The 55,438-nt window shown below is 71.2% G+C and carries 58 protein-coding genes and 2 pseudogenes (1 of these 60 cut by a window edge); 29 read left to right on the top strand and 31 right to left on the bottom strand.

Going from position 1 to position 55,438, the window contains the following annotated elements; genetic code table 11:
* Positions 1–691, top strand: partial view of an Ig-like domain-containing protein gene (locus tag ABZU99_RS22575; RefSeq protein WP_356046266.1) — the 3' portion only. The gene continues 1,961 nt to the left of window position 1, outside the view; 691 of the gene's 2,652 nt are visible here — the last part of the coding sequence; its start codon lies beyond the left edge, outside the window; its stop codon occupies positions 689–691.
* A gap of 47 nt (positions 692–738) precedes the next feature.
* On the opposite strand, the gene ABZU99_RS22570 is transcribed toward ABZU99_RS22575, so the two are convergent.
* The 3 genes from ABZU99_RS22570 to ABZU99_RS22560 form a co-directional block, all read right to left on the bottom strand.
* Positions 739–906: a helix-turn-helix transcriptional regulator gene (locus ABZU99_RS22570; protein WP_355943969.1), complete on the bottom strand. Its 168-nt coding sequence runs from the start codon at positions 904–906 to the stop codon at positions 739–741.
* Positions 888–1,046 carry a hypothetical protein gene (locus ABZU99_RS22565; RefSeq protein ID WP_355943967.1) on the bottom strand — a complete coding sequence of 53 codons (159 nt, stop codon included), beginning with the start codon at positions 1,044–1,046 and terminating at the stop codon, positions 888–890. Before ABZU99_RS22565 ends, ABZU99_RS22570 begins: the two co-directional genes overlap by 19 nt.
* 274 nt (positions 1,047–1,320) lie before the next feature.
* Positions 1,321–2,856, bottom strand: a complete 1,536-nt coding sequence (locus tag ABZU99_RS22560) for an MFS transporter (RefSeq protein WP_356046263.1) — start codon at positions 2,854–2,856, stop codon at positions 1,321–1,323.
* Between the two features lie 162 nt (positions 2,857–3,018).
* On the opposite strand from ABZU99_RS22560, the gene ABZU99_RS22555 reads away from it, so the two are divergent.
* The 3 genes from ABZU99_RS22555 to era all read left to right on the top strand — a co-directional run bounded on the left by ABZU99_RS22555 (position 3,019) and on the right by era (position 5,476).
* On the top strand, positions 3,019–3,840 hold the full coding sequence (locus tag ABZU99_RS22555) for a helix-turn-helix transcriptional regulator (protein WP_356046327.1): 822 nt from the start codon (positions 3,019–3,021) through the stop codon (positions 3,838–3,840).
* Between the two features lie 53 nt (positions 3,841–3,893).
* The gene (locus tag ABZU99_RS22550) at positions 3,894–4,256 is read left to right on the top strand and encodes a cytidine deaminase (RefSeq protein ID WP_355943963.1); all 363 of its coding nucleotides are present in this window, start codon (positions 3,894–3,896) and stop codon (positions 4,254–4,256) included.
* 263 nt (positions 4,257–4,519) lie between these two features.
* Positions 4,520–5,476 (top strand): GTPase Era, encoded by a 957-nt coding sequence (gene era, locus ABZU99_RS22545; protein WP_355943961.1) that lies wholly within the window; start codon positions 4,520–4,522, stop codon positions 5,474–5,476.
* 16 nt (positions 5,477–5,492) lie between these two features.
* Here era and ABZU99_RS22540 read toward each other — a convergent pair whose 3' ends face one another.
* Positions 5,493–5,759, bottom strand: a complete 267-nt coding sequence (locus tag ABZU99_RS22540; RefSeq protein WP_355943959.1) for a protealysin inhibitor emfourin — start codon at positions 5,757–5,759, stop codon at positions 5,493–5,495.
* Between the two features lie 27 nt (positions 5,760–5,786).
* Complete coding sequence (locus ABZU99_RS22535) at positions 5,787–6,899, bottom strand: M4 family metallopeptidase (RefSeq protein ID WP_356046260.1); 1,113 nt, start codon at positions 6,897–6,899, stop codon at positions 5,787–5,789.
* A gap of 324 nt (positions 6,900–7,223) precedes the next feature.
* Here ABZU99_RS22535 and leuA point away from each other — a divergent pair, with 324 nt between their 5' ends.
* The 4 genes and pseudogenes from leuA to ABZU99_RS22515 form a co-directional block, all read left to right on the top strand.
* Positions 7,224–8,999 (top strand): 2-isopropylmalate synthase, encoded by a 1,776-nt coding sequence (gene leuA / locus ABZU99_RS22530; RefSeq protein ID WP_355943955.1) that lies wholly within the window; start codon positions 7,224–7,226, stop codon positions 8,997–8,999.
* 164 nt (positions 9,000–9,163) lie between these two features.
* Positions 9,164–9,877, top strand: a complete 714-nt coding sequence (locus ABZU99_RS22525) for a TerB family tellurite resistance protein (protein ID WP_355943953.1) — start codon at positions 9,164–9,166, stop codon at positions 9,875–9,877.
* Positions 9,878–9,897: 20 nt separating this feature from the next.
* Positions 9,898–10,116 carry a hypothetical protein gene (locus ABZU99_RS22520; RefSeq protein WP_355943951.1) on the top strand — a complete coding sequence of 73 codons (219 nt, stop codon included), beginning with the start codon at positions 9,898–9,900 and terminating at the stop codon, positions 10,114–10,116.
* 37 nt (positions 10,117–10,153) lie between these two features.
* Positions 10,154–10,315: pseudogene (locus tag ABZU99_RS22515) on the top strand (LuxR C-terminal-related transcriptional regulator); the annotation flags it as partial.
* 21 nt (positions 10,316–10,336) lie between these two features.
* Here ABZU99_RS22515 and ABZU99_RS22510 read toward each other — a convergent pair.
* The gene (locus tag ABZU99_RS22510) at positions 10,337–10,891 is read right to left on the bottom strand and encodes a carboxymuconolactone decarboxylase family protein (RefSeq protein WP_356046257.1); all 555 of its coding nucleotides are present in this window, start codon (positions 10,889–10,891) and stop codon (positions 10,337–10,339) included.
* Between the two features lie 100 nt (positions 10,892–10,991).
* Between ABZU99_RS22510 and ABZU99_RS22505 the strand changes: the two genes are divergently transcribed.
* On the top strand, positions 10,992–11,459 hold the full coding sequence (locus ABZU99_RS22505; protein WP_356046255.1) for a MarR family transcriptional regulator: 468 nt from the start codon (positions 10,992–10,994) through the stop codon (positions 11,457–11,459).
* Positions 11,460–11,505: 46 nt separating this feature from the next.
* On the opposite strand, the gene ABZU99_RS22500 is transcribed toward ABZU99_RS22505, so the two are convergent.
* The 3 genes from ABZU99_RS22500 to ABZU99_RS22490 form a co-directional block, all read right to left on the bottom strand.
* On the bottom strand, positions 11,506–12,516 hold the full coding sequence (locus ABZU99_RS22500; protein ID WP_356046325.1) for a glycosyl hydrolase family 18 protein: 1,011 nt from the start codon (positions 12,514–12,516) through the stop codon (positions 11,506–11,508).
* A gap of 109 nt (positions 12,517–12,625) precedes the next feature.
* Positions 12,626–13,384 carry a hypothetical protein gene (locus ABZU99_RS22495; protein WP_356046254.1) on the bottom strand — a complete coding sequence of 253 codons (759 nt, stop codon included), beginning with the start codon at positions 13,382–13,384 and terminating at the stop codon, positions 12,626–12,628.
* Positions 13,385–13,425: 41 nt separating this feature from the next.
* Positions 13,426–14,073 (bottom strand): GNAT family protein, encoded by a 648-nt coding sequence (locus ABZU99_RS22490; protein WP_356046252.1) that lies wholly within the window; start codon positions 14,071–14,073, stop codon positions 13,426–13,428.
* Between the two features lie 101 nt (positions 14,074–14,174).
* On the opposite strand from ABZU99_RS22490, the gene ABZU99_RS22485 reads away from it, so the two are divergent.
* The 3 genes from ABZU99_RS22485 (at position 14,175) to ABZU99_RS22475 (ending at position 15,785) form a co-directional block, all read left to right on the top strand.
* Positions 14,175–14,384, top strand: coding sequence for a helix-turn-helix domain-containing protein (locus ABZU99_RS22485; protein ID WP_355857933.1), 210 nt, complete (start codon positions 14,175–14,177; stop codon positions 14,382–14,384).
* Complete coding sequence (locus ABZU99_RS22480; RefSeq protein ID WP_355943939.1) at positions 14,384–14,953, top strand: Clp protease N-terminal domain-containing protein; 570 nt, start codon at positions 14,384–14,386, stop codon at positions 14,951–14,953. The genes ABZU99_RS22485 and ABZU99_RS22480 overlap by 1 nt, the downstream gene beginning before the upstream one ends.
* A 310-nt stretch (positions 14,954–15,263) precedes the next feature.
* Positions 15,264–15,785, top strand: a complete 522-nt coding sequence (locus ABZU99_RS22475) for an N-acetyltransferase (protein WP_356046249.1) — start codon at positions 15,264–15,266, stop codon at positions 15,783–15,785.
* Here the strand turns inward: ABZU99_RS22475 and ABZU99_RS22470 are convergent.
* From ABZU99_RS22470 to ABZU99_RS22460, 3 genes are all read right to left on the bottom strand, one after another.
* Positions 15,758–16,999 (bottom strand): serine hydrolase domain-containing protein, encoded by a 1,242-nt coding sequence (locus tag ABZU99_RS22470; RefSeq protein ID WP_356046247.1) that lies wholly within the window; start codon positions 16,997–16,999, stop codon positions 15,758–15,760. The two genes, ABZU99_RS22475 and ABZU99_RS22470, sit on opposite strands and share 28 nt — an antisense overlap.
* A 162-nt stretch (positions 17,000–17,161) precedes the next feature.
* Complete coding sequence (locus ABZU99_RS22465) at positions 17,162–17,428, bottom strand: hypothetical protein (RefSeq protein ID WP_355943933.1); 267 nt, start codon at positions 17,426–17,428, stop codon at positions 17,162–17,164.
* Positions 17,425–18,768 carry a S8 family serine peptidase gene (locus ABZU99_RS22460; RefSeq protein ID WP_356046245.1) on the bottom strand — a complete coding sequence of 448 codons (1,344 nt, stop codon included), beginning with the start codon at positions 18,766–18,768 and terminating at the stop codon, positions 17,425–17,427. Before ABZU99_RS22460 ends, ABZU99_RS22465 begins: the two co-directional genes overlap by 4 nt.
* 248 nt (positions 18,769–19,016) lie before the next feature.
* On the opposite strand from ABZU99_RS22460, the gene ABZU99_RS22455 reads away from it, so the two are divergent.
* Together ABZU99_RS22455 and ABZU99_RS22450 are read left to right on the top strand one after the other, a co-directional pair.
* A complete protein-coding gene (locus ABZU99_RS22455) occupies positions 19,017–22,163 on the top strand; it encodes an NACHT domain-containing protein (RefSeq protein ID WP_356046243.1) in 3,147 nt (1,048 codons plus the stop codon).
* A 102-nt stretch (positions 22,164–22,265) separates the two neighbouring features.
* Positions 22,266–22,928, top strand: coding sequence for a hypothetical protein (locus ABZU99_RS22450; RefSeq protein ID WP_355943927.1), 663 nt, complete (start codon positions 22,266–22,268; stop codon positions 22,926–22,928).
* 16 nt (positions 22,929–22,944) lie between these two features.
* Here the strand turns inward: ABZU99_RS22450 and ABZU99_RS22445 are convergent, their stop codons facing one another.
* The 3 genes from ABZU99_RS22445 to ABZU99_RS22435 form a co-directional block, all read right to left on the bottom strand.
* Entirely contained in the window at positions 22,945–23,607 is a 663-nt protein-coding gene (locus ABZU99_RS22445) for a hypothetical protein (protein ID WP_356046241.1), read from the bottom strand.
* Positions 23,608–23,624: 17 nt separating this feature from the next.
* Positions 23,625–24,113, bottom strand: a complete 489-nt coding sequence (locus ABZU99_RS22440) for an rRNA adenine N-6-methyltransferase family protein (RefSeq protein ID WP_355943925.1) — start codon at positions 24,111–24,113, stop codon at positions 23,625–23,627.
* A gap of 178 nt (positions 24,114–24,291) precedes the next feature.
* On the bottom strand, positions 24,292–24,723 hold the full coding sequence (locus ABZU99_RS22435) for an ATP-binding protein (protein WP_355943923.1): 432 nt from the start codon (positions 24,721–24,723) through the stop codon (positions 24,292–24,294).
* 168 nt (positions 24,724–24,891) lie between these two features.
* On the opposite strand from ABZU99_RS22435, the gene ABZU99_RS22430 reads away from it, so the two are divergent.
* From ABZU99_RS22430 to ABZU99_RS22405, 6 genes are read left to right on the top strand one after another with little or no spacing between them, the layout of a single operon-like run.
* Entirely contained in the window at positions 24,892–25,743 is an 852-nt protein-coding gene (locus ABZU99_RS22430) for a helix-turn-helix transcriptional regulator (RefSeq protein ID WP_356046238.1), read from the top strand.
* A gap of 10 nt (positions 25,744–25,753) precedes the next feature.
* Positions 25,754–25,957, top strand: coding sequence for a DUF397 domain-containing protein (locus ABZU99_RS22425; protein ID WP_355943919.1), 204 nt, complete (start codon positions 25,754–25,756; stop codon positions 25,955–25,957).
* Positions 25,958–25,975: 18 nt separating this feature from the next.
* On the top strand, positions 25,976–26,179 hold the full coding sequence (locus ABZU99_RS22420; RefSeq protein ID WP_355943917.1) for a DUF397 domain-containing protein: 204 nt from the start codon (positions 25,976–25,978) through the stop codon (positions 26,177–26,179).
* Between the two features lies 1 nt (position 26,180).
* Positions 26,181–26,378, top strand: a complete 198-nt coding sequence (locus ABZU99_RS22415) for a DUF397 domain-containing protein (RefSeq protein ID WP_356046236.1) — start codon at positions 26,181–26,183, stop codon at positions 26,376–26,378.
* A gap of 14 nt (positions 26,379–26,392) precedes the next feature.
* Complete coding sequence (gene recO / locus ABZU99_RS22410) at positions 26,393–27,139, top strand: DNA repair protein RecO (protein ID WP_355857962.1); 747 nt, start codon at positions 26,393–26,395, stop codon at positions 27,137–27,139.
* Positions 27,140–27,178: 39 nt separating this feature from the next.
* On the top strand, positions 27,179–28,015 hold the full coding sequence (locus ABZU99_RS22405) for an isoprenyl transferase (protein ID WP_355943913.1): 837 nt from the start codon (positions 27,179–27,181) through the stop codon (positions 28,013–28,015).
* Between the two features lie 375 nt (positions 28,016–28,390).
* Here the strand turns inward: ABZU99_RS22405 and ABZU99_RS22400 are convergent, their stop codons facing one another.
* From ABZU99_RS22400 to ABZU99_RS22385, 4 genes are all read right to left on the bottom strand, one after another.
* Complete coding sequence (locus ABZU99_RS22400; protein ID WP_355943911.1) at positions 28,391–28,810, bottom strand: Fur family transcriptional regulator; 420 nt, start codon at positions 28,808–28,810, stop codon at positions 28,391–28,393.
* A 77-nt stretch (positions 28,811–28,887) separates the two neighbouring features.
* Positions 28,888–29,766 (bottom strand): metal ABC transporter permease, encoded by an 879-nt coding sequence (locus ABZU99_RS22395; RefSeq protein ID WP_355943909.1) that lies wholly within the window; start codon positions 29,764–29,766, stop codon positions 28,888–28,890.
* A 1-nt stretch (position 29,767) separates the two neighbouring features.
* The gene (locus ABZU99_RS22390) at positions 29,768–30,580 is read right to left on the bottom strand and encodes a metal ABC transporter ATP-binding protein (RefSeq protein WP_355943907.1); all 813 of its coding nucleotides are present in this window, start codon (positions 30,578–30,580) and stop codon (positions 29,768–29,770) included.
* Positions 30,581–30,591: 11 nt separating this feature from the next.
* A complete protein-coding gene (locus ABZU99_RS22385) occupies positions 30,592–31,584 on the bottom strand; it encodes a metal ABC transporter substrate-binding protein (RefSeq protein WP_356046232.1) in 993 nt (330 codons plus the stop codon).
* A gap of 152 nt (positions 31,585–31,736) precedes the next feature.
* On the opposite strand from ABZU99_RS22385, the gene ABZU99_RS22380 reads away from it, so the two are divergent.
* The 3 genes from ABZU99_RS22380 (at position 31,737) to ABZU99_RS22370 (ending at position 34,509) form a co-directional block, all read left to right on the top strand.
* Entirely contained in the window at positions 31,737–33,119 is a 1,383-nt protein-coding gene (locus tag ABZU99_RS22380; RefSeq protein ID WP_355943903.1) for a glycine--tRNA ligase, read from the top strand.
* A 138-nt stretch (positions 33,120–33,257) separates the two neighbouring features.
* Positions 33,258–33,551, top strand: a complete 294-nt coding sequence (locus ABZU99_RS22375) for a hypothetical protein (protein WP_356046230.1) — start codon at positions 33,258–33,260, stop codon at positions 33,549–33,551.
* Between the two features lie 121 nt (positions 33,552–33,672).
* Positions 33,673–34,509 carry a hypothetical protein gene (locus ABZU99_RS22370; protein WP_356046228.1) on the top strand — a complete coding sequence of 279 codons (837 nt, stop codon included), beginning with the start codon at positions 33,673–33,675 and terminating at the stop codon, positions 34,507–34,509.
* On the opposite strand, the gene ABZU99_RS22365 is transcribed toward ABZU99_RS22370, so the two are convergent.
* A complete protein-coding gene (locus ABZU99_RS22365) occupies positions 34,506–34,988 on the bottom strand; it encodes a hypothetical protein (RefSeq protein WP_356046226.1) in 483 nt (160 codons plus the stop codon). The two genes, ABZU99_RS22370 and ABZU99_RS22365, sit on opposite strands and share 4 nt — an antisense overlap.
* Positions 34,989–35,121: 133 nt before the next feature.
* Between ABZU99_RS22365 and ABZU99_RS22360 the strand changes: the two genes are divergently transcribed.
* Both ABZU99_RS22360 and ABZU99_RS22355 read left to right on the top strand, forming a co-directional pair.
* Entirely contained in the window at positions 35,122–36,345 is a 1,224-nt protein-coding gene (locus ABZU99_RS22360; RefSeq protein WP_356046224.1) for a sensor histidine kinase, read from the top strand.
* Positions 36,333–36,977 carry a response regulator transcription factor gene (locus ABZU99_RS22355; protein ID WP_355943897.1) on the top strand — a complete coding sequence of 215 codons (645 nt, stop codon included), beginning with the start codon at positions 36,333–36,335 and terminating at the stop codon, positions 36,975–36,977. Before ABZU99_RS22360 ends, ABZU99_RS22355 begins: the two co-directional genes overlap by 13 nt.
* A gap of 105 nt (positions 36,978–37,082) precedes the next feature.
* On the opposite strand, the gene ABZU99_RS22350 is transcribed toward ABZU99_RS22355, so the two are convergent.
* From ABZU99_RS22350 to ABZU99_RS22340, 3 genes are all read right to left on the bottom strand, one after another.
* Positions 37,083–37,670, bottom strand: coding sequence for a TetR family transcriptional regulator (locus ABZU99_RS22350; protein ID WP_355943895.1), 588 nt, complete (start codon positions 37,668–37,670; stop codon positions 37,083–37,085).
* An 8-nt stretch (positions 37,671–37,678) separates the two neighbouring features.
* Positions 37,679–38,698 (bottom strand): aldo/keto reductase, encoded by a 1,020-nt coding sequence (locus ABZU99_RS22345; protein ID WP_355943893.1) that lies wholly within the window; start codon positions 38,696–38,698, stop codon positions 37,679–37,681.
* 214 nt (positions 38,699–38,912) lie between these two features.
* Positions 38,913–40,286 carry an MFS transporter gene (locus tag ABZU99_RS22340; protein WP_356046323.1) on the bottom strand — a complete coding sequence of 458 codons (1,374 nt, stop codon included), beginning with the start codon at positions 40,284–40,286 and terminating at the stop codon, positions 38,913–38,915.
* A 210-nt stretch (positions 40,287–40,496) separates the two neighbouring features.
* Here ABZU99_RS22340 and ABZU99_RS22335 point away from each other — a divergent pair, with 210 nt between their 5' ends.
* Entirely contained in the window at positions 40,497–41,378 is an 882-nt protein-coding gene (locus ABZU99_RS22335; protein WP_355943891.1) for a helix-turn-helix transcriptional regulator, read from the top strand.
* Here the strand turns inward: ABZU99_RS22335 and ABZU99_RS22330 are convergent.
* Positions 41,351–42,838: an MFS transporter gene (locus ABZU99_RS22330; protein ID WP_356046221.1), complete on the bottom strand. Its 1,488-nt coding sequence runs from the start codon at positions 42,836–42,838 to the stop codon at positions 41,351–41,353. The genes ABZU99_RS22335 and ABZU99_RS22330 overlap by 28 nt on opposite strands.
* Before the next feature lie 133 nt (positions 42,839–42,971).
* Here ABZU99_RS22330 and dusB point away from each other — a divergent pair, with 133 nt between their 5' ends.
* Entirely contained in the window at positions 42,972–44,108 is a 1,137-nt protein-coding gene (gene dusB / locus ABZU99_RS22325; protein WP_355943888.1) for a tRNA dihydrouridine synthase DusB, read from the top strand.
* Positions 44,109–44,115: 7 nt separating this feature from the next.
* Here dusB and ABZU99_RS22320 read toward each other — a convergent pair whose 3' ends face one another.
* The gene (locus tag ABZU99_RS22320; RefSeq protein WP_356046218.1) at positions 44,116–45,447 is read right to left on the bottom strand and encodes a trehalase family glycosidase; all 1,332 of its coding nucleotides are present in this window, start codon (positions 45,445–45,447) and stop codon (positions 44,116–44,118) included.
* Positions 45,448–45,971: 524 nt separating this feature from the next.
* Here ABZU99_RS22320 and ppdK point away from each other — a divergent pair.
* Together ppdK and ABZU99_RS22310 are read left to right on the top strand one after the other, a co-directional pair.
* A complete protein-coding gene (gene ppdK, locus ABZU99_RS22315; RefSeq protein ID WP_355943884.1) occupies positions 45,972–48,698 on the top strand; it encodes a pyruvate, phosphate dikinase in 2,727 nt (908 codons plus the stop codon).
* A 411-nt stretch (positions 48,699–49,109) separates the two neighbouring features.
* A complete protein-coding gene (locus ABZU99_RS22310; RefSeq protein WP_355943882.1) occupies positions 49,110–50,153 on the top strand; it encodes a helix-turn-helix domain-containing protein in 1,044 nt (347 codons plus the stop codon).
* Here the strand turns inward: ABZU99_RS22310 and ABZU99_RS22305 are convergent.
* The 6 genes and pseudogenes from ABZU99_RS22305 to ABZU99_RS22280 form a co-directional block, all read right to left on the bottom strand.
* Entirely contained in the window at positions 50,143–50,349 is a 207-nt protein-coding gene (locus tag ABZU99_RS22305) for a hypothetical protein (protein ID WP_355943880.1), read from the bottom strand. The two genes, ABZU99_RS22310 and ABZU99_RS22305, sit on opposite strands and share 11 nt — an antisense overlap.
* Positions 50,350–50,404: 55 nt before the next feature.
* Positions 50,405–51,268: a carbohydrate ABC transporter permease gene (locus ABZU99_RS22300; protein ID WP_356046215.1), complete on the bottom strand. Its 864-nt coding sequence runs from the start codon at positions 51,266–51,268 to the stop codon at positions 50,405–50,407.
* A 5-nt stretch (positions 51,269–51,273) separates the two neighbouring features.
* On the bottom strand, positions 51,274–52,185 hold the full coding sequence (locus ABZU99_RS22295; RefSeq protein WP_355944079.1) for a sugar ABC transporter permease: 912 nt from the start codon (positions 52,183–52,185) through the stop codon (positions 51,274–51,276).
* Between the two features lie 119 nt (positions 52,186–52,304).
* Positions 52,305–53,570, bottom strand: coding sequence for a sugar ABC transporter substrate-binding protein (locus tag ABZU99_RS22290; protein WP_356046213.1), 1,266 nt, complete (start codon positions 53,568–53,570; stop codon positions 52,305–52,307).
* Between the two features lie 95 nt (positions 53,571–53,665).
* Positions 53,666–53,889, bottom strand: a pseudogene (locus tag ABZU99_RS22285) (carboxymuconolactone decarboxylase family protein); the annotation flags it as partial.
* A 242-nt stretch (positions 53,890–54,131) separates the two neighbouring features.
* On the bottom strand, positions 54,132–54,998 hold the full coding sequence (locus ABZU99_RS22280) for a putative protein N(5)-glutamine methyltransferase (RefSeq protein WP_356046211.1): 867 nt from the start codon (positions 54,996–54,998) through the stop codon (positions 54,132–54,134).
* Positions 54,999–55,438: the final 440 nt, after the last annotated feature.

The raw sequence follows: 55,438 nt of genomic DNA, 5'->3' as shown, positions 1-55,438 counted from the left end.
CTCGGGCAACACCGGCGTCGCGGGCTCGTCGGCCAGCGGTTCGTTCACCGTGATCAAAGCGAACACCACCACGACGCTCACCTCCTCGCCCAACCCGTCCACCCCCGGCCAGACGGTGACCTTCACCGCCACCGTGGCCGCGGTGCCTCCGGCCACGGGCACCCCGACCGGGACCGTGACGTTCACGATCAGCGGTGGTCCCACCCTCACCGGGACGCTCAACGGCTCCGGAGTGGCGACGGCCAGCACCAACGCGCTCACCGCCGGCCCGCACACGGTCACCGCCACGTACAACGGCGACACGTGCTTCAACACCTCGACGTCCAACACGATCACCCAGAACGTGGGCACGGCGACGAACACGACCGTCACCGCCACCCCGGCCGTCATCCGGCTGCGGTTCAACGGCACCCTGGTCATCCCGACCCTGAGCGCGACGCTGAGGGACGCGTCGAACAACCCCATCCCCGGCCGGACCATCACCTTCGTCGCCAATAGCGCTCTGGGCCCGATCCCGCTGGGCAGCGCGACCACCAACGCCAGCGGAACGGCGACCCTCACCAACGTCACCGTCCCGCCGACCGTGCTCACCGCCTCGACCTACACCGCCTCGTTCGCGGGCGCTCCGGGGCTGAGCCCGTCGTCGGGTTCGGCAGCGCTGACCTTCCAGCCGGCGCCGCCCATCCCGTAAGGACACATCGGTAGGGCTCACCCCAGGTGCCCGCGCCGGACCGCAGCTCAGCGGCCCGGCGCGGGCCTCCGCGCGTCCGACGGCAGGGCGCGCAGCCCGGCGCGCGCCGTGATGCCCAGCTTCGGGAAGATCTTGTAGAGGTGATAGCCGACGGTGCGCGGGCTCAGGCCCAGCCGCGCGCCGATCTCACGGTTGGTCAGCCCGTCCGCCGCCATCCGGCCACCTCCAGCTCCCGCCCGGTGAGCCGGGCGGCGGCCTCGTCACCGCCGCGTCGCGCCGAACCACCGGCCGCACGCAGCTCGCCGCGGGCCCGGTCCCGCCAGACCTCCGCACCGAGCCCTTCGAACAGGTCCACCGCCAGCCGCAGAGGGCGCCTGGCCTCCCCCGGCCGCCAGCCGCGGCGCAGGCGTGTTCGGCACCGGCCCGGGTCAGGCCCAGCTCGCACTCCAGCCCCGCGAGCCACACCATCGGCAGGGCGAGCAGCGCGAGCGTGCCCGAGGAGTGGATCTGTTCGCACGCGGCCGGCGCGAACTCCCGGGCGCTATGCGGCGTGGGACCGTCCCGGGTGATCACCAGCGGCCACAGCCAGCGGTGCACACCGCTCGTCCCGAGCTCGTCCGGGCCCTCCCTCAGCAGGCGCCACGGGTCGGCCCCCGACGCCGCCGGATCCGAAGGCGTCCGCGCTTCCGGGTCCTCAGCCCGAGCGCCACCGCCACCGCGATCACCGCGACGACCGCCGCGTCGACGCCGAGCCCCAGCCTGATGCCGCCCAGCGTCGACTCGGCGAAGCCCGCTCCGCCGTCGCGCAGCGAGGCCATGTGCGCGGAGGCGAGCGCGCCGAGCAGCGGGATGCCGACGGTGACGCCCACCTGCTGGGAGCTGGTCACCAGACCGGTGGCCAGGCCCTGCTCATGGTCCGGCAGCCCGGAGGTCGCGATCACGCCATACGAGATGATCACCCACAGATGCGCGACGCTGGCCAGGCTCACCGCGGCCACGGCCAGCCAGGCGCCGCCGGTGGCGCTCTTGCCCAGCCCCAGCAGTGCCGCCGTGAACGCCGCCTGGGCCAGCAGCGAGCCGATCAGCGTGGGACGGACGCCGAAGCGGCCGATCACCCGGGGCGCGATCACGCCCGCTCCCGCCGACAGCACCCCCTGGACGCCGAAGACCAGGCCGGTCGTCAGCGACGACAGCTTCAGCACCTCCTGCAGATACAGCGTCAGCAGGAAGACGACCGAGCTCATCATCGCGAACGTGGTCAGCCCGGCCAGGTTGCCCCAGGCCACGGTGGAGCGGCGCAGCATCGGCAGCGACACCAGCGGCTCGGCCGCCCGCGACTCCACCACGGTGAACACCGCGAGCAGCAGGACGCCGCCGACCAGCGCGAAGAGGACATCGGCGCCGCCGAAGCCGCGCTCGGCGGCCGTCGACAGGGCGTAGATCACCCCGAGCAGCCCGCCGGTCACGGTCACCGCGCCCGGCACGTCCAGGCGCGGCCGCCGCGGGTGGCGGGACTCGGCCAGCAGCGCCGGCGCGGCGGCCAGCACCAGGGCGCCCGCGGCGGTGAGCAGCCCCATGGTGGAACGCCAGCCGAGCGTGTCGGTCATACCCCCGCCCAGCACCATCCCGATGGTGAAGCCCAGCGACAACAGGGTGCCGCTGATCCCCAGCGCACGCTCCCGCCGCGGGCCCTCGGGGAAGGTCGTGGTGAGCAGCGACATACCGGTCGGCACGACGGCCGCCGCGCCCAGGCCCTGCGCGGCCCGGCCCACCAGGAACGAGGCCGGGTCCCAGGCGAGCGTGGTCAGCAGCGACGCCACCGTGAACAGGGCGAGACCGGTGAGGAACAGCCTGCGGCGCCCATAGAGGTCGGCCACCCGGCCGAAGAACAGCAGAAAGCCGCCGGAGGGCAGGGCGAAGGCGGTGACCGCCCACTGGAGGTCGGCCTGTTCCATGCCCAGATTCCTGCCGAGGACGGGCAGCGCCACATTCAGGATCGAGAAGTCGAGCGCGACGATGAACTGCGCGGCGCACAGCACCAGCAGGACCAGCCTGGCGCGGCCGGTCAGCCGAGCGGGGGAGGGGCCGGCGGACGGTGCGGAAGAAGGCGGTGCGGCACCGCCACGAACGGAGGAAGGAGGGACGGAAGGGGAATCGATCGCCATGATCCATAGGTTCAGGTGACTCAAGGAGGCGTGGGGAGCGGGAACTTATCCTGGTGGCCGGACCACCACGCAGCACGGACAGGGGGACATGTGCCAGAGGCCGTCGAGACCACCACCGTCGCCACCAAGCCGCGGCGCCGGCAGGAGCTGCGCGACTTCCTGATGAGCCGTCGGGCCCGGGTCAGCCCGGCCGACGCCGGTCTGCCGGACGGCGGGGGCCGCCGCCGTACGCCGGGGCTGCGCCGTGAGGAGGTCGCGGTGCTGGCCGGGGTGGGCGCGTCCTGGTACCAGTGGCTGGAGCAGGGCCGGGACATCACCGTCTCCCCGCAGGTGCTGGACGCCGTGGGGCGGGTGCTCAGGCTGAGCGACACCGAGCGCCGCCATCTGTACGTCCTGGCCGGGCTCAATCCGCCGCTGCCCCGGCCCGAGTACGACCCCGGCTATCTGTGCGACGGGCTCCGGCGGCTGATCGACGGCTGGATGCCCTTCCCGGCCCACATCATGGACCGCTACTGGAACGTGATCGCCTACAACGACGCGGCGGCTCTGGTGCTGGGCTTCCGCCCCGCAAACCCCGAGAACTGCCTCGTCACCTTCTTCACCGACCCCGTCTACCGGGCCCGCGCCACGAGCTGGGAGCAGACCGCCCCCTGGGTCGTCGCCCAGTACCGGGCCGCCTGCTCCGACTACCCCGACGACGAGGGCTTCGCGGCAGTGGTCCGGGAGGCGTCCGAGGCGAGCCCGGAGTTCGCCGAGCTGTGGGCACGTGGCGATGTGCGGCCCGGTGGCCAGCTGACCAAGGAGCTGGAGCATCCGCTGGTCGGCGCGCTGTTCTTCGAGTCCACCCTGCTGCGCATCCCCGCCCGCCCGGATCTGGCGATCGTGCTGCACAACCCGGTGCCTGACACGGACACGGCAGCGAAGCTGGAGCGGCTGACCTCACCGGAGGGGCGGCGCGACGGGATGTACTCGATCGCGGGATGACCCGGGCCCGCCACGGCCCCCTCCGGCGGAACGGCCGGGTCAGTGCCGCGCATATGCTCATACGCATGAGCGAAGCAGCGCAGCTGGACCCCGAAGACCGCAAGATCATCACGCTGGCCCGTTCGGCGCGGGCCCGTAACGCTGCGACGGAGGGCGCCGCCGTACGCGACGAGACGGGGCGCACCTATGTCGCCGGCACCGTCGACCTCGACTCGCTGAAGCTGAGCGCGCTGCGGACCGCCGTGGCGATGGCCGTCGCGAGCGGCGCGAAGTCGCTGGAGGCCGCGGCCGTTGTGACCGAGGCCGAGACCGCGTCCGAGGAGGACCGCGCGGCCGTACGGGACCTGGGCGGCGCCGGAACGCCGATCCTGGTCGTCGCCCCGGACGGCACCCTGCGGGCCACGCTCCCGGCCTGAGCACCGGGCCCAGGGGCCATCGGGTCAGCGGGGACGTCCCCACTGGCCGCCCCCTCCGTGGTCAGCGGGAACGTCCCCGCTGGCCGCCCTCCGGCCGTCCCCGCTGGCCGCCCGCTGGCCGCCCTCCGACCGCTCCCGCTGGCCGCCCGCTGGCCGCCCTCCGACCGCTCCCGCTGACCGCGTCCCCGCCCGCGCGACCGGCCTGCGGATCCGGACCGGAGCAGTGGTCCGAACTGGGCGGGCCATCGGGGAGAATAGGCGCCATGACTGCCCGTACCTCCCCGTCCCCGTCCGAGCCTCGGGAGACCCCGCACCGCTCGGGCTTCGCCTGCTTCGTCGGCCGTCCCAACGCGGGCAAGTCGACCCTGACCAACGCGCTGGTGGGGACGAAGGTCGCGATCACCTCCAGCCGTCCCCAGACCACCCGCCACACCGTCCGCGGCATCGTGCACCGGCCCGACGCACAGCTCGTGCTCGTCGACACCCCCGGTCTGCACAAGCCGCGCACCCTGCTCGGTGAGCGCCTCAACGATGTCGTCCGCACCACCTGGGCCGAGGTGGACGTCATCGGCTTCTGCCTCCCCGCCGACCAGAAGCTGGGCCCCGGTGACCGCTATATCGCCACCGAGCTGGCCGGGATCAAGAAGACTCCCAAGGTCGCGATCGTCACCAAGACCGATCTGGTCGAGCCCGAGCAGCTGGCCCAGCAACTGCTGGCCATCGACCGGCTCGGCGAGGAGCTGGGTATCGAGTGGGCCGAGATCGTCCCGGTCTCGGCGGTGGGGGACCAGCAGGTGGACCTGCTGGCGGACCTGCTGGTGCCCCTCCTCCCCGAGGGCCCGGCGCTCTACCCCGAGGGTGATCTCACCGACGAGCCCGAGCAGGTCATGGTCGCCGAGCTGATCCGCGAGGCCGCGCTGGAGGGCGTACGGGACGAGCTGCCGCACTCCATCGCGGTGGTGGTCGAGGAGATGCTCCCCCGCGAGGACCGCCCCGCGGACAAGCCGCTCCTCGACATCCACGCCAACCTCTACATCGAGCGCCCCAGCCAGAAGGGCATCGTCATCGGCCCCAAGGGGCGGCGCCTGAAGGACGTGGGCACCAAGTCCCGCAAACACATCGAGGCCCTGCTCGGCACCCCGGTCTTCCTCGACCTCCACGTCAAGGTGGCCAAGGACTGGCAGCGCGATCCGAAGCAGCTCCGCAAGCTGGGCTTCTGAGCCCGGCGAGTGGCCCTTACGCGCCCTCCTTGAGGACGGTGCGGATCAGCTCGCGCTGGGCGTCGCTCAGGTGGGGGTCGGCGGCGTGGACGGTGCGGCCGTCGACGGTGATCTCGTAGTGGAAGCCGTCGGGGACGCCGCGGGTGGCGGCGGTGTGCCCGGTTTCGACGGCCTGGTGGGCCAGGGCGGCCAGATGGGTGGCGTCGGGCCGGCTGTCCGTGTCCAGCTCGGCCCGGCGCTCGATTCCGGCGAATCCGCCGGAGCGGGTGACGGAGATACGCATGGCTCCATCACTACCCGAAGGCGGCGCCTAGCGCGCGCCCACTCGGGCGCGCAGGTCGGTGATGCCCACTCCCGCCCATGCGTCCAGCACCGCCGAGTGTTCCTCGCCCTCGCCGTAGCGGGAGTGCGCCGCGGCCACCGTCAGCTCGGCGAAGTCGGTGAACTCGGCGTCCGAGGCCAGGTCGCCGCCGGTCAGCACGTCGTACCAGATCTGCCCGGCACGCTCCCAGGCGTTGCCGCCGAGGGCGGTGGCGGCGAGGTAGAAGGCGTGGTTGGGGATGCCGGAATTGATGTGGACGCCGCCGTTGTCGCGTGAGGTGTGGACGTAGCCGTCCATCGTGCCGGGCTGCGGGTCCTTGCCGAGGACGTCGTCGTCGTACGCCGTGCCCGGCGCCTTCATCGAGCGCAGCGCCACGCCGGTGACCCGCTCCGCCAGCAGCCCGGCGCCGATCAGCCAGTCGGCCTTCTCGGCGCTCTGGCCGAGCACGTGCTGCTTGACGAGCGAGCCGAAGACATCGGACATCGACTCGTTGAGCGCCCCGGACTGGCCGAAGTACTCCAGATTGGCGGTGTACTGGGTGACGCCGTGGGTCAGCTCGTGGGCCATCACATCGACCGGGATGGTGAAGTCGAGGAAGATCTCGCCGTCCCCGTCGCCGAAGACCATCTGCTCGCCGTCCCAGAACGCGTTGTTGTACTCCCGGCTGTAGTGGACGCTCGCGTCCAGCGCCAGGCCCGCGTCATCGATCGAGCGCCGGCCGTATGCCTTGAGGAACAGCTCGAAGGTCGCCCCCAGCCCGTCGTACGCGCGGTTGACCGACGCGTCCCGGCCCGCCTGGCCGCCCTCGCCGCGCACCTTCTTCCCCGGCAGCCGGGTCTCGTGCTTGGCGTCGTAGATCGTGCGCCGGGGCTTGTCCGAGGGCGCGGCCGACGGGACGGCGCCGGTGACGCCGCGGACGGTGGTGATCCGGCGCCGGGTGCGCTCCAGCGCGTCCCGCTCCAGGGTGCGGCGGGCGGGCTCGGCCACGGCGGGGTCCTCGGCATGGGACAGTTTGTCGAGGACATGCGGCGGCACGATGGTGCAGAAGGCACGGTGGCGGTGGCTGCGGGCATGCGTGTGGGCATTCACGTTGGCGTCCATGGCAGGCAATGTGGCATCGAGTGAATCCCTTGTCACGCCTTGCGGTCACGATTGCTGATATCGAGTGGTAGATGTGTATTCCTCCGCGCGCCGTGTTCCGGTCCGCATAGTGATATGGATCCGCCCGGCCCCGGAGGTATCGGTTAGGCTGCTGCCCATCATGCGTTTCGGGCTGCTTCTCCTTAGCTGCCGCGGCGAGGGCCTGTAGTCGTAGGCCGACCCCCTCCCCGCGGAGTTCGGCGTTGCGGTGATCACGCCCCGTCGGCCGCCCACTGGACACCCCTACAGCGGATCGTCCAACGGATACGAGGAGCCCCGCACACCATGACCACCTCCGCTACGCCCGGCAATTCCGTCGGCCGGCCCACGCCCATCACCGCCGCCACCGTCGCCCAGCGTCCGTCCGGGATGCCGATCCACAAGTACGGCCCCTACGACGCCGTCGAGATCCCGGACCGCACCTGGCCGAACAACCGCATCACCGTGGCGCCGCGCTGGCTGTCCACCGATCTGCGGGACGGCAACCAGGCGCTGATCGACCCGATGTCCCCCGCCCGTAAGCGCGAGATGTTCGATCTGCTGGTACGCATGGGCTACAAGGAGATCGAGGTCGGCTTCCCCTCCTCCGGCCAGACCGACTTCGACTTCGTGCGGTCGATCATCGAGGAGGGCGCGATCCCCGAGGACGTGACGATCTCCGTCCTCACCCAGGCGCGCGAGGAGCTGATCGAGCGCACCGTCGAGTCGCTGCGCGGCGCGCACCGGGCCACCGTGCACCTGTACAACGCCACCGCCCCCACCTTCCGCCGGGTCGTCTTCCGGGGGACGAAGGAGCAGGTCAAGCAGATCGCGGTGGACGGCACCCGGCTGGTGGTGGAGTACGCCGACAAGATCCTGGGCGACGAGACGGCCTTCGGCTACCAGTACAGCCCGGAGATCTTCACCGACACCGAGCTGGACTTCGCGCTGGAGGTCTGCGAGGGCGTCATGGACGTCTGGCAGCCGGAGGACGGCCGCGAGATCATCCTGAATCTGCCGGCCACCGTCGAGCGCTCGACCCCGTCCACGCACGCGGACCGCTTCGAGTGGATGTCGCGCCACCTGTCCCGGCGCGAGCACGTCTGTCTGTCCGTGCACCCGCACAACGACCGCGGCACGGCCGTGGCCGCCGCCGAGCTGGCGATCATGGCCGGGGCGGACCGGATCGAGGGCTGTCTGTTCGGGCAGGGCGAGCGCACCGGCAATGTCGACCTGGTGACGCTGGGCATGAACCTGTTCTCCCAGGGCGTCGACCCGCAGATCGACTTCTCGCAGATCGACGAGATCCGCCGGACCGCCGAGTACTGCAACCAGATGGAGGTCCACCCGCGCCACCCCTACGCGGGCGACCTGGTCTACACCGCCTTCTCCGGCTCCCACCAGGACGCCATCAAGAAGGGGTTCGAGGCCATGGAGGTGAGCGCCGCCGAGCAGGGAAAGACGGTGGACGACATCGAGTGGGCGGTCCCGTACCTGCCCATCGACCCCAAGGACGTCGGCCGCTCCTACGAGGCAGTCATCCGCGTCAACTCCCAGTCCGGCAAGGGCGGCATCGCCTATGTCCTGAAGAACGACCACAACCTGGACCTGCCGCGCCGGATGCAGATCGAGTTCTCCAAGACGATTCAGGCCAAGACCGATGCCGAGGGCGGCGAGGTCACCCCGGGGCAGATCTGGTCGGTCTTCCAGGACGAGTACCTGCCGACGGACGACAACCAGTGGGGCCGGATCGCGCTGCGCACCGCGCAGACCTCGAGCACCAGCGAGGGCACCGACGCGCTCACCGTCGAAGCCGTCGTGGACGGCGTCGAGACCGTGCTGACCGGCACGGGCAACGGTCCGCTGGCTGCCTTCTTCAACGCCCTGGCCGCCATCGACGTGGATGTCAGGCTGCTGGACTACTCCGAGCACACCCTGAGCGAGGGCGCGGCCGCACAGGCCGCCGCGTACATCGAATGCGCGATCGACGGCAAGGTGCTGTGGGGCATCGGGATCGACGCCAACATCGTGCGCGCCTCCCTCAAGGCGGTCGTCTCGGCGGTCAACCGGGCCCGCCGGTGAGGGCCGCTTGACCCGTCACCCACATGGGCCCCGTTCACCGCGTGAGGTGGGCGGGGCCTCGGGATTGGCCTGTTGTCTCCGTTCGGGGTACTGACGGCACATCATTGATGTGGCTAGCATCACGTCAACGCGGCAACGTCGCCGAAGCGTTATGGAGGTGTGACGTGGTGCATGCGCGAGCCCGCCGTGACCGGGACCTGTGTGTGGTAGGCGTACGCACTCTGTGGCGGACCGTCGGCGATGGCGAGTTCTTCTGCCCCGACTGCGGAGGCGACCGCAACTACCGCCGCCGCACCGGCCGCCGCCGCATCGTGGTGCTGGGTCTTCCGCTGCTGCCGCGCGGGCCGGTCGCGCCCGTCGTCGAGTGCGCCGCCTGCACCGGCCGGTTCGGCACCGAGGTACTCGACCATCCCACCACCACCCGCTTCTCCGCGATGCTGCGCGACGCCGTGCACACCGTCGCTCTCGCGGTCCTCACCGCGGGCGGCACCGACGCGGCAGCGGTCCGGCAGGTCGCGGTCAGCGCGGTGCGGGCCGCCGGGTTCGCCGACTGCAGCGAGGACCAGCTGCTCGCCCTCATCGAGGCGCTCGCCGCCGACACCGGACGGCTGCCCGGCGCGTGCTCCGGCGAGCGCGACGGCCTCGACCCCTGCGGCACGGCCCTCGCCATCGAGCTCCACGAGGCCCTGGAGCCGCTGGCTCCGCACCTCGCCCCGACGGGCCGGGAGGCCATCCTGCTCCAGGGCGCCCGGATCGCGGTCGCCGACGGCCCGTACCGCCCGGCCGAGCGAGCGGTCCTGGAGACCGTCGGCCGGGCCCTGATGATCTGCCCGGACGACACGGCCCGCCTCCTGGCCGCCACCCGCGCGGCCTTTTGATCAGAGGCTCGGCGGGATATGTGCGCGACCGGGTGCGGGTGCTGAGCACGCTGGTCGAGGATCTGCTGGAGATCTCACGGCTGGACGCGGGCGCGGAGCAGGACCGCATCGGTGATCCGGGAGCTGATCACGGCGCGCTGGGTGTGGTGCTCGGCTCGCCCCCGGCTACCGCTGGGGGCCCAGCGGTAGCCGGGGCACCCGGAAGCCCGGTCTGCGCCTCCGTACTCCCCAGGGAGTGATCGGCCCCGCCCCGCCGCCACCGTCGCAGTAGCCGCCGCGCTCGTCGCCCGCGGTCTGAACAACGCCGAGGCCGCCCGGGCGCTGGGTCTCTCGCCCCTCACCGCCAAGACCCACGTCAGCCGCACCATGGGCAAGCTCGGCGCCCGCGACCGCGCGCAACTGGTCATCGCGGCCTACGAGTCGGGGCTGGTCACCCCGTGCCGTACGGGGCATTCCCGATCAGGCGGTCCAGGCGAAGCGGAAGAGCGGCTCGTCCAGCGGCGCCCGGGTGAGCCGGTTGGCCAGGATGGACATGGTGTAGGTGCCGATGCCCAGCACCACCTCCAGGGCGTTGCGGCGGGTGTAGCCCTGGCCGAGAAAGGCTTTGAAGGCCGTGTCGCTCGCCGCGCCCGCGGTCTCCAGGACGGTGAGCGTGAAGTCGCGCAGGGCGTCGAGCCGTTCATCGTCCAGGGCCCGCTGCTCCCGCAGTGCGGTGACGAGCCCGGCGTCTGCGCCCAGTGCGGTGAGCTTCGCGGTGTGCATGGCCACGCAGACGTGGCAGGCGTTGCGGGTCGCGATGGTCATGATGACGACCTCGCGGTCCAGCGGTTCCAGCGTGGCCGTCTCGAACGCCCCGCTGAGCTTGAGGAATCCATCCAGCAGCTCCGGCGATTCGGCCATCCGCGCCACGGGCGCCGGAAGGTAGCCGAGGCGCCGGACCGTCGTCTCCATGGACCGGCGCGCGGCGGGCGGCGCGGAGTCCGGGGTGTGGTCGGTGAACATGTCGATGGGCATGGTGAATCCCCCTGGGCTGTTATCGACGCTACTATCGACAACGTGGTTGTCGAAAACGTAAACCAGGTTGTCGAATGTGGCAAGGGCGAGGGGCGTCGCGATGGTTGAGGAGACCCCCGGCTTTGAACTGCCGCTGCTGCTCTTCGCCGGTTTCCGCTCACTCATCGACCAGTTGCACGCCGAGCTGGCCCGCCAGGGACACCCCGATGTCCGCCCGGCGTACGGCTTCGCCATGCAGGCCATCGGGCGCGACGGCGCCACCGCCAGCGAGCTGGGCCGGCGGCTCGGCGTCTCCAAACAGGCCGCGGGCAAGACGGCCGACCGGCTGGAGGCGCTGGGCTACGTGGTCCGGGCCGACGACCCGGCCGACGCCCGGCGCAAGGTGATCCGGCTGACCCCGCGCGGTATCGACGCGCTGGCCCGCTCGGCCGTCATCTTCGAGGAGCTGCGGAAGCGATGGGCCGATGCGCTCGGGGCGGAACGGGTGCGCGCGATGGAGGCGGACCTGCGCGCGATGGCGCCCCTCAGCGGCTTCCGCCTCGACGTCGCCGGGTGGTTCGGCGCCTGAGCGTCCGCCCCGTCGCCCCGCCCGAGCGCGTCGGCTCGGGTCCGCGTCACTCCGCGGTCGGCGCGCCCCAGCCCCTCCGGTACGCCGTCCAGTCGCCGGGCGTCGCGGCGAAGTCCACGTACAGCGCCAGCCCGAACCGCTCGCGCCCCCGGTCCTCGCGGCCGAGGCCGAGACGGGTGCCGCGGACCGCGGCCGCCACCGTCTCGGCCCAGGCGTGGCGGCCGAAGTTGTCGGTGTGGTAGCCGGGCAGCCCCATGAGCAGATCCGTGTCCGGCGGGGTGGCTTCGAGGGCCAGCTCCGTCTGCTGGGCCACATAGCCCCCGTACAGGCTCTCCAGCGGCATCGAGGTGTCGTACGACATCACCGCGATCTGGTCGACCCGCCGCGCCACCTGACCGAAGTACTTCTGCGACCACCACTTCGGGTGGTTGGCGACGAAGCCCGCGACCGAGTGCAGGCCGGGCAGCGGGTCGATCTGATGGGCGGCCACCGACAGGGGGACATGGCGGGGGCGGGTGAGGGCGTGCAGGTCGTCGAGCAGGGAGAGGAAGTCACGGTCGCCGGAGTGCATCGGCTCCAGGTCGAAGTGCACCCCGTCGAAGCCCGCGTCCAGCACCTGCCGGGCGGAGCGGACGATACGCGCCCGGCTGTCCGGGTCGCCCAGCCGGAGCCCCGTCGGGCCCTCGGTGGCCAGCTTGTCGCCGAGCCACGCCTGGACGCGAACGCCGGGCAGTTCGCGGTGCACGGCCTTCAGCAGCCAGGCGGCCCTGGGGTAGCGGGCGGCGGGCAGCGTGCCGTTGTGCTCCAAGGGGCCCGCGTGGACGTAGAGATCGCGGATCCCGGTGCCGCGCACCCGCCGCGCCAGCGTGGCGAGCTCCGGCTCGCCGTTGCGGCCGTCCACCCATGCGTGGCCGAGCCACACAGCGTCCCGGCCGCGGGTCAGCGTCCCGGGCTTCGGGTCGCCCGCGTACAGCAGCCGCAGCGAGATCCCGCCGGCGAGGACGGCGAGCGCCAGGCACCCCGCCAGGCCCGCCGTGAGGCGCTTGGGCCACTTCAGCCGGGGATGGCGCCAGCCGCGTACGAGGGTGCGGCGCGCCCGCCGCAGCGAGGAAGCGGTGGCCGGGACTATTCGGGGTCTCTTCACGGAAGGGAGCGTAACGAGCGTTCTACGGGCGGCTCGTGACGGCACGAGGCCGGGCACCGTACAGCTCGGTGCGGATCCGCAGGGCGGCGCGTGCGGCGAGCGAGACGGCGGTGTCCTTGTCGCCGCCGGCCCGCACGATGGCGAGCACGCCGCCGACGCGGACGTCCACGGCGTACGACGGCGTGCCGTCGTCGTCACCGCCGGTCTGCCGCGAGATCTCCAGCAGCGCGTCGTCGCCGAGGGCGGCGAGCTCGCGGGCCTTGTGGTGCTCGAGGACGGGGGCGGCCTCCGTGTCGACGGCGACATCGGGGCAGACCTGGTGGAGCAGGCGCCGGACCTCCAGATAGCGCTCGGTGCGCCCGGTGGGCATCGACACCAGCTGGACGGTGACGGTCCGGCCACCTCCGGCGGCGGGCGTGATGCGCACGGTCTGCTGGGCGCTGGTTCCCTCGAAGCCGGTCAGCTCCCCGCGCAGGGCGTTGCCGGGCTCGCAACCGACCCAGTCGCCGCCCCCGTACCGGCCGAAGAGCCCCAGCTCCGTCCCGGTGACCCGGGCGCGCCCGCCGAATGCCCCGGCGGGAAGGAGCGCGGCCTCCAGATCGGCGTCGGTGAAGACCCGGTCCCGGTCGGCCTCGCCGTCGACGCCGGGCGCCGTCGAGGGGTTCCCCGATGCGGCGGGGCGCCCCGGATCGGGCGGCCCCTGTGTGCTGCCGCATCCGGTGAGAAGGGCCGCCAGCATGACGGCAGGGCCCGCGATTCCTGTGCGTACGGCCGCTCGCACGGCGACTCCCCCGGTTTCGAACGTCCAGTGGAGCGACCACCCTAAGGTGTCGCCCCGAACAGCGCCCGGCACGGCTCCAGTCCGGACATCTCGACCGGGGTCGCGCGGTGCTCCTCCCAGGACGCGCGGTCCAGCCGCAGCCGCTGCAGGGTGCGGGCCTGCCCGCGTACGGCGAGTACGGACAGACCGTCGGGCCGGTATCCGAGCCGTCGCGACACCCCGAGCGAGCGGTCGTTCCCGACCATCGCGCTCGAGATCAGGCACCGCGCCCCCAGCGCCTCGAACGCCAGATACGCCACCGCCGCCCGCATCTCCGTGCCGAGGCCCTTGCCCTGGTGGGCCAGGCCCAGCCAGGACCCGGTCCCGGCCTCCCTCGTCACCGCGAAGTCGGTCGCGGAGAGGTCCTGACGCCCGACCACCGCGCCGTCGTGCAGCACCGCGAAGCTCATCGTCCACTTCTCGGGCCGCCACTCCGCGATCGTTCTCAGGACGTGCTGGAAGGCCCCGCGCCCCACCTCGTCCGGGGTGGCGTCGGTCCAGGGCACGCTGAACGGCATCTCCGCCGGGTCGTGCACCCCGCCCGCCGCGACCGCGCACAGCTCGTCGAGCAGGGGGATGTCGGGAAGCCGCAGCTCCAGGCGCGGCGTGCGGAGGCGTAGCCCGTACGGGGGCCAGAAATGGGGGTCCATAACGGGAGGTTGCCGGACGTGTCGCCGCCGCGTCGAGCCAATTACGCCCCGGAGTGTCAATCAGGGTTGACGGCTGCGGGCTGTCAATCTACGTTGACATCATGACGAAAGCAACCGATCTCGCCGAGCGGGCGGGCGACCGGGACCCGCGCATCGGGCTGCGCGCCGTCGCCGCGCTGCGCCGGCTGCTGGAGCAACTGGAGGCCGTGCAGGTGCGCAGCGCCCGCGCGAAGGGCTGGTCGTGGCAGGAGATCGCCGCCGAGCTGGGCGTCAGCAGGCAGGCGGTCCACAAGAAGCACGGGAGGCGTTGATGTTCGAGAGGTTCACCACCAGTGCCCGCGAGGTCGTCCGCGGCGCCGTCCGCCACGCGGAGGACACCGGCAGCGACACGGTCGGCGAGGCGGAGCTGCTGCTCGCGCTCCTGGACCGTACGGGCAGCCCCGCCGCCGACGCCCTCGCCGCCCTCGGGGCGCACGGCCGCCGCGACTCGATCGAGCGCGCCCTGGCCGAGGTGCGCCGCCGCGGCGGCATCTCGAACGCCGACGCCGAGGCGCTGGCCGGCCTCGGCATCGATGTCGGGGAGATCGTCGCCCGGGTGGAAGAGGCCCACGGCGTGGGCGCCCTGGCCACCGGAGGCGCACCCGCGCGGACCCCGCGGCGCGGCAAGCGCCCGCCACGCCGCCCCTTCGCCCGGGAGGCCAAATCGGTGCTGGAGCGGTCGCTGCGGATCGCGCTCGCGCGCGGCGACAAGCACATCGGCGACGAACATCTGCTGCTCTCCCTCACCGCCCGCCCGGGCGTCGCCGCACATGTCCTCGCCGACCACGACGTGACGTACATCCAGATCGAACGGGCCCTCGCCACCCGCGCGCAGAGGTAGCGCCGCGTCAGCCAAGGTTCACCCCGCTCGCCGCCCTGGCACGGCCATCTGCGGCGTTGCCGAATCGACCGAGTAGGCCCGCTACGAGGCCGATCCGGCACCTTGCAGCTGACCGCACCAGGACGCCTCGCTACCGGGCAAACCTTGGCTGACGCGGCACTAGCGCGGCATCAGCCAGGTTGGGCGATTCGGCGGTGCGAGGTGAAGGGGTGGCCGCGCGCCCTCGGCGGTCCCGAGACGTGGGGCGGTCGTTGAGCGTCGGCGCACAATTCGGTTGCTCACACCGCGATCCGCCGCGCATCCTGTGCCGGTGTTGATCCGACGAGAGACCCCAGCCGACATCGACGCGGTACGTGCCGTCACCTCGGCCGCGTTCGCCAAGTCGGGCACCACGGTCCCGGTCGAAACGACCCTTCTCGACGAGCTCCGCCTCTGCGATGCCTGGCTGCCCGCGCTGTCCTTCGTGGCCACCGACGACCGGGGCGAGGTGATCGGACATGTGCTGTGCACCCGTGGCCATGTGGGCCCCGATCCGGCCCTCGGCCTCGGCCTCGGCCCGCTCAGCGTGCACCCCGACCACCAGCGGTGCGGCGTGGGCCAGGCGCTCGTCCACGCGGTGCTCGGCGCCGCGGACGCCTTCGGGGAATCACTGGTCGCGCTGCTCGGCAGCCCCGCCTACTACGGCCGGTTCGGCTTCCGCCCCGCGACCGACTACGGCATCACGGCCCCGGATCCGGCCTGGGGCGACTTCTTCCAGGTCCGGACCCTGACCGCGTATCAGCCCACCCTCAAGGGGGTCTTCGCCTACGCCGAGCCGTTCGACCGCGTCTGAGCGAGGGGGCCGAAGACGGTGGTGACCAGCTTCATGACCGACGAGGACTCCGCGCCGCCCAGCCCGGTCGGGTTGACCGAGTACACCAGACGGCGGCTCAGGTCCCGGGTGGCGAACATGCCGCTGGTGTAGCCCGGGCGGGAGCCGGTCTTGCCCCAGACCTCGGTGCCGTCCTCGAGCGCGCCCCGTATCAGGCCCATGCTGAAACAGGCGCGGTTGTGGCCGTACTCGCAGTTCTTGTTCCGGTGGTTGGGCACATCGGGAACGCTGAACAGCAGCCGCTGCTGTGCCGGCGGCAGCAGCCGCCCCCGGTAGAGCGCGCCCATGAAGCGGTCCAGCTCGGCGGCGGTCGAGATCATGCCGCCCTCCGCCCACGGCCAGGCCGCCTGCTGGGTCACATCGGCCCTCGCGGCCGTACCGTCCTTCGCCGTGACCGTCAGATAGCCATGGGCGGCCGGCCCCGGCAGCCGGGCGTCGTCGATCGCGGGGACGTAGGTGTGGCGCAGCCCGAGCGGCCGCGCGATCCGGTCCCGTACCTCCCGGGCGAACGAGTGCCCGGTGACCTTCTCGACGATCAGCCCGGCGACGAAGGTGTTGATCCCGCTGTAGGTCTGCGCGGTGCCGGGCGGATACTCCATCTCCCGGCCCCGGACCAAGGTGGTGACGATGCGATCGGGCGACCAGCTCTCGAAGCGGTGGTCCACGAACCACTGGTTCGTCCCGTCGCCCCAGAACTCCTCCCCGCCCCTGGACGGCAGTCCGCTGGTGTGGTTCAGCAGCTGGCCGATGGTGATCTTCGGGTATGCGGCAGGCAACAGACCGGGCAGATACGACTGCACGGCGTCGTCCACGTCCAGCCGGTGCTCGGCGGCCAGTTGGAGCACCACCGTGGCGGTGAACACCTTGGAGATGCTGCCGATCCGGAACGACCCGTCGGCGCGCACCGGTGCCCCGGTGCTCAGATCCCCGGCGCCCGACGTGCCCGACCACTGCCCGGCGCTTCCGGTGATGCGGACCAGCACACCGGTCAGGTCGTCGCCCGGTAACCCGTCGACGACGCCCCGCAGCGCCGCCGCGTCCAGCGGAGGCGGCGACGACGCGTGGGCGGCGGCTTGGGCGGGGGCGGCGGCAAGCGCCGGTGCGGCTGCCCCGCCCGCCACGGCGGCCAGCAGCGCGGTGGCCGCGGCGAGGGCTTTCCAACGGGGCCGAGACAAGGCACGGATCACGGTGTGGTCTCCAGGTGACTGATCGTCCGGCCGGTCTCTCCGGCCTGACGACCAGTCTTCTGGCGCGGTACGCACCCGGCCTCCGGGACAGCCCCGGCCCACCCCCGGCCCACCCCCGCCCCGCGCCTCGGGGATCACCCCGACGACCACTCACTGGATCGGCGAGTCCGGCGGCGGAATCCCGACGATGCGCTCCCGGTCGACGGACTCGACGCCGTCGATCGCCTCCAGGACCGGGATCCGGTCCTCGGCGATGGTCCCGGCCAGTGAGCCGAGCACCGGATACTCCCCGGTCACCGTCAGCCCGGCCCGCCGCACGGCCTCCACCGCCTCCGCGAACCGGTCCGGGTCGATGGAGAGGATCACCGGGACCGGACCGGACTCCGACGCCTGGCCCTGGCCCTGGTTCTGGCTCATGGGGCCTGGAGCAGACCCGCGCCGATGTCCGTGGCGGGCTGCGCCAGTGGGTACGCCCCGGACAGCAGTCGGGCTTGGAGGTCGGCCGCCGAGGCGTCGGGGTTCGCCTGGGCGAGCAGCCCGAGGACACCGGCGGTGTGCGGCGTGGCCATGCTGGTGCCGCTCATCGTCTGGTACGTGCCGTCCGGTGCCGCCGAGAAGATGTCGACACCGGGCGCGGCGACATTGACCTCGCCGCCCGCGCCGTTGATGGCGCCGTTGGAGAAGAACGCGGTCGCCAGATCCTTGCCCAGCGCCGCCACCGCGAGGATGGAAGGGCAGTTGGCAGGCCGGCCGACGGGCGCGATGAACCGGGGCCGCGAGCTCTCGTTCCCCGCCGCGGCCACGATCACCGCGCCGTGCTGCAGCGCGCGCCGGGCCACGTTCTCGTACGTCTGCGGGAACAGCTCACCGGGCTCGACCGTGGCGCCGAGCGACATGGAGATCACCCGCGCCCCGCGCGAGACCGCCCAGGCCATGCCCGCCAGGATCTGGCCGTCGGTGCCGCTGCCGCGGTCGCTCAGCACCTTGCCGGCCAGTATCCGGGCCTCACCGGCCACGCCGTAGCGCGGCGCGTGCTCGGGCTTCGCCGGACCGGCCACCGTGCCGATGCAGTGCGTGCCATGGCCATGACCGTCCTCCGGGCTCGCGCCCGGCACGAAGGACGCCGTCTCGTCGACGCACCCGGTCAGATCCGGGTGATCGGTGTCCACACCGGTGTCCAGGACGGCGATCTTCACCCCGCGCCCGGTCAGCGTCGACCAGTTGGCCCGGATCGCCTGAAGCCCCCAGGTCGTGTTCTGCTCGTCCCAGGCCGGACCCAGCGACGACGCCAGCTCTGCCCTGGTGTGGCGGGTCACCTCGTCGTCGTCACTGCGGTACGTCGGGAAGAACCCGGTCAGCGTCCGCTGCGGCTCAGTGATCACCGACGCGTAGACTATCCGCTCCGGCTCCGACGCGATGATCGTGGGCTCCGCCTCCGCCGTGGTCACCAGCGCATGCCGCTGATCCGGCTGCACATCGACGACGGCGACGCCGAGCTCGTCGAAGAGCACCGAGACATCCGGCCGTTGCAGCAGCTCGGCGGCGCCCCTGGCCTCCGCGCCGCGGACGCGTTCGACGGACGCGATGCCGACCGAGGACCGCAACGCGTCCATGCCACGCTCCGGCTCCTGCTGGTCGAGCAGTACCACATACCGCCCGGTGTACTCCGTGACCTGCCGCCCGAGCGGCGACTCACCCCGCATGGGCCGCTCCCCGTTGTGGCCCATGCCCATGGGGCCGTTGAGTCCGTTCGTCATTGGCTTCTCCGCTTCTGTGCGCTCCCCGCCGGATCGCGGACGCGCGCCAGTGCGCGGAAAACCCAAGGACGACAGCCCGGTTCTGCCGCGCACCGGCGCGGTCCCGTCGCTTGTTCAGCCCCCACGTCCACCGTCCCGCCGCTCGGGAGGCCCCGCAACTCGGGTGGCGTCGGTGAGGTCGATGTGATGCGCGGCACAGTCGCCGTGATTGCGCTATAACGGGATGTCACGGGGATCGGGGGAGAGCTGTGGCGGCTGCCAAGAGTGGTGCGGAGTTGTTGACGCGTGTCGGGCTGGCGGCGGTGAGTCTGGTGCCGCCGGCGGTGGTGGGGGCGAGGTTCTGGTCGTCGGCCGGCCGCCATCCGGTCGTCTCGCTGCTGCTGTTCCTGGCCTACGGGATGCTGATGGCGGCCCTCGGGTTCCTGTTCAAGGTCTACGGGAAGGTGGCCGACCGGTGGGTCGAGCGGGTCGCCGACGCCGTGGACCGGCGGGTGCGGTGGCGGCTCTCCCGCTTCGAACGGGAGTACCGGGCGTATGTGCTGAGCCACCATCGCTTCATCGACCTCAAGGGGCTCGCGACGCGCGGGGACTACACCCCGGGGCTTGAGGAGGTCTTCGTTGACGTCAGCCTGGTGCCGAGACCGACGCACGAGGCGTCGCGCGAATCCCTGGCGGGTGCCGAGGGAGCCGTCGTCCCGGTGCGGCAGTCCATCCGTGACTTCCTCGGTCAGCAGGAGGGGGCGGCTCTCGCCGTCATCGGCGCCCCGGGCACGGGCAAGACCACCATGCTCAAGCACCTCGCGCTCTGTCTCGCGCGGGAGCGCGGCGGACGCGGTCTGCCGGTGCTGCTGCTGTTACGGGATCACGCCGAGGCGGTCACGGCGAACCCGAACGTCCCGCTGCCGGAGATCATCGCGGCATCGCTGCGCCGGCTGAAGGGCGACGAACCGCCGGGGTGGTTCGACCGTCAGCTCCAGGACGGGCGCTGTGTGGTCCTGCTGGACGGTCTGGACGAGGTGGCCCGCGAGGCCGACCGGCGCAGGGTCTCCACATGGGTCGAGGAGCAGATCGAGCAGTACGACGGCAACGACTTCGTCCTCACCTCACGCCCCCACGGCTACGCGAGCGCCCCGGTCAACCGCGCCCGCGTCCTCCAGGTGCGCCGCTTCACCGGAGAGCAGATCGGGCGCTTCGTCCATGGCTGGTACCGCGCGATCGAGCGGCTGAGCACCGGCACCGACGACGCGGCGGTCGCGGACCGGGCGGAGGAGGGCGCCGAGGACCTGCTGAACCGGCTCCGCGCCCGGCCGGTCCTGTACGACCTCGCCGCCAACCCGCTCCTGCTGACGATGATCGCCAACGTCCACCGCTACCGGGGCGCGCTGCCCGGCAGCCGGGCGGGGCTGTACGGCGAGATCTGCGAGGTGCTGCTGTGGCGGCGGCAGGAGGCCAAGCGAAACGCCGCGACGGCGTTTCCGGACGAGCTGACCGGCGCCAAGAAGGAGGTCGTCCTCCGGGAGTTGGCCTACGCGATGATGGCCGACCGGATGCGCGACATCCGGGGCGAGTACGCGTCGGATGTGCTGCGGCCGATCCTCTTGCGGGTCTCGCCCGTGCTGTCCTCGCAGGAATTCCTGGACGCGACCGTCGTCAGCGGACTGCTCATCGAGCGGGAGCGAGGGCTGTACGCCTTCGCCCATCTCACCCTTCAGGAGCACTTGGCCGCGCTGCACATCCAGCACAGGGGACTGGTCGATGTCCTGGCCGCCCATGTGGACGACGACTGGTGGCGGGAGACGACGCTGCTGTACGCGGCGAGGGTGGATCCGGCTCCGGTGGTGGAGGCGTGTCTGGCTTCGGAGAGCGTTAGGGCGCTCGCCCTGGCCTTCGAGTGCCAGGAGGAGGCGACGGAACTGGGCCGGGTAGTGGCCCGGAGACTGGAGACGCTGCGCGAGGAAGCGCTCCACGAGCCCGTCGGCTCACCCCGGCGCCGTCTGATGACGGCCGTCACGGTCATGCGGCGGCTGCGCGACACGGTACGGCTCGGCGACGACACCCTTATCTGCGCGCGACCCGTGACGCGGGAGATCTACGGTCTCTTCGCGGCGGAAAAGCACCGGCCGCAGACAACCGGCCTCACCGACAGCCCGCTCGACCGGGTCGCCGTGGGCATGACCGGGGACGAGGCAACGGCCTTCGTGCTGTGGCTGAACAGGCTTCTGCCCGAGGATGCCGGCTATCGGTTGCCCACCGAAGTGGAAGTCGCGGATCCTGCTTTCCGCCTTGCGTCATCGGCTACTGAGCACACCGTCTGGTGTGCCCCCTCCGACTCCGATGGTGAGCCCCTGCCGGTGTCGCTGTGGGTGCCGGAGGGGGCGAAGAATCCATGGTCGCTGAGGTTGGTTGACGCACCATCCGGCCTCCTGCTCGACCCCATCCGGGGCGGCGAGGGCACTCCTGGGCTCGGAGCACTGGGGCTCCACCGGGTCGACTCCTGGCTCGGCCGCAGCGAGCAGGACGAGTTGATCCTGGACATGGGGAAGCAGGGGCTTGGCATTGTGCGAGACCTCGCCGTTACGGCGGGCCTCATCCCCTCACGGGACACCCCGTACTTTGTCCGCGGCAGCCGTGGGCGTGCACCGCGCCCCGACGCGGCCTGGAGAGAGGCGAAGTACCCGAGCCTGGTGCTGATGGTGGCCCTCGCTTGCGACGACCTCCATGCTCTGCTCCGCTCCGGTGCCCTGCCCGACGCGAGGGACCTCGCCACCCGCCGCGCCGTCCACGATGCCGTCCACGATGCCGTTCACGACGCCGTCGACCCGCGGCTGGACCCCGTGCTGGATCTCGGCGACCTCGACTCCTCTTCTGTTCCCCGTGCTGTTTTCGTGACGTCCTCCCCCGCCGACCGGGTCACCAGGCTGTCCGCCCTCCTGCTCTTCCTGGCCGGACGGCGGCAGGACTCCCGGCGCGACACCGTGCGGTTGGACACGTTCGACTCGCTCGTGCGCCGGGTGCTTTGCGGGGTCCACTTCACCGCCTCGCGCCTACGGGTACCGCTGCCGGAGCCCTTGTCCGCCCTGGCGGACAGTGCGGCGGCGACCATGCGGGTCCTCAGCCAAGCCTCCACTCCGATTCCCGGCGCCCTGGACAAGATCGCCGCCGGGATCGCGACCACGACCGCCGCTCTCGCCGACAGGTCACGGTCCATCACGGCATCGGAGGCCCGCATCCTCCGTCTTGAGGCGCTGGCGCTGGCCGAGGTGGCCGACCTTCTGCTGCGCGAGCCTGACCTGGCGGACAGCTACCGGAACCTCGCGGTGGGCCTCCTCGTCATCGAACGCCGCGCGAATGGCACGCTCACGCCGAACGAGACGATCGTGCTGGTCCGGTCCTGAACGTCTGGCGGGGGCTGCGGGACGGAGGCCGCCGCCGTGTCATGATGCGGGCGTTCGACCCGACGAACCGATAACTGAGACAACTGAAGCGAGGCGTGTGACGTGCGAACGGCGACCGGGATGGCCATGTCGGCGGCTGGGCTCCTGCTGCTGGCCACGGCGTGTGGCGGCGGGGGCGGGAACACGGATCACCCGGCCCTGTCCAAGGCGCAGCTCGGCAAGGCGGCGGTCACCGGCAGGGACCTGCCCGGGTACACGGTGGCCCGCCAAGACGGTCCCCGTGATTCCCGGATCACGGCCGACGACGCCAAGTGCCAGCCGATCCTGGACGGCATAGCGCCCGGGGCGAGCCGGAAGGCCAAGAGCTCGACGGCGGGTACGCTCTCCACGGCACATCCGTCGACCGAGTCGGGGGACGGCAGCCAATACTCCGTCATTCTCGCCGGGTTCAAGGAGCCGGATGCCAAGAAGGCCATGAGCGACCTGAGGGATGCGATCAAGGCGTGCGGCTCCGGCTTCAACACCCCGACGGAGAGCGTGCTGCAGCAGACCACAGGGGTCCGGCAGAAGAAGGCGACAGGCGGCGACGAGGCCATCGGCGTTCTGCTGGAGGGCCCGTCGTGGAAGCTGAACTATGTGATCGCCCGCAAGGGTTCCACTCTGATCAGCTTCGGCGCGGCTGACCCCGCCTTTGCGAAGGCTGTCGATGTGCCACAGCAGATCGTGGACAAGCAGACGGAGAAAATCGCCGAAGTCGCCGGTTGAGCGGGGCGGCCCTGCGCTATAGCGGGCCGTCACGGGGATCGGGAGAGCGAGCAGGGACGACGTTCTCCGGATGGTCGAGCCACACCCACTGACCGGCGGAGGTCACGGTGAGCCCGAAGCGGGTGCGTGTCGGCCGACCGGCACGCACCCACCACGCGTGCGCCGCCTCCAGCTCGTTCCAGAGCAACCGAGGCCCGTGCTGCTGCACCTCGTACTCGGTGGCGTCCGGCTCGTAGTCGACAGAGGCCCACGAGGCGCTGGTCGAGTCGGCGGGCCAGAGAGTCCACTCACCGTCGGGCCCGTGGCCCACGACCCACTGGCAGCCGGGGACCAGGACGCCGGCGGCGAACCACGCGTCGTCATCACCGAGGAAACTGGGATTGAGGCGCGTCCTGCCGTTGTCGGCTTCTCCCTGGATGACGGCCATGACGTCCCGCTCGGGTGCCTGCGCCCGCATCCACATGAACGCGCTGTCGCCGACGACCGGCCCGCAGGCCACGGCTCCGTCGGAGCCGTACTCGACGGTGAGCCGCAGCAGGACGCCGTTACGCAGGACCGTTCCCCAGGGGAGGACGATCAGCCCCCCGGGCGCGGTCTGCTCGATCCAGGCGCGGGGCACGTCGTATACGGCGCAGGTGGCGATGACGCGGTCATACGGCGCGTTCGCGGGCCATCCCACGGCACCGTCTCCGGTGATCACCGCGGGCCGGTGGCCCGCGGCCCCAAGGCGGCGCGCGCCCTGTCAGCGAGCGCGGGATCGACCTCGACAGTGGTCACCTGCTCGCTTCCGAGCCTGGCGGAGAGGAGCGCGGCGCTGTATCCGGTGCCCGCACCGATCTCCAGAACGCGCTGTCCGGGGCGGACGTCGAGGGCCTGGAGCATGGTCGCGACGACCCTCGGCATGCTCGCCGAGCTGGACGGCGTGCGCGCTGCCGTGGCGCCTGCGGTGTCGGGCGGATCCTCTACCTGCGTGACGAGAGCCTGGTCGCTGTAGGCCAGCTCCCGCCATTGTTCCGGCTCGGCGGTGCGGTCAACGGGCTCGTATCCGTCGGCGGCGCGGACCCAGATGCGATCGGGGAGGAACACCGCACGGTCGACGCGGCGGAAGGCGTCCACCCATGCGGCCGGGAGGTGGCCGCCGTCCACGAGCTGCCGGACAAGGGCGCCCGTGTCGGTGCCGGTCATCGCTTCGGCGGCTCCGGCCGCTTCGGGTCGGGCGGCGGGACGGGCTTGTCCGGCTTGTGCCCGTCGCTCTCGGCCGGATCCGGCTTGCCTCCGTGCTTCCCCATGTGATCTCCCTCCGGACTGGGTGCGATCCATGGTGTCGTGGCGTCAGGCCGGGCGGCAGGGCGCACAGGTGTACTTACTCGCTCACGGCGTCTTTGGCCGATCCGCGCAGCTCGAACCAGATGTGCTTGGCGGTGGGTTGGAGCCCGTTCTCCCAGGTGACGCCCCAGGCGTAGGCCAGCTCCTGCATCAGTAACAACCCCCGCCCGCCCTCCTCGTCGGGCCCCGCGTCGCGCGGGTACGGGTGGCGGTCCGGCGAGCTGTCCCGTACGGCGATGGTCGCGATCCTGTCGCGTACGAGGGTGTCGATGTGGATCAGTTGGGTGTTGGTGTGCTGGTTGACGTTGGTGACCGCCTCCGAGACGAGCAGCCGCGCCGTGTCCGCGAGGTCGTGCAGGTCGTTCGCCTGGAGGAGAGCGGCGATGGCGTCGCGGCACACCCTGGGGCTCCTGGGGGAGTTGGGGGCGCTGAAGCGGTAGGCGTGTGGGGGTTCAGTGAGTTCGGGCATGGCGGTGTCTCCCAACGCGGTGCGTGACTGTTCCAATGCGCTGCGCTAGCAGGACCATCAGGCATTGAGTGCAACCCTGTACTCATTCATGGAAAGACATGCACTCGATGATGGTGGCCCGGTAAGGTCGCGGCGACTCTGTGTGACAGTCAAAGGGGGAGGGTGGACATGACGCATAAGACAGCCCCGAGCGCGAGGCGGCGCCGACTCGGCGCGGAACTGCGCAAGATGCGTGAGCATGCTGGGATGACGGTGGCTTACGCCGCTCAGCAACTGGGCGCCGAGGGTGCTCGGGTCAGCAATATGGAGGCTGGGCGCTTGGGCGTGAGCGAGGAGCGCGTCAGGATGCTGGCCGCCATCTACTCCTGTGGGGACCAGGCGTATGTCAACGCTCTCGCGGCGATGGCTACAGAGCGAGGCCGGGGCTGGTGGGAGGACTACCGGGAGAGGATGGCTGTCGACGCGCTGGATCTGGCCGAGCTGGATTTCCATGCCGTGGGTATGCGTGCGGTTCAGATCATGCATGTTCCAGGGCTTCTGCAGACTGAGGACTACGCCAATGCCGTGTTCTCCACCGCCGAACCCGCGCTTACCCCGGCGCAACTGCGAGTCAACGTCTCGTACCGGCTGAGACGCCGTGAGGTGCTCGATCGAGACAACCCTCCGCAGTGCACCTTCCTCATTCACGAGGCTGCGATGAGGATGGAGTTCGGCGGGTCCAAGGTGGCCCGCGGGCAGTTGGAACGCCTACTGGTGGCGTCGGAGTGGGACAATGTCACCGTCCGTGCCATCCCGTTCTCCGCCGGAGGTTTTCCGCACGCGGGGGCCTCCGTGACGTATGTGTACGGGGTGGTTCCGCAACTGGATACGGTTCAGCTCGACGCGCCCACCGGCGTGACTTTTCTGGACGGAGAGACCCACCTCGGCAACTACCGGCGGATCCTCGACCGGACGGAGGGGCTGGCCCTCACCCCTGAAGACACCCGCGATTTCATTCATGCCATCGCCCAACGACTCTGAAGGCATCGAGATGTCCGACATACAGTGGCAGAAGTCGTCCTACTCAGCGGACGGCCCCGGAAACAACTGCGTCGAGCTCGCTCAGCTCCCCGACGCTGCGATCCTCCTTCGGGAGAGCGACGACCCTGGTGCGGTCATCGCGACCACCCCCGCTGTCCTCCGGGGGCTTATCGAGAGCGTCAAGCTCGGCGAGTTCGACCACCTGGCTGGCTGACGAAGCCGGGGGCATGGGATGTCGTACGTGCAGCACTGGCAGAAGTCCTCGTACTCCGGAGAGTCGGATGCGCACAACTGCGTGGAACTCGCTCACATACCGGGGGCCGTCCTCCTTCGGGAGAGCGACGACCCCGACGTGATCATCGCGATCACCCCCGCTTCCCTCCGGGGGCTTATCGAGAGGGTCAAGACGGGAGAGTGCGACCACATGGCAGGCTGAGATGTCGGACATACAGTGGCGCAAAGCCTCGTACTCGGACCAGAACGAGAGCAACTGCGTGGAGCTCGCCCAGAGTGACGCCGCGATCCTCCTCTGGGAGAGCGACGAGCCCCAGAACGTGATCGCGACCACCCCCGCCGCCCTCCGCGCCTTCGCGCGGGCCGTGAAGGCCGGGCGGTTCGATCATGTGTCCCGCTGAGGGACAATGACGCCATGAGTCTGTTCCGCGACGACGGCATCGTGCTGCGCACCCAGAAGCTGGGCGAGGCGGATCGGATCATCACCATCCTCACCCGCAACCACGGGCGGGTCCGCGCCGTGGCGCGGGGGGTGCGCCGGACGAAGTCCAAGTTCGGGGCGCGGCTCGAACCGTTCTCGCACGTCGACGTGCAGTTCTTCGCGCGGGGCGGCGAGCTGATCGGGCGCGGGCTGCCGCTGTGCACGCAGAGTGAAACGATCGCTCCGTACGGTGGCGCGATCGTCACGGACTACGCCCGCTACACCGCCGGTACGGCGATGCTGGAGACGGCCGAACGGTTCACCGATCATGAGGGTGAGCCCGCCGTACAGCAGTACCTGCTCCTGGTCGGCGCGCTGCGTACCCTCGCCTCCGGGGAGCACGAGCCGCATCTGGTCCTTGACGCGTTTCTTCTCCGCTCCCTCGCCGTCAACGGCTACGCACCGAGCTTCGACGACTGCGCGAAGTGCGGGATGCCCGGTCCGAACCGGTTCTTCTCGGTCGGGGCCGGCGGGGTCATCTGCGGGGAGTGCCGGGTGCCGGGAAGCGTCGTACCCTCGGCGGAGTCGCTGACGCTGCTGGGCGCGCTGCTGACCGGGGACTGGGAGACGGCGGACGCGTGTGAGCTGCGCCATGCCCGGGAGGGCAGCGGGCTCGTGGCGGCGTATTTGCACTGGCATTTGGAGCGGGGACTGCGGTCGCTGCGGTACGTAGAGAAGTAAGAAGCACGAGAAGCACAGGCAGAGGGAGACGTGGCAGGCATGGCAGGACGCGGGTTTCTGGGCCGGCAGCGGCGCGAGTACCGGGCCCCGGACCCGCATCCGTCCGGCGCCCGGCCGCCGAAGATCCCCGGTGAGCTGGTGCCGGCGCACGTGGCCGTCGTGATGGACGGGAACGGCCGCTGGGCCAAGGAGCGCGGGCTGCCCCGCACGGAGGGGCACAAGGTCGGCGAGGGCGTCGTGCTGGACGTGCTCAAGGGCTGTCTGGAGATGGGGATCAAGAACCTCTCCCTCTATGCCTTCTCGACCGAGAACTGGAAGCGCTCGCCCGACGAGGTGCGCTTCCTGATGAACTTCAACCGTGATGTCATCCGGCGCCGCCGCGATGAGATGGACGAGATGGGGATCCGGATCCGCTGGGCGGGCCGGATGCCGAAGCTGTGGAAGTCGGTGGCCCAGGAGCTCCAGGTCGCGCAGGAGCAGACCAAGGACAACGACGCCATGACGATGTACTTCTGCATGAACTACGGCGGCCGGGCGGAGATCGCCGATGCGGCCAAGGCGCTGGCCGAGGACATCCGGGCGGGCCGGCTGGACCCGTCGAAGGTGAACGAGAGGACGTTCGCGAAGTACCTCTACTACCCGGACATGCCGGATGTGGATCTCTTCCTGCGGCCGTCGGGGGAGCAGCGGACGTCGAACTATCTGCTCTGGCAGAGCGCGTACGCCGAGATGGTCTACCAGGACGTGCTCTGGCCGGACTTCGACCGCCGCGACCTGTGGCGGGCCTGCCTGGAGTACGCCTCCCGCGACCGCCGCTTCGGCGGGGCGATCCCCAACGAGGAGCAGCTGAAGAAGGACGGGCCGCAGCCGGCGTGAGCGACAGCGGGGGACGCTGGGGGAGCGGGCGGTGGGGCCGGCCTACCGCACCACCGTGGACGACACGGCCCAGGCCCTTCGCGAGCCCGGGCGCGGCACACCACCCAAGGCCGGGCGGCGCGGGTGGTGCGCGGTTGCGGAGCGGTGATCCCCGGGATCGGGATCGCGGCAGCTGACCGACGGGCAAGGGGAGTCCCGGGTCCTCGTCAGCGAGGCGGCATCGAGATCGCGACGGCGATCAGCACCACGTCTCTGGGCCGGCCGAGGTATCCGCGCTGTCCGGATCCAGCAGGCCGTCACTCCTCACTCGCCGCAAAGGCGACGCGAGGCCGCGAGGCGGCCATGACGGCGACCGTCACCGCGGACATGGCAGCGCTACTCCTTGCTCGTGGCCGCGCAGTCGCCGCAGGTGCCGAAGATCTCGATCGTGTGGGCCACGTCCACGAAGCCGTGCTCGGCGGCGATCGCGTCGGCCCACTTCTCCACGGCGGGGCCCTCCACCTCGACGGCCTTGCCGCACGCGCGGCAGACCAGATGGTGGTGGTGTTCCTCGCTGTTGCAGCGGCGGTAGACCGCTTCGCCCTCCGTGGTGCGGAGGACATCGACCTCGCCGGCGTCGGCGAGGGACTGGAGCGTGCGATAGACAGTGGTCAGGCCGACCGAGTCGCCTCGGTGCTTGAGCATGTCGTGCAGCTCCTGCGCGCTGCGGAACTCGTCCACCTCGTCCAGCGCCGCCGCTACCGCGGCGCGCTGTCTGGTGGACCGGCCGCGTACCGGGGGACCCGCGGTCACCACAGGTGCCTCCTCAACCTCGCCTGCTCGTCGCTCCTTGCCCGGCCATTGTGCCAGTTAACGCCCTGGCTACGGGTCGGCTACGACTGGACCAGCACATCGTCCTTCAGGGTGCACCGTTCCTCGGCGGCGGCGGTCCGCGCGGCGCGTTTTTTCGCCAACGGGGCGGCCAGGGCCGTGATCAGGGCGAAGACGCCGATGGCGAGGACGACGATGCTCGCGCCGGGCGGGACGTTTCGGTAGAAGGAGAAGACGGTTCCGGACAGGGTCACAACCACGCCGATGGAGATCGCCAGCGCGAGGGTCATCGCGAAGCCCCGGGTGGCCTGCTGGGCGGCGGCGACCGGGACCACCATCAGGGCGCTGACCAGGAGCAGCCCGACAACGCGCATGGCGACGGTGACGGTGACGGCGGCGGTGACGGCCAGCAGCAGATTGAGCGTCCGTACGGGCAGGCCGGTCACCCGGGCGAACTCCTCGTCCTGGCATACGGCGAACAACTGGCGGCGCAGGCCGAGCGTGATCAGCACGACGAAGGCCGCCAGGAGCGAGATCGCCACGACGTCCTCGCGGGAGACGGTGGTGATCGAGCCGAAGAGGTAGGTGGTGAGGTTGGCGTTGGAGCCGGTCGGCGAGAGGTTGATCAGCAGCACGCCGCCCGCCATACCGCCGTAGAAGAGCATCGCGAGCGCGAGATCGCCGCGGGTCTTGCCGTACCAGCGGATCAGCTCCATCAGAACGGCGCCGAGGGCGGAGACCGCGACGGCGGTCCATACGGGGTTGGTGCCGGTCAGGAAGCCGAGGGCGACGCCGGTGAGCGCGACATGGCCGATTCCGTCGCCCATGATCGCCTGGCGGCGCTGGACGAGGTAGATGCCGACGGCGGGGGCGGTGATGCCGACCAGGACGGCGGCGAGCAGGGCCCGCTGCATAAAGGCGTAGTCGAGGATCTCGAGCATCTCAGGTCAGCAACCCTGTCCGGATCGGTTCGGCGTCGGGCGCCGCGTGGGGGTGGACGTGGTCATGGCCGGGCAGCGCATGCTGGCCGACGGCCTTGGGCGGCGGTCCGTCGTGGACGACGCAGCCGTCGCGGAGCACCACCGCGCGGTCGATCAGGGGCTCCAGCGGGCCGAGCTCATGGAGGACGAGGAGGACCGTGGCGCCCTCGGCCACCTGCTCGCGCAGCGTCCCGGCGAGGATCTCCTGGCTGGCGAGATCGACCCCGGCCATCGGCTCGTCCATGATCAGCAGCTCGGGTTCGGCCGCCAGCGCGCGGGCGATCAGCACCCGCTGGTGCTGGCCGCCGGACAGGGCGCTCACCGAGTCCCGGGCGCGGTCGGCCATGCCGACGAGCTCCAGCGCCCGGTGGACGGCCGCACGGTCGGCCTTGCGCGGCGGGCCGAACCCGCGGCGGGACAGCCGGCCCGCGGCGACGACCTCGCGGACGGTGGCGGGGACGCCACTGGCGGCGGTCGTGCGCTGTGGTACGTAGCCGATCCGGGCCCAGTCGCGGAAGCGGCGGCCGGGGGTGCCGAAGAGGGTCAGCTCGCCGCCGGTCAGCGGGACCTGCCCGACGACGGCGCGGACGGCGGTGGACTTGCCCGAGCCGTTGGCGCCGAGCAGGGCGACGACCTCGCCGCGGCGGACGGCCAGATCGACGCCGCGCAGCACGGGGCGCCCGCCGAGGGAAGCGGTGGCACCGCGCAGGGATATGGCCGGTTCGGGGTCGGCGGCGGGGGGTGCGGGCTCTGTGGCTGCGGCTGCGGCTTCCATGGGGTCCTCCGTCACTTGGTGCCCAGTGCCTGCTGCAGGGCCTTGAGGTTCGACCGCATCACTCCGAGGTAGTCGTGGCCCTTGGACTTGTCGCCGATGCCTTCGATGGGGTCGAGCACATCGGTCTTCAGATGAAGATCGCCTGCCAGGGTCCTCGCCGTCTTGTCGCTGACCAGCGTCTCGAAGAAAACGGTGTTGACCTTGTCCTTCCGCGCGATCGCGTGCAGCGCCCTGACCCGGGCCGGGCTGGGCTCGGACTCGGGATCGAGGCCGGATATCGCCTCCTGCCTCAGGCCGTAGCGCTCGGAGAGATAGCCGAAGGCGGCGTGGGTGGTGATGAAGGTGTCCGAGGTGCGGTCCTTCAAACCGTTCCGGAAATCCTGATCGAGGGTGTCCAGCTGCTTGACCAGAGCCGCGGTGTTCTTCTTGTAGGCGGCGGCGTGGTCGGGGTCGGCTTTCTCCAGGGCCTTGCCGACGCCCCGGGCGGCCTGGGCGTAGCGCACCGGATCCAGCCAGATGTGGGGGTCGGCGGCGGCGTCGCCGCCGGAGTGGGCGTGGTCGTCGTGGCCGTGCTCGTCCTCGTGCCCCTCCTCGCCCTCGTGGCCGTGCTCGCCCTCGACCTCCGTGCCGTGGTCCTCCATGGTGGTGTACGAGGCGGCGTCGGCGACGTGCCGGGGCTCGGCTTGGCCGACGGCGCGGTCGACGGAGGGCTGCAGCCCCTTGAGGTAGACCACCAGACCTGCCTTGCTGAGGTCCGCGGTCTGGCGGGGGCTGATCTCCAGGTCATGGGGTTCGACGCCGGGTTTGGTCAAACTGGAGACATGGACCTTGTCCCCGCCGATCCGCTGGGCGAGGAACTGCATCGGATAGAACGACGCCACCACGTCCAGCTTGCCGTCCGTCCTTCCGTCTCCGGCGTTGGAGGAGCAGGCTGTGAGCGTGGTCAGGCTCATCGCCGCAGCCCCTATCAGGGCTGTAGCGAGGCTCAGGCGGCGTATGTTCATGACTCTCATTTTCAACAAAGGTGGAAACGATTGTCAACAAGTGGGCCCTCGCTGATCATTTACGGTATCGATTTGATCCGGGGGGTGCCGCCGCCGGTAACCTGAAGCATTCGCTTCGTCGTCCTCATGTCGTCATCAATGAAGAGAGCACCGTGGCCGCCGACAAGATCGACACCATCGTCAGCCTGAGCAAGCGCCGTGGCTTCGTCTACCCGAGCAGCGAAATCTACGGTGGCCAGCGCGCCGCCTGGGACTACGGACCGCTCGGCGTGGAGCTCAAGGAGAACATCAAGCGGCAGTGGTGGCGTGCCATGGTCACCTCCCGCGACGACGTCGTCGGACTCGACTCGTCCGTGATCCTGGCCCGTGAGGTATGGGAGGCGTCCGGCCACGTCGCCACCTTCACGGACCCGCTCACCGAGTGCACCTCCTGCCACAAGCGGTTCCGCGCGGACCACCTGGAGGAGGCGTACGAGGCCAAGCACGGCCGTCTCCCCGAGAACGGTCTGGCCGACCTCAACTGCCCGCACTGCGGCAACAAGGGCAGCTTCACCGAGCCCAAGCAGTTCTCCGGGCTGCTCGCCACCCACCTCGGCCCGACCCAGGACTCCGGCTCGGTCGCGTATCTGCGCCCCGAGACCGCCCAGGGCATCTTCACCAACTTCCTGGCCGTGCAGCAGACCTCGCGCAAGAAGCCGCCGTTCGGTATCGCGCAGGTCGGCAAGTCCTTCCGTAACGAGATCACGCCGGGCAACTTCATCTTCCGCACGCGCGAGTTCGAGCAGATGGAGATGGAGTTCTTCGTCAAGCCGGGCGAGGACGAGAAGTGGCACGAGTACTGGATGGAGCAGCGCTGGAACTGGTACCGGGACCTCGGTCTCCAGGAGGCCAACATCCGGTGGTACGACCACCCCAAGGAGAAGCTCTCCCACTACTCCAAGCGCACCGCTGACATCGAGTACCGCTTCAACTTCGGCGGCTCCGAGTGGGGCGAGCTGGAGGGTCTGGCCAACCGCACCGACTACGACCTGAAGGCGCACTCCGCGGCGTCCGGCCAGGACCTGTCGTTCTTCGACCAGGAGGCCGGCGAGCGCTGGACCCCCTACGTCATCGAGCCGGCGGCGGGCGTGGGCCGCGCCATGCTGGCCTTCATGCTCGACGCGTACGTCGAGGACGAGGCGCCCAACGCCAAGGGCAAGATGGAGAAGCGCACCGTCATGCGGCTCGACCCGCGCCTCGCGCCGGTCAAGGTCGCCGTGCTGCCGCTGTCCCGCAACCCGCAGCTCTCGCCGAAGGCCAAGGGGCTCGCGGCGGATCTGCGCAAGCACTGGAACATCGAGTTCGACGACGCGGGCGCGATCGGCCGCCGCTACCGCCGCCAGGACGAGATCGGCACGCCGTTCTGCGTCACCGTCGACTTCGACACGCTCGAGGACAACGCGGTGACCGTGCGCGAGCGCGACACGATGAAGCAGGAGCGGGTCTCCCTCGACCAGATCCAGTCCTACCTCGGCGGCCGCCTGATCGGCTGCTGACCGGTCGCTCGACCGGCCACTGACCGGGTCACGGCCCGGACACACACGACGACGGGCTCCGGCCCCGCGGATACAATGCCGCGGCGCCGGGGCCCGTCGCTCGGCGGGAACGGGGGGGTTCAGCACATCGTGCGAAGCGTGACGCACCACATCACCGCCACCCGCGAGGACGGCACCGTCTTCGAGGTGAGCTATGGCTACGGCCGGGGGCAGCGGCGGCTGCTCGGCTGCCGGCACTGTGACTGGACGGAGCGGATCACCTACGGCGGCGCCCGCCACAAAGGCCTCGACCACCTCGCGCAGGCACACGGCGCCCTCGGTTCGCCACGGATGACCGCCGACGCGGCGGCCCGGCGCCAGGCCGTCCTGATCATGCTGGCGTGCTTCGCGGTGGCCGCGGTCGTGCTGTGGTGGGCGGCGTCCCAGGCGTGACGGAGGCGAGGCGCCGGGCTGCCCCGAGGTCGGGATGAACGACGTGACCATGATCAGCTAGGGTGGACGGCTTGTCATGCACTCGCTTGCGGGTGTGCATCATCCCGGGGGAGAAACACAGGTGAACACGACCCGTCAACGCTGGACGGCGCCGGCCAGGTCCCTGCCCAATCCGATCACGCTCGCCTCCGCACTGACCGATCCCTCCCGCCCGGACCGCATCCAGGATCCGGTCATCGCCTGGCTGTGGCGCGGCCGTACGCTCCTGGGCCTGGCGGCCACGGCATGGCTGCTGCTCGCCTACCCGCTGACGAAGGGGGGCGAGAAATTCGTCCTGGGGAAGCTGGAGGAGCTGCTGTTCGGCTGCGGCGTCCTGCTGGTGGCCGGATTCATCGGCGTCACCGCCTTCATCCTCGCGGCCCGCCCGCCCCTCGGCGGCCTGTACACGAGCCGCCTCGGCGCCCCGCTGCGCGCGCTCGGGGCGCTACCGCTCGGGGCGGGCGTCGTCTGGCTGATGGTCTCCGCACTCAGCGGGGACATCGTCTCCATGTCGGACGTCGGCTCACACGATCTCCTCCTGGGGCTCTTGGGCGAGACGCTCGGCAGGATCATCAGCGGACTCGTGATCGGCCTGCTGTTCATCGCCGCCGGGCTTCTCTGTGTCGTCGTCCTCTTGGTGGCGGTGTGCTTCACCCTGGTAGCCGCGGTCAAGGGGCTCAACTCCTGCTTCCGCGTCGGTGACGTCCACGAGCTGCTCCCCGCCGTCCTCTCCCCGCTGCTGGTCTGGTCGCTCTTCGCCCTCCAGCTCTTCGACGACGCCGACGTGGCCGCCCCGCCCGTGGTGCTGAACGCGTTCCTGCTCGGCGGCCCCCTGTCGGTGACCGCGCTGTCGGTGTGGGAGGTGCACCGCCTGCGCAGCAGGTACGGAGTGACCCTGCGGTCCGCGCTGGGCCGCTAAGCGGTGTCGGTCCCGAGCGCCAGGGCCGCGCATACGGCGGCCAGCGGGAGCTCCGCGCAGACGGCCATCGCGACCGCCACGGCCAGCTCGCCACCCGGGGCGGCCGTCACCGTGTCGAACCACGCGTCCACCACGAGCAGCGCGGCGGTGGCGGCGGCGGTGAGGCGATGGCGGTTGTCGCCGCGCCGGCGCAGCGCGGCGGTCGAGAACAGCCCGAGCGCCTGGAGGGCGTCCAACCCCACCCACGCGGCGTTCCAATGCGTGACCCGGGCCGTGGACGGCAGCGTTGTCGCGAGCACATACAGCCAGGGCACCAGCGCCGCCCCCGAGACGAACAGCACCGACTCGGGCCGTACGCGGACGACGCGGGCGAGCCATGCCCTTCGTGTGGTGCGGCGGGCGGACGCGGCGGCCGGGGTGGTGGCGTACAGGGCGGTCATGGTGCGGGTCTCCTTCCGGGCGGCCCGCTCATCGGGCACGTCCCTCAGCCTCGTCGGCGCCATCGCCCCTGTCGGTCATGGCAGTTGCCGACTTGGGGTGGCACTGGGTGCACCCCTTTTCCGGGCTCGTGCTGCAGTGCGCAGGCCGCCGTCCGCGCTCTAAAGTCAGCGCATGAAGATCCCCAGCGAGCTGCGTCGCCTGCTCCAGTGGCTGCGGCCCGCAATCCAACGACTGCGGCGCGATGCCGTCTGCGGATGCGCGGGCATGGCGGTGCAGCTGATCGCCTGGGCGTTACCGATGTCCGTGCCCTGGCTGATCGTTGAGGACGTGGCCTCCCTCCCGGAGATCGTGCTTGCCCTCACCGTCCCCCTCGTCGTCCCGGCCGCGGCCACCCCGCTGCTGACGCGGGTGCAGCGGCTGCGCTTCGGGGCGCTGCTGGGCAGGGAGATCACCGGGCCCCGGACGGCCTGGCGCCAGCTGTCGTACCACCTGCTGGCCGGGCCGGCCGTCGCCTTCGGCGGGGTGGTGGCCCTCGGCCTGGCCCTCGGGGGGCTCGCCGCCGTCACCGTCTACATCTGGGTGTGGGGCCTGCCGTTGTCCTGGCGGCTGGACCACGTCGGCTACTCGACCAAGGCCGCCTATGTCACCCTCGGCGGTCTGGTCCTGCTGGCGATCGCCTACTGGCTCGTGGGCGCCCTCGTACGGCTCGACACCCGCGCCGCCACCGCCCTGCTCGGACCGGTACCCGCCCGGGAGTTGGAGCGCCGGGTCGAGGACCTCACCGAGAGCCGCGCGGGCGCGGTCGACGCGGCCGACGCCGAACGCCGCCGCATCGAGCGCGATCTGCACGACGGCGCACAGCAGCGACTGGTCTCCATGGCGGTCAACCTGGGCCTGGCCAAGGCGACCCTCAAGGATCTGCCGGACGAGGCGCGCGAGGTCATCGAGGAGGCGCACCGCGAAGCCAAGGGCGCGGTGGAGGAGCTGAGCCACCTGGTCCGCGGGCTGCACCCGGCCGTCCTGGACGAGTTGGGGCTCGACGCCGCCCTGTCCGGCATCGCGGCGCGCGCGCCACTGCCGGTGCGGCTGCACGTCCATATGCCCGAACGGGCCGCGCCGACCGTCGAGGCGGTCGCCTACTTCGTGGTCTCCGAAGCCCTCGCCAACATCGCCAAGCACGCCCAGGCGACGCGCGCCGATGTCACGGTCGTACGGACCGGTGACTCGCTGCGGGTCGTCATCTCCGACGACGGGGTCGGCGGCGCCGACGCGTCCCGGGGGAGCGGCCTGGCCGGGCTCGCGAAGCGGGCGGGCTCGGTGGACGGCACGTTCGACATCCGCAGCCCCCGCGGGGGCCCGACCGTCATCACCGTGGAGCTGCCGTGCGTGCTGTGATCGCCGAGGACTCGGTCCTGCTGCGGATCGGCCTCGTCAAAGTCCTGCAGATGGCGGGGTTCGAGGTGATGGCGGAGACCGCCGACGCCGACGGTCTGCTGACGGCGGTGGAGGAACACCGCCCGGACCTCGTGGTGGCGGACGTCCGGATGCCGCCTGGCTTCCGGGACGAGGGCGTACGGGCCGCCCTGCTGATCCGGCAGCAGTGGCCGGACACGGCGGTGCTGCTGCTCTCGCAGTACGTGGAGGAGCGGTACGCCGCGGATCTGCTGACGGCGCACACCAGCGGCATCGGCTATCTGCTCAAGCAGCGGGTCGCGGATGTGGAGGAGTTCATCGACGCGCTGCGGAGGGTGGCGGGCGGGGGTACGGCGCTGGATCCGCAGGTCGTCGCCCAACTGCTGGTGCGGCGGCACAGGGACCCGCTGGACCGGCTGACGCCGCGGGAGCGGGAGGTGCTGGAGCTGATGGCCGGCGGGCGGTCGAACGCCGGGATCGCGGGGGCGCTGGTGATCAGCGAGAGCGCGGTCGCCAAGCACATCAACTCCCTCTTCGTGAAGCTGGATCTGCCGGTCGCCGACGCGGACCACCGCAGGGTGCTGGCGGTGTTGCGCTTCCTGGGCGTGCACTGACCCGGCGCTCGGACCCGGCGCTCGGACCCGGCGCTCGGACCCGGCGCTCGGACCCGGCGCTCGGACCCCGCCGCGGACCAGGCGGTCCGCGGCGGCGGTCACGGCCTACGCCCGCAGGCCGCTCAGCAGCAGCTCGCAGACCGCCGCGAAGGCCAGGTCCACGTCCGGGGCCGACCATTCCGCCGCGTAGACCGGGTCGTGGAAGCGGCCCGTCGCGTCCCACAGCGCCCGTGCCGTGGACGGCGCGTCCCGGACCGTGAACTCGCCGCTCGCCATCCCGGTTTCGACGATCTTCGTGAGCTGCGTGACCATCGTCTCGACATGGCGGGCGACGGTGCCGCTGTTCTCCTCGGCCAGGGCCAGATAGGTGGCGAAGAGCTCCGGGTCGTCGCCCGCCTTGCGCCGCTTGGCGGCGAAGAGGGCGATCAGCCAGTCGCGCAGCCGGTCGGACGCCGGGCCCTTGCGGGCCACTATGCCGGACAGCTCGTCGTGCGCCTGGTCCAGCCACCGCTCGGTCACCGCCTCCCGCAGGGCCGCCTTGGTGCGGAAGTGGCGGTAGACACTGCCGTGGCTGACCCCCAGCACACGGGCCACGTCCACGACCGTGGCCTTGGCCGGGCCGTAGCGGCGCAGGACGTCCTCGGTGGCTTCGAGGATGCGCTCGGGGGTCAGGGGCGTTACGGGCGGCGGCATCGGGTCCCTTACTTCTTCTCGCTGTCCAGGTGGGCCATCTGGGCCTCCGGATAGCGCTCGCCCGCGGCGGCGCCGGCCGGAACGGCCTCCTCCACAGCGGCCAGATCGTCGGCGTCGAGCGTAACGTCCAGCGCCCCGAGCGATTCCGCCAACCGCTCGCGCGTGCGCGCCCCGACGAGCGGCACGATGGCCGCCGCGTGCCGGGGACCCTGGGCGAGCACCCAGGCGATGGCGGTCTGCGCGACGCTGACGCCCTTGCCGTCGGCGATTTTGCGGAGCGCATCCACCAGGCCGAGGTTGTGGTCGAGGTTGTCCCCGCTGAAGCGCGGGCTGAAGCCGCGGAAGTCGTTCGGGGCGAGCCGGCGGTCACGGGTCCAGTGGCCGCTGATCAGGCCGCGGGAGAGCACCCCGTACGCGGTGATGCCGATGCCCAGCTCGCGGCAGACCGGCAGGATCTCGTCCTCGATGCCGCGGGAGACGAGGGAGTACTCGATCTGCAGATCGGAGATGGGGGCGACGGCGGCGGCCCGGCGGATGGTCTCCGCCCCCGCCTCCGAGAGCCCGATGTGCCGTACGTACCCGGCCTTGACCAGCTCGGAGATGGCGCCGACCGTCTCCTCGATGGGGACGTCGGGGTCGACGCGGGCGATGCGGTAGACGTCGATGTGGTCGGCGCCCAGGCGCTGCAGTGAGTAGGCGGCGAAGTTCTTGACGGCGGCCGGGCGTCCGTCATAGCCGGACCAGCCGCCGTCCGGGTCGCGCAGTGCGCCGAACTTCACGCTGATCAGGGCCTTTTCGCGGTGGGCGGCGGGGGCGGTGCTCAGCGCCTCGTCGATCAGCAGCTCGTTGTGGCCCATGGCGTAGAAGTCGCCGGTGTCGAGCAGCGTGACGCCCGCGTCGAGCGCGGCGTGGATCGTGGCGATGGACTCGGCTCGGTCGACATCGCCGTACAGGGCGGACATGCCCATGCAGCCGAGGCCGATCGCGGAGACATGGGGTCCTGTGGTGCCGAGCTGACGGTTCTGCACGGGGGCTCCTTGGGGGCGGGGGAGTGCGGAGGGAGTTCGGCCGGGGGTGCCGGTATCGCGTACGTCTCCAAGCCTGACATGTGTGATGACAGATTTCAATATCTGTCATCGCTCATGTGTCACCCGGAATCCGTCACCCGAACCCCCTTACGCGCTACCTGTCCCCCCCGCGTCCCCCGGCTCCCTCCGCTCACACCACCCCCTCCCCCTCCGCTCATACCACCGTGCGCGGCAGCCGCAGGCTCAGCAGCAGGGTCACCGCCACCGCCGCCAGCTGCGCCGCGAGCGTGATCACCAGCGCATGGCCCATCCCCACCGACGGCTCCAGGGACAGGAAGAGCGTCCCGAGGGTCGCCACGCCCAGCGCCAGCGAGGACTGCTGCGTCGTGACCATCACCCCGCTCCCCACCCCGGCCCGGTCGGTCGGCACATCGGCCAGCACGATCCTGAACAGCACGGGCAGCTGCAGCCCCTGCCCGAAACCGGCCAGCGCGACCCCGGGCAGCAGCCCCGCCAGGGACAGGCCCTGCCAGTCACGCCACACGGCCAGCATCAGCAGGGCGAGGCCCACCGCCTGCACCACCCCGCCAGTGGTGACCACGCGGCTGCCGTACCGGCCCACCAGCCGCGGCCCCATCAGCGACGCCACGAAGAACGTGGCGGCCATCGGCACCAGCGCCATTCCGGCCTCGACCGGCCCGTACCGCAGGCCCTGCTGCAGCGCGACCGCGATGACGAACATGAATCCGCCGAAGCCGATCGAGAACGGCAGCACCATCGGCAGCCCGCGCCGCAGCCCGCGCAGCGCGAACAGGCTCGGCGGCAGCAGCGGGGTCCGGCCCGCCCTGTCGGCGCGGCGCTCCACCGCGTAGAACGCGGCGGACACGAAGGGGAACGCGCCCAGCATCAGCCAGGTCCACAGCGGCCAGCCCGTCGCCCGTCCCTCGGTCAGCGGCACCATCAGCGTGATCAGCGAGAGCGCCAGCAGGACGGTGCCCGGCACATCGATCGGCGCGGGCCGCTCCGAGCGGGTCTCCGGGACCGTCCGCACGGCGAGGGCCAGCCCGATCAGTGCGACCGGCACGTTCACCAGGAAGACCGCGCGCCATCCGGTGCCCGCGATATCGGCGGCCACGAGGACGCCGCCCAGGATCTGACCCGCCACCATGGACAGCCCGGCCGTCGCGCCGTACATGCTCAGCGCGCGGGCGCGGCGGGCGCCGGCGGTGGCGGAGTGGATGGTGGCGAGCACCTGGGGCAGCATCAGCGCCGCGGCGGCGCCCTGCGCCACCCGGGCGCCGACCAGGCTCCACGCGTTCGGCGCGAGCCCGCAGGCCAGCGACGTCAGCCCGAAGGCCGCCATCCCGGCGAGGAAGAGCCGGCGCCGTCCGAAGGAGTCGCCCAGCCGGCCGCCGAGCACCAGCAGGACGGCGTACGCCACGCCGTATCCGGCGACGACGAGCTCCAGCACGGCCGGGCCCGCGTTCAGATCGCGGTCCATGGTGGGCAGGGCGACGTTGACGATGAAGAAGTCGATCAGGGGCAGCGCCGCACCCAGCAGTACGGTGAACAGCCCGAGCGGGCTCAGCGTCCGCCCCGCGGCGTCGCTGGTCCGCCCCGCGGCGTCGCTGGTCCGCCCCGCGGCCTTCGCGGTGTCCGGGGCGGCGGTTCTGATGCGTATCTCGGTTTCGGTCACGATGATGACGATCGCGACCCGCTCAGACTGGTACCAGAGTGTCTTTATCCTGGTACAAGAAGTACCTGGCAACCCGCTGAGCCGCTGGGGCACTCTGGACCCATGACCACGATGGTGCGGGACACCGCGGCCGGTACCGGGGCCGAGATCAGCGAGATCAGGCGGAGCGAGCTGGCCGCGTTTCTGCGCAGCCGGCGGGAGCGGATCACCCCCGAGCAGGTCGGATTGCCCCGTGGCCGCCGCCGGCGGACGCCCGGTCTGCGCCGCGAGGAGGTCGCCCATCTCTCGACCGTCGGCGTCACCTGGTACACGTGGCTGGAGCAGGCCCGCGACATCCATGTCTCGGCGCAGGTCCTCGACGCCATCGCCCGCGCCCTGCTGCTGGACCGCAGCGAGCGCGCCCATCTCTTCGCGCTCGCCGGGACCGTCGATCCGAGCCCCTGGAGCGAGTGCACCGGCGTTCCGCAGGCGTTGCGGCTGATGCTGGAGCAGCTGGAGCCGTTCCCGGCCGTGGTCCAGAACAGCCGGTTCGACATCCTCGCCTACAACCGCACCTACCGGCTGCTGATGTGCGATCTGGACGCGCTGCCGCCGGAGGACCGCAACTGCCTGTGGCTGGCCTTCACCAACGACGACTGGCGCGCGAGCCTCGTCGAACGGGAGGAGACGATCCGGCTGATGGCGGCCAAGTTCCGCGCCGCGATGGCCGAGCGCGTCGCCGAGCCCGCCTGGAAGGCGCTGGTGAAGCGGCTTGAGGACGCCTCAGAGGAGTTCCGCGAGATCTGGGCGCGGCATGAGGTGGTCCGGCCCGGCGACAAGATCAAGGTCTTCCGCCAGTCGCGCGTGGGCATCGTCAGGCTGGCCTCCACCGGGCTGTGGACCGGTCCGAACCAGGGGCCCAAGCTGCTCACCTACACCCCGGCGGACGCGGAGTCCCGCGAGCGCCTGGAGCGGCTTCACACGCTGGCGCTCGTGGAGACCTGACCGGTCGGCGCTCCCTCCTCGAAGAGGGCCGCCGCACGGCGGGTGGTGCGCAGCGCCCAGCGGCCGGTGGTCACCAGCCCCAGCAGCAGGATGACGGCGCCGCATCCGGCGATGATCCACCACGCGGGCCGTGCGGAGTCCAGGAACGCCGCCGCCTCGGCGGCCGAGGCGGCGTGCCCGGCGGCCCCCGCCGCCGACGCGGCGCCTCCCGCCAGCACCGCGCCGATGACCGCGACGCCGAGCGACTGGCCGACCTGGCGGCTGGTCGAGGCGACGGCCGAGGCGACGCCGGCCTGGGAGCGGGGCATCCCCGAGACGGCCGTATTGGTGATCGGGGCGTTGACCAGGCCGAAGCCGATGCCGAACAGGACAAAACCGGTCAGCAGCAGCGCATTGGAGGACTGGGCGTCGAACACGGCGCACAGCACCCCACTGGCCGTCATCGTCACCCCGGCGATCAGCAGCGGCAGCCGTGGCCCCCGGGCGCCCACCAGCCGCCCCGACAGTGGCGCGCACACGAAGCACATCAGCGCCATGGGCAGCATCCACAGCCCGGCGTGCAGCGCGCTCAGGCCCCGCACGTCCTGCAGATACAGCGTGTTCATGAAGAGGAAGCCGCCGAGCGCCGCGAAGGCGCACACCGCGACGACCGTCGCCCCGCTGAACGGCGCGCTGTGGAAGAAGCGCACATCGATCAGCGGCTCGGGGCGCCGGCGCTCGTAGCGGATCAGCGCGGCGAGCCCGGCGACGGCGACCGCCGTACAGGCCACGATCAGCGGTGAGCCCCAGCCCCGGTCCGGCGCCTCGATGATCGCGTAGGTGAGGGAGCCGAGCACCGCGATGACCAGCAGCTGGCCGACGGGGTCCGCCCGGCGTGGTCTGGGAGCCCGCGACTCCGGCACATGGCGCGCGGTCAGCGCCAGTGCCGCGATCCCGACCGGAAGGTTTATCCAGAAGATCGAACGCCAGCCGACCGACTCCACCAGCACCCCGCCGACGATCGGGCCGGCCGCCATGCTGATGCCGACGACCCCGCCCCACACCCCGATCGCCCGGGCCCGCTCCCTGGGCTCGGTGAAGGTGTTGGTGATGATCGACATGGCGACGGGGTTGAGCATCGACCCGCCGATCGCCTGCACCATGCGGAAGACGATGAGCGCTTCCAGGTTGGGCGCGAGGCTGCACAGCGCCGAGCCGAGGGTGAAGATCACCAGCCCGGCCAGGAAGGTGCGCTTGCGCCCGACCCGGTCGGCCGTCGAGCCGGCGAGGATCAGCAGCGCGGCGAGGACCAGGGTGTACGCGTCGATCGTCCACTGCATCCCGGAGACGGAGGCGTGCAGCTCGCCCCGCATCGAGGGCAGGGCGACATTGAGGACGGTGTTGTCGAGGCTGACGATCAGCAGGCTCATGCAGCAGATCGCCAGCACGAGCATGCGCCGCCGATGGCTCATCTCGGGCATGGTTGAACGCTACATCGATATCGTCCCAGCGGCCGTGAGAACCGCTCTGCCGATTCGCCCGCACGAGTGCGGGACAATAAGAGGTCCGGCCCATACGAACGTCACTCAGCCAAACCCCGAGGAAGCCCACCCCATGACGCAGACGCAGCTGCAGATCGGCCCGCACACGGTTCAGCCACCGGTCGTCCTCGCACCGATGGCCGGGATCACCAACGCGCCGTTCCGTACCCTCTGCCGGGAGTTCAGCGGGGGCAAGGGGCTGTTCGTCAGCGAGATGATCACCACGCGGGCGCTGGTCGAGCGCGACGCCAAGACCATGCGGCTGATCCACTTCGACGGCACCGAGAAGCCGCGCTCCATCCAGCTCTACGGGGTCGACCCGGTGACCGTCGGCAAGGCCGTCCGGATGATCGTGGACGAGGATCTGGCCGACCACATCGATCTCAACTTCGGCTGCCCGGTCCCCAAGGTCACCCGTAAGGGCGGCGGCTCGGCCCTCCCGTACAAGCGGAACCTGCTGCGCTCGATCCTGCGTGAGGCCGTGACGGGCGCGGGATCGCTGCCGGTGACCATGAAGATGCGCAAGGGCATCGACGACGATCACATCACCTACCTCGACGCGGGCCGGATCGCCGCCGAGGAGGGCGTGACCGCGATCGCCCTGCACGGGCGCACCGCGGCCCAGCACTACGGCGGCACGGCCGACTGGGACGCCATCGCGCGGCTCAAGGAGACCGTCCCCGAGATCCCGGTGCTGGGCAACGGCGACATCTGGTCGGCCGACGAGGCGGTGCGGATGATGCGCGAGACGGGCTGCGACGGCGTGGTCGTCGGGCGCGGCTGCCTGGGGCGGCCGTGGCTCTTCGGCGATCTGGTGGCCGCGTTCGAGCCGGGCCCGGCCGACTGCGCCCGGCCGACGCTGCGGGACGTCGCGGCCGTCATGCGCCGCCACGCCGAGCTGCTCGCCCAGTGGCTGGAGGACGAGGAGCGCGGCGTGATCGACTTCCGTAAGCATGTCGCCTGGTACACCAAGGGCTTCTCGGTCGGCTCCGAGATGCGCAAGCGCCTCGCGATCACCTCGTCCCTGGCCGAGCTGGACGCCCTGCTGGCCGAGCTGGACCTGGACCAGGAGTGGCCCCCCGGCGCCGACGGCCCCCGCGGCCGCACCTCGGGCCGCAACCGCGTGGTCCTTCCGGACGGCTGGCTGGACGACCCGTACGACTGCGCGGGCGTGAGCGCGGACGCCGAGCTGGACACCTCCGGCGGCTGATCGGTGCTCAGAAGGCGTGACCCGCCGCCACCGCCAGGTCGAGCGCCAGCGCCGCCGTCCAGCTGAAGTCGCGGGTGCCGCGGGGCTGGCCCGTGTGCGGATCGACGTACTCGGCGAAGCCGGAGGAGACGGCCGTCTCCAGGGCGGCGGTGCGCAGCGCGTCGGCCCGTGACGCTTCGCCGTGGAGCCGCAGGCCGCGCTCCAGGAGCCAGTTGACGTTGAGCCAGGCGGGGCCGCGCCAGTAGCGGGACGGGTCGAAGGCGGGGCCTTGCAGGTCGTAGCTGGGCACCAGCCGTACGGACGACCCCAGCCCGAAGTGGGCACCGCAGGCCGTACGGACGAGCGTGGCGGCCGTCTCGCGGGGCATATCCGGGACGAGCAGCGGCAGCAGGCCCGCCGCGCTCAGCTCGGGGATCAGCACGTCCCCCCGCACATCGCGGGACAGGAACAGCCCGGCCGCCGGGTCCCACAGCCGGGCCGTGAGGGCGGCCGTGAGGCGGGCGGCGCGGGCGCGGTGGGGGGACGGGTCGGCGCCGGTCAGCGCCGCGATCTCGGCCAGGGCGTGCTCGGAGGCGATCAGCAGTGCGTTGACGCCGGGGTCCTCGACCACGAAGGTATGGCCGGCCCCCGCGTCCCGGTAGCCGCCGTCCCGGTAGTCCGCTGCGAGCCGTACGTACCGCCCGTAGTCCAGGTCGGTCGGCCGGTCGGCGGCGGTGCCGTGGCCGAGGTCGGCGCGCTGGAACGTCCCCGGCTCCACCGGCTCGACGCGCGCCAGCGGGGCGTCCCAGCAGGGGCTGTTGTCCATGCCGGGCTCCCAGGGGTGGACCACGGAGACCAGACCGTGCCCGCCCAGGTCGCGGGCGCCGGTCAGATAGCGGTGCCAGGCGGTGAGCCGGGGGTAGGTCCGGGCGAGGAAGCCATGGCGGGCCGAGGCGGCCGGGTCGGCCTGGTGGACCAGCAGAGCGGCGAGCGCGTGGACCGGGGGCTGGACGATCCCCGAGGTCTCGATCCCGGCCGGGGCGCCGGCGGACGCGCCCGCCGTGGAGGAACGCCAGAAGTCCGGACTGGGGAAGTACGCGCCCTGCGGCACCGAGAGGTTGAAGACGATATGCGGGATCCGGCCGTCGCCCCACTGGGCCGCGAGCAGAGTTTCCAGCTCCCGCTGGGCGCGCCGCGCCGAAAGGTGGCGCGATCCGATCGCGATGAACGCCGAATCCCAGCTCCACTGGTGGGGGTAGAGGCTGCGGGAGGGGACCGTGGAGGAGCCGGTCCAGTTCTCGTCGAGGACTCGCCGCGCGTCGCTCACCCAGGTGGCCGACGCGGGCCGTGCGCTGGTCAAGATGCCTCCTCCTGAGGGAACGCGACGTCAACATACCCGCACCGGACGGCCTCCACGGTGCGCCGGGGCGGGAACCGGGCAGGAGGGACCAAGCGCTTCGCTCATGTGAGCGAGGGGCTTCTCGTTGTATCCAAAAGGCGAGATGATGCTCTCCATATGGGCGTGATTCTCGCCACTCTGATCGCCTCCCTGCTCAGATGAGCGGACATCGGGGGGCGCTCCGGGGTGTCGGCGCTGCGCTCACCTCTCCAATACGTGACACTCAGTGCCACCCGCTTGATGTTCGACACCTCGAATCATCGGTTACGCACAGTAAGATTCTTCGGGGATGCCGGAGGCGCAGGGTGGGTGTGTGTTCGAGTCTTGAAGGGTTATGGAAAACGCCTCGTCCGGGCTTCGCGCTTTCGAACACGTGGCAGGCGGGTGGTTACAGCCCGATGACGGTGGAGTGGACCTGCTCAGGCGCCTTCGATGTGGGTACGCTCCCCGCCGTCAGGGCAGCCGAGCCGAGGAGATCGAGTCCCGTGCCGGAAACACAAGATCAGCGGAAGTTCGTTTACGACTTCACCGAGGGCAACAAGGATCTCAAGGACCTGCTCGGCGGGAAGGGGGCCAACCTCGCCGAGATGACCAACCTCGGTCTCCCCGTGCCACCCGGCTTCACGATCACCACCGAGGCGTGCAAGGTCTACCTCGACAGCGGCGAGGAGCCCCCCGCCCTGCGCGACGAGGTGAGTGCGCACCTCGAAGCCCTCGAAGGCAAGATGGGCAAGAAGCTGGGCCAGCCGGACGATCCGCTGCTGGTATCCGTACGCTCCGGCGCCAAGTTCTCGATGCCCGGCATGATGGACACCGTCCTCAACATCGGGCTCTCCGACGACTCCGTGGCAGGGCTCGCCGCGCAGGCGGGTGACGAGCGGTTCGCCTGGGACTCCTACCGCCGGCTCATCCAGATGTTCGGCAAGACCGTGCTGGGCGTGGACGGCGATCTCTTCGAGGAGGCGATCGAGGAGGCCAAGCGCGCCAAGGGCGTCACCGTCGATGTCGACCTCGACGCCGCCGACCTCAAGAAGCTGGTCGGCGAGTTCAAGGAGATCGTCGCGGGCGAGACCGGCCGGACCTTCCCGCAGGAGCCGCGCGAGCAGATGGACCTCGCGGTACGGGCCGTGTTCGACTCCTGGAACGGCGACCGCGCCAAGCTCTACCGCCGTCAGGAGCGCATCCCCCACGACCTCGGCACGGCGGTCAACATCTGCTCCATGGTCTTCGGCAACCTCGGCCCCGACTCCGGCACCGGCGTGGCGTTCACCCGCGACCCCGCCAGCGGTCACCAGGGCGTCTACGGCGACTACCTGCAGAACGCCCAGGGCGAGGACGTCGTCGCGGGCATCCGCAACACGGTCCCGCTGGCCGAGCTGGAGCGGATCGACAAGCAGTCGTACGACCAGCTGATGCAGATCATGGAAACCCTCGAGACGCACTACAGGGACCTGTGCGACATCGAGTTCACCATCGAGCGCGGCAAGCTGTGGATGCTCCAGACCCGGGTCGGCAAGCGCACCGCCGGTGCCGCCTTCCGGATCGCCACCCAGCTGGTCGACCAGGGTCTGATCGACGAGGCCGAGGCGCTGCGCCGGGTCAACGGGGCGCAGCTCGCGCAGCTGATGTTCCCGCGCTTCGACGAGGAGGCCGCCGCGGGCGACTCGGTGCGGAAGATCGGGCGGGGCATCGCCGCCTCCCCGGGCGCCGCCGTCGGCAAGGCCGTCTTCGACTCGTACACCGCCGTCAAGTGGTCCCGGTCCGGTGAGAAGGTCATCCTCATCCGCCGTGAGACCAACCCCGACGACCTCGACGGCATGATCGCCGCCGAGGGCATCCTGACCTCCCGCGGCGGCAAGACCTCGCACGCCGCCGTCGTCGCCCGCGGCATGGGCAAGACGTGTGTGTGCGGCGCCGAGGAGCTCGAAGTCGACACCAAGCGGCGCCGGATGACGGCGCCCGGCCGGGACGGCAAGGACGGGCTGGTGATCGAGGAGGGTGACGTCGTCTCGATCGACGGCTCCTCCGGCAAGGTCTACCTCGGCGAGGTCCCGGTCGTGCCGTCCCCGGTCGTCGAGTACTTCGAGGGCCGGATGCACGCGGGCGCCGACGACGCCGACGAGCTGGTGGGCGCCGTGCACCGGATCATGGCGTACGCGGACCGGGTGCGCCGGCTGCGGGTGCGGGCCAACGCGGACAACGCCGAGGACGCGGCCCGCGCCCGGCGGTTCGGGGGGCAGGGCATCGGCCTGTGCCGCACCGAGCACATGTTCCTCGGCGAGCGCCGGGAGATGGTCGAGCAGCTGATCCTCGCCCACACCGACGAGGAGCGCGAGGCGGCGCTGGGCGCGCTGCTGCCGCTGCAGAAGGACGACTTCGTCGAGCTGTTCGAGGCGATGGACGGGCTGCCGGTCACCGTACGGCTGCTCGACCCGCCGCTGCACGAGTTCCTGCCGGACATCACCGAGCTGTCGGTGCGGGTCGCGCTGGCCGAGTCCCGCAAGGACCACAACGAGAACGATCTGCGGCTGCTCCAGGCCGTGCACCGGCTGCACGAGCAGAACCCGATGCTGGGCCTGCGCGGAGTGCGCCTCGGGCTGGTCATCCCCGGTCTGTTCGCCATGCAGGTACAAGCGATCGCCGAGGCCGCCGCCGAGCGCCGGGAGGCCAAGGGTGATCCGCGTGCCGAGATCATGATTCCGCTGGTCGGAACAGTCCAGGAGCTGGAGATCGTCCGCGAGGAGGCCGAGCAGATCATCGAGGAGGTCGAGCGGGCCCGGGGCGTGGACCTCAAGCTCACCCTCGGCACCATGATCGAGCTGCCCAGGGCCGCCCTGACCGCCGCTCAGATCGCCGAATCCGCCGACTTCTTCTCCTTCGGCACCAACGACCTCACCCAGACGGTCTGGGGCTTCTCCCGCGACGACGTGGAGGCCAGCTTCTTCACGGCCTACCTGGAGAAGGGCATCTTCGGCGTCAGCCCGTTCGAGACCATCGACAAGGACGGCGTCGGCGCCCTGGTGCGCGACGCCGCGCAGGCGGGCCGCGCCACCCGCCCCGACCTCAAGCTCGGGGTCTGCGGCGAGCACGGCGGCGACCCGGAGTCCGTCCACTTCTTCCACGAGGTGGGCCTGGACTACGTCTCCTGCTCCCCGTTCCGCATCCCGGTCGCCCGCCTGGAGGCCGGCCGTGCGGCGGTGAACAGCCACTGAGGCCACCGGAGTCGGCCGGGAATCCCAACCCTCACCCCCGGTTTCGGCTCCGGCTCTTAAAGGGGGCGGCACCTTGTGCGGAGGTGCCGCCCCCTCTCACTCCCCCCACGGGAGCTGTTGCCGCTCGCATCGGCTACGCGCGGCAACACAAGTACCCAGCCGCCGTAACGTACTCGTCACCCCCCACGGGAACGAGCAATCTGGCGCTGAGTACCGCCTGTTGAATTCCGGACGGCCACCGTATGTCTTTACCGGCGGCCCCCGGCTTTCACGCTGAACAGCTTTCCTTCTCCGCCCCCCGCACCGCATCCGGTTTCACATCTGGCCAAAAGGGCGTGGTGACTGAACGTGTAAGCGTGCATACTCAACGGTGATCGGGGGGCGGTCGGCTTGTCACTTGTGAGGGTCTAGGTGCTGCGTGTTCATTTCGCTGAACTCGATCTGGCCCGGCTGCGGATGGCGATCCGCCCGGATGTGCTCTGGGAGACCGTTTTAAGTTTGCATCGCCTGCGCGAGAAACGAGCGGAGAACGTATACGGGGAATGGCGTTCGGAAGCGCGAAACCGGCTCAACGGGGAGGCGCGGCTGCTTGCCCCGCTCATTCCCTCGCGTGGCTATTTCCCGGACTTCCTGACACCCGCCGAAGGTGTAATCGGTTGCGACAGCGCCATGGAAGCGCTGCGCGCCACCACGGGAGAGCGCTTGCACTCCGAGATATCCCGGCTCCCGGGAGCCCCTGCGCTGCCGGGCTGGATACGCGACCTGGCGCAGGGCGGGACGCGGTCGCTGGACCGGCTCGTCACCACCCTGCGCGCCTATCACCGGGCCGCCGTCGCCCCGTACTGGGCGCATATCCAGGCCCGGATCGAGGCCGACCGGGCGGCCCGGGGCCGGGCCCTGCTGGACGGGGGAGCCGACGGCCTGCTGGCCTCGCTGCCGCCGACGATGCGCTGGCGCTCGCCCGTGCTGGAGGTGGACTATCCGGTCGACCGCGATCTCCACCTGCGCGGACGGGGGCTGCTGCTCCTGCCGTCGTTCTTCTGCCGGGGCACCCCGGTGACCTTCCGGAACCCGGAGCTGACCCCGGTGCTGGTCTACCCGGTCGAACACGCCCGGCGCGGCGCCCCGCCGCGCCCCCAGCAGCGGCCCGCCGGCACGTCCGGCTGCGCCCGCTCGCTCGGCAAGCTCGTCGGCCAGACCCGCTCGGAGGTGCTGCTGGAGGTCGGCGGCGGCTGTACGACCAGCGAACTGGCCCGCCGGGTCGGCGTATCCCTCGCCTCGGCCAGCCAGCACGCCAGCGTGCTGCGCGAGGCCGGGCTCGTGCACACCCTGCGCCAGGGCAGCGCCGTCCTGCACACCCTGACCCCACTCGGCGCGGCCCTGCTCCGCGGTGGTGCCGCCCCGGGGGAGCGGGTCTTCGGCGCGCCGACGGCGTTCCCGGCGGTCACGCGGTGAGACAGCCCGGGAGGCGTTCGGCCAGGTGTGCGCAGTCGCTGACGGTGTTGTGGAGACGGGCCGACAGTCGCAGGAAGCCGCGCAGCGCCCGCTGGGCGGCCTGGACGGTGCGCGGGACGGCGCCGAACGAGCCGTGGTCGAGATGGACCACGGAGGGGTCCAGCGTCCAGTGGCCGGTCGGCGGCTGGTCGGTCATGGGCCCCTCGCTCCCGTGCGTGCCCCAAGGTCAGTCGTCGATGCCCGAACGAAGGTCAGTCGTCGATGCCCGAACGCTCGACGCCCGCGACGATATAGCGCTGCAGGAAGAGGAAGACCACCAGCAGCGGCACGATCGACACCGCCGACGCCACGAAGAGCTCATGGATGTTGACGCTCTGGGCGGTGGTGAAGGTTGACAGTGCCACCTGGACCGTCCATGCCTCCCGGTCCTGGCCGATGACCAGCGGCCACAGGAAGGCGTTCCAGGCGCCGATGAAGACGATGGTGCCGACCGCCGCGAAGACCGGCCGCGAGTTCGGCACCACCACCCGCCAGTACGTACGCCAGTAGCCGAGCCCGTCCATCCGCGCCGCGTCCTCCAACTCCCGGGGGAAGCTCAGGAAGTACTGGCGGAAGATGAACGCCGCGACCGCGCTGAAGAGCGTGGGCACCACCAGACCGCGCAGCGTGGAGACCCAGCCGAGCGAGCTGACCAGCACAAAGCTGGGCACGAAGGTGACCGCCGCCGGGACCATCAGGGTGCCCAGGATCCAGTAGAAGACCACCTGGGCGTGGCGGTACGGAATCCGGGCCAGCCCGTAGCCGGCGAGCGAGGCCGGCAGCAGGGTGCCGACCGTGGTGAGAACCGCGATCAGCGAGGAGTTGAGCAGCGCGTGCGCCATCGGCACATTGGGGTCGTCGAAGAGCTCCGGGACGTTCGACCAGCGCAGCTCGCTCGGGAAGAAGGTCCACTCGGGCGAGGTGATGTCCGCCTCGCTGGACAGCCCGTTGCGTACCAGCAGATAGAACGGGACGAGAAAGAGCAGCGCGAGCGCCATCAGCAGCACCAGTCGGACCGCGCGCCCGGCGGCGACCAGGGCGTCCCGTGGGTCGCGCGCCTGCCGGGGGTCGGGCATCCGGTTCACTCCTCTCTCCGGCCGAGGCCGAACCAGCGTGCCTGCACCACCGTCACCACGGCGATGATCAGCGCCAGGATCACCGCGCCCGCGCTGCCGAGGCCCAGGTTCTGCCCCTGCCCCAGCGCCGTGTAGTAGAGGTAGACCAACGGCGGGCGGGCGTAGGGCGGATAGCCGCGCGAGTCGGACAGCAGGTTGTAGAACTCGTCGAACGCCTGGAAGGCGTTGATCACCAGCAGCAGGACGACGGCGACCGAGGTGGCCCGCAGCTGCGGAAGGGTGATGTGCCGGAAGACCTGCCACCCCGGCCGCGCCCCGTCCACGGCCGCCGCCTCGTAGAGCCGTGGCGAGATGCGCTGCAGCCCGGCCAGGAAGAGCACCATGTAGAAGCCCGCCTGCAGCCACAGCCTTACGGTCACGATCACCAGCCAGTACCAGGGCGGATCGGTCGTCGACAGCCAGGCGATCTGATCCGCGCCGAACCAGCCGAGGACGGTGTTGGCCAGCCCGAAACGCACCCCGTTGAAGATCGACATCTTCCAGATCAGGGCCGCCACGACGTACGAGCACGCCACGGGCAGAAAGAAGACCGACCGGAAGAACGCCTGCGCCCAGCGCAGCCGGTTGACCATCAGCGCGAGCGCGAGCGAGAGCACATAGGTCGCCGGGACGATGAACGCCGTGAAGACCAGGAAGGTCAGCAGGGAGTCGGTGAAGGCGTCGTCGGCCAGCATCGCCGCGTAGTTGTCGAGCCCGACGAACTCGGTGGGCGAGACGGTGTTGCGCGCGTCAAAGAAGCTGAGGTAGACGCTCCAGGCCAGCGGGACGTAGGTGAAGAGGGTCAGGCCGAGGACAAAGGGGCCCACGAAGATCCAGAACCAGAGGGTCCGGTTCTGCGGGCCCAGCGGCCTGCGCATCAGCGGACGGCGCACGAGCGGACGGCGCATCAGCGGACGGCGCACGAGCGGACGGCGCACCAGGGGACGGCGCATCAGCGGCCCGCGCATCAGCGGCCTGCGCACCAGCGGACGGCGCATCAGCTCTTCTTCTGCACGCGCCGCAGCTCCGCGTCGGCCTTGCGCACGACCGCCCTCAGCTCGCTCTCCGGGTTCGCGCCGCCCTTGATGACGCGGCTCAGCGCGTCCTGGTAGGCGGTCTTGCTCGCGGGGGTCCACAGCAGCGGCTCGGCGTGCCCGTGGTCGGTGGCGTAGCGCACCGCCTCACCCGCCGCCCCCTCCCGCAGCTTGGCCGCCTTCTTCGCGAGCGACATCCGGGCCGGGATATGGAAGCCGTAGGTGAGCGCGAAGTCCTCCTGGTACTCGGTCTTCTCCACCCACAGCCACTTCACGAAGGCCTTCGCCACCTCCTTGTGCCTGCCGCGGGCGGAGACCGCCGACCCGTACGCGCCGACCGGTACCGCGGGCCTGCCGTCCGCCCCGTCCCCGGGGAACGGCAGCACCCCGAAGTCGCCCCCCAGCGCCTTGGTGATCTGCGGCAGCGCCCACAGCCCCGACCACTGCATGGCGGTGAGCCCCTGGGTGAACGCGGCCGGGTCCGACCAGTCGGAGGGGGCCCCGAGCAGCAGCGACTTCTCGGCGTAGAGCTGACGCAGCTTGCCGAGCGTGCGGGCGGCGGCCGGGTCGTCGAAGCCGACCTTGCCGTCCTCGGTGACCAGTTCCAGACCGGCGGCGTTCAGCGGGGTGCCGCCGAGGACACCGGGTCCGCCGTCATTGCCGAGGAAGAGCCCCTTGACGTTCTTCGTGGTGAGCTTCTTCGCCGCGTCGACCAGCGCGTCCAGCGTCCGGGGCGGCTCGACCCCGGCGTCCTTCAGCATGCTGGTGCGGTAGTAGAGCAGCTGCATGTCGATGACCTGCGGAATGGCCCAGATTCTGCCCCGGTACGTCTTCGGGGCGAGCACCGCCGGATTGATGTCGTCCTTCGCCTCGCTGAGCAGGTCGGTGAGATCCACGACCTGACCGCCCTGGATCTGGTCCAGCGTCGGGCCGTTGACCTCGAAGACATCCGGGCCGGACGCGGTGAGCAGCGCGGCGGCGGTCTGCTGGTCGTAAGCGCCCGGCCGCCACTGGACGTTGACATCGGCCTCGTCGTAGGCGTCCGCGTACCGCTTGACGGCCTGCTCGGTGCCCGGCTCGCCGTACTGGTGGTACCACTGCGAAAGGACCGGCTTCCCGCCTGAACCACCGTCGTCCCGCCCGGTGTTCGACCCGCAGGCACCGGCCAGCGCCCCGGTCAGCGCGAGCCCTCCGCCCGTACCCAGCAGTCGTCTGCGGCTGATGGACATGGTGTGCGCCCCCTCGCTCCCTCGTCTCCTGGTCACCGTATGACCCAACGATCAACGATGGGGGCGGATTACGACAGGGGCGTTGCGGCCGTATATCAGCTGCCGGGGCCGGGGCCGGGGCCGGGGCCAGGGCCAGGGCCAGGGTCCGGCGCCGCGTCGAGCTTGTCGAAGACGCGCTGGGCCGTGGCGAAGGCCGCGTTCGCGCGGGGACGCCGCAGTAGATCGCGCTCTGCAGCAGCACCTCGCCGATCTCCTCGCGGGTCAGCCCGTTGGTGAGCGCGGCCCGGATGTGCATGGCCGGCTCGGCGTGCTGGCCGTGGGTAGCCCGGTGGCCGGGGCCTGGGGTTGCCGCCCCGGGGGGCCGGCTTTGGGACTACTGCCCCAGCACCCGGGCTGCCGCCGCCCCGGCCCGCTGGCTCCGGGGTCTGTCGGCCCCCGGCCCGCCGGGGTTCGCGGCTCGGTTCCGCGCGGCGCCGTCTCGTGCCTTTGACGCCTTGGGGCGTGGTCGGCGCGGGGCGGGCGCGGGACGCGTCGGCCGCCGCCGGGGCGGTGGGGGTGGGCTCAATCGCCGATGGCGCGGACGGCGGGAGACCCGGCCGACGGCCTCGTCCCGATGATGACCGTCGCCTCCAGCTCCGCGCACTCCGCCACACGCGGTATCAGCCCATCGCGGGTGACGATGTCGACGGCCGACGCCGACTGCCGTTCGCTCGTCTCGAACAGCAAAGACCCGCCCGGCGCCAGCCACGCGCTCGCCGCGGCCGTCACGCGGCGCAGCACATCGAGTCCGTCCGCCCCGCCGTCCAGGGCCACCCGCGCCTCATGGACCCGGGCCTCCGGCGGCAGCAGTTCGACCTGCTCCGTGGGCACGTACGGCACATTGGCGAGCAGTACATCGACGCGGCCGCGCAGCGCGGCCGGCAGCGGCTCGTAGAGATCGCCCTCGTACACCCGGCCTCCGGCCGCGCCCATATTGCGGCGGGCGCACCGTACCGCGGCCGGGTCGATATCGGCCGCGTGCAGCTCGACCCGCTCCAGCGCCGCGCCCAGCGCGGCGCCGAGCGCGCCCGATCCGCAGCACAGGTCCACGACCACCGCCCCCGCCCGCGCGGGTGCCACGCTCGCGGCCTGCCGGACCAGGAACTCGGTGCGCCGCCGGGGGACGAAGACCCCCGGATCCACGGCTATCCGCAGCCCGCAGAACTCCGCCCAGCCGAGGACATGTTCCAGCGGCAGCCCGGCGACACGCCGGTCCACCATCCGGTCGAGCTCGGCCGGGCCTCCGGCGGTGGCGACGAGCAACTCCGCCTCGTCCTCGGCGAACACACACCCGGCGGCGCGCAACCTGCCGACGACGGCGGAGAAGGAGAGAAGCGGAGAAGATGACAGGGAGGACGGTGATGACGGGGGTGACGGTGAAGTCGACATGGAGCCTTCCGGGGATACCCAGGGCGCTCCCGCGGTCACCTAAATCGGTTCGACCACATGGCCTCGAGAAGAGAGCACCCAGCCTGACATGGCGTTGATGGGTCTCACCTCCTCGGGGCGACGGTGCGGTAACAGTACCAGGGTCGACCCGCGCGACCCGGCCGGTCAGCGGGTGCTCGGCGCCCGCCGGGCCTGGCCGATTCAGGGAGGCGTGGAAGGCGGATACGCACCGTGTGCGGCGCTCCCGCAACGGGCGCCTGGACAACCATCCCCCCTGCCCTCGCACACCCTGCCCGAGCTGTTCGCCACCGCCTGGTCGCTGGTGGACAGCGGGCAGGGGCCGGCCTAGTACTCCAGTGCGGTTTCGTGATCTATCCAGCAGGTTCGTCGGCGGATCGTCGTTGGTAGTGGCTGTGTCGGGCTGTCGCCTGGTGGCGTCT

The organism is Streptomyces sp. NPDC005266, from assembly GCF_040607655.1.
Classification (GTDB): domain Bacteria; phylum Actinomycetota; class Actinomycetes; order Streptomycetales; family Streptomycetaceae; genus Streptomyces.
Note: the sequence above shows the minus strand (reverse complement) of the source record. Positions and strands in the feature narration are given on the sequence as shown.

Coding starts and splice junctions, on each gene's coding strand:
- ABZU99_RS22570 (WP_355943969.1), bottom strand. CDS start 906: ATGGCGGCGGACGGGCTGACCAACCGTGAGATCGGCGCGCGGCTGGGC.
- ABZU99_RS22560 (WP_356046263.1), bottom strand. CDS start 2,856: ATGGCGATCGATTCCCCTTCCGTCCCTCCTTCCTCCGTTCGTGGCGGT.
- ABZU99_RS22555 (WP_356046327.1), top strand. CDS start 3,019: ATGAGCCGTCGGGCCCGGGTCAGCCCGGCCGACGCCGGTCTGCCGGAC.
- ABZU99_RS22550 (WP_355943963.1), top strand. CDS start 3,894: ATGCTCATACGCATGAGCGAAGCAGCGCAGCTGGACCCCGAAGACCGC.
- era (WP_355943961.1), top strand. CDS start 4,520: ATGACTGCCCGTACCTCCCCGTCCCCGTCCGAGCCTCGGGAGACCCCG.
- ABZU99_RS22540 (WP_355943959.1), bottom strand. CDS start 5,759: ATGCGTATCTCCGTCACCCGCTCCGGCGGATTCGCCGGAATCGAGCGC.
- ABZU99_RS22535 (WP_356046260.1), bottom strand. CDS start 6,899: ATGGACGCCAACGTGAATGCCCACACGCATGCCCGCAGCCACCGCCAC.
- leuA (WP_355943955.1), top strand. CDS start 7,224: ATGACCACCTCCGCTACGCCCGGCAATTCCGTCGGCCGGCCCACGCCC.
- ABZU99_RS22510 (WP_356046257.1), bottom strand. CDS start 10,891: ATGCCCATCGACATGTTCACCGACCACACCCCGGACTCCGCGCCGCCC.
- ABZU99_RS22505 (WP_356046255.1), top strand. CDS start 10,992: ATGGTTGAGGAGACCCCCGGCTTTGAACTGCCGCTGCTGCTCTTCGCC.
- ABZU99_RS22490 (WP_356046252.1), bottom strand. CDS start 14,073: ATGGACCCCCATTTCTGGCCCCCGTACGGGCTACGCCTCCGCACGCCG.
- ABZU99_RS22485 (WP_355857933.1), top strand. CDS start 14,175: ATGACGAAAGCAACCGATCTCGCCGAGCGGGCGGGCGACCGGGACCCG.
- ABZU99_RS22480 (WP_355943939.1), top strand. CDS start 14,384: ATGTTCGAGAGGTTCACCACCAGTGCCCGCGAGGTCGTCCGCGGCGCC.
- ABZU99_RS22465 (WP_355943933.1), bottom strand. CDS start 17,428: ATGAGCCAGAACCAGGGCCAGGGCCAGGCGTCGGAGTCCGGTCCGGTC.
- ABZU99_RS22460 (WP_356046245.1), bottom strand. CDS start 18,768: ATGACGAACGGACTCAACGGCCCCATGGGCATGGGCCACAACGGGGAG.
- ABZU99_RS22440 (WP_355943925.1), bottom strand. CDS start 24,113: ATGACCGGCACCGACACGGGCGCCCTTGTCCGGCAGCTCGTGGACGGC.
- ABZU99_RS22435 (WP_355943923.1), bottom strand. CDS start 24,723: ATGCCCGAACTCACTGAACCCCCACACGCCTACCGCTTCAGCGCCCCC.
- ABZU99_RS22430 (WP_356046238.1), top strand. CDS start 24,892: ATGACGCATAAGACAGCCCCGAGCGCGAGGCGGCGCCGACTCGGCGCG.
- ABZU99_RS22425 (WP_355943919.1), top strand. CDS start 25,754: ATGTCCGACATACAGTGGCAGAAGTCGTCCTACTCAGCGGACGGCCCC.
- ABZU99_RS22420 (WP_355943917.1), top strand. CDS start 25,976: ATGTCGTACGTGCAGCACTGGCAGAAGTCCTCGTACTCCGGAGAGTCG.
- ABZU99_RS22415 (WP_356046236.1), top strand. CDS start 26,181: ATGTCGGACATACAGTGGCGCAAAGCCTCGTACTCGGACCAGAACGAG.
- recO (WP_355857962.1), top strand. CDS start 26,393: ATGAGTCTGTTCCGCGACGACGGCATCGTGCTGCGCACCCAGAAGCTG.
- ABZU99_RS22405 (WP_355943913.1), top strand. CDS start 27,179: ATGGCAGGACGCGGGTTTCTGGGCCGGCAGCGGCGCGAGTACCGGGCC.
- ABZU99_RS22395 (WP_355943909.1), bottom strand. CDS start 29,766: ATGCTCGAGATCCTCGACTACGCCTTTATGCAGCGGGCCCTGCTCGCC.
- ABZU99_RS22390 (WP_355943907.1), bottom strand. CDS start 30,580: ATGGAAGCCGCAGCCGCAGCCACAGAGCCCGCACCCCCCGCCGCCGAC.
- ABZU99_RS22385 (WP_356046232.1), bottom strand. CDS start 31,584: ATGAACATACGCCGCCTGAGCCTCGCTACAGCCCTGATAGGGGCTGCG.
- ABZU99_RS22360 (WP_356046224.1), top strand. CDS start 35,122: ATGAAGATCCCCAGCGAGCTGCGTCGCCTGCTCCAGTGGCTGCGGCCC.
- ABZU99_RS22350 (WP_355943895.1), bottom strand. CDS start 37,670: ATGCCGCCGCCCGTAACGCCCCTGACCCCCGAGCGCATCCTCGAAGCC.
- ABZU99_RS22335 (WP_355943891.1), top strand. CDS start 40,497: ATGACCACGATGGTGCGGGACACCGCGGCCGGTACCGGGGCCGAGATC.
- ABZU99_RS22330 (WP_356046221.1), bottom strand. CDS start 42,838: ATGCCCGAGATGAGCCATCGGCGGCGCATGCTCGTGCTGGCGATCTGC.
- dusB (WP_355943888.1), top strand. CDS start 42,972: ATGACGCAGACGCAGCTGCAGATCGGCCCGCACACGGTTCAGCCACCG.
- ABZU99_RS22305 (WP_355943880.1), bottom strand. CDS start 50,349: ATGACCGACCAGCCGCCGACCGGCCACTGGACGCTGGACCCCTCCGTG.
- ABZU99_RS22300 (WP_356046215.1), bottom strand. CDS start 51,268: ATGCCCGACCCCCGGCAGGCGCGCGACCCACGGGACGCCCTGGTCGCC.
- ABZU99_RS22295 (WP_355944079.1), bottom strand. CDS start 52,185: ATGCGCAGGCCGCTGGGCCCGCAGAACCGGACCCTCTGGTTCTGGATC.
- ABZU99_RS22290 (WP_356046213.1), bottom strand. CDS start 53,570: ATGTCCATCAGCCGCAGACGACTGCTGGGTACGGGCGGAGGGCTCGCG.
- ABZU99_RS22280 (WP_356046211.1), bottom strand. CDS start 54,998: ATGTCGACTTCACCGTCACCCCCGTCATCACCGTCCTCCCTGTCATCT.